Genomic DNA, 57,671 nt, shown 5'->3' on the forward strand with positions numbered 1-57,671 from the left:
CGCGATTTTCGCGAGCGAGCCGCCGAATTTGCCTACCGCCGTACGCGCGGCCGATACGATCACTACGTCAGTCATTTCAGTTTCCTCTTGGCATCGAATGTTAATGCGGCTACGAACGGTTCCATGCGCTCGCGCGCACGGTCACGCGCCGCTCAGAAGTCGCGTTCCAGCACGTAACGGCCGGGTGCGGCCTCGATCACCGGGTAAGTCTTCGATCCCTGCGCCGCGCCCGCCTTGACCTGCTCGCCCGCGTTCGCGGCGAGCCACTTCGACCAGGTCGGCCACCAGCTTCCGGGATGCTCGGCGGCGGCATCGAACCACGCATCGGGGTTCTCGGGCAGATGCCCGTCGTTGCTGTCGATCATCCAGAAGCTGCGCTTGTTCTTCGACGGCGGATTGATCACGCCCGCGATATGCCCCGACGCGCCGAGCACGAAGGTCTGCGGTCCGGAGAGAATCGGCGCGGACGCATAGGCCGATTTCCACGGCACGATGTGATCTTCGCGCGAGCCGTAGATGAAGGTCGGCACCGTGAGACGCGACAGGTCGACCGGCTCGCCGCACACCTTCAGCGCATTCGGCGTCTTCAGCTTGTTCTCGAGATACGTGTTGCGCAGATACCAGACGCACATCGGGCCGGGCAGGTTCGTCGAATCGCTGTTCCAGAAGAGCAGATCGAACGCTTGCGGCGTGCGGCCCTTGAGATAGTTATCGACGACGTAATTCCACACCAGATCGTTCGGTCGCAGATACGAGAACGTATTCGCGAACTCGATGCCGCGCATGAGACCGGCTGGCGCGCCGTTCTTGCCGCCGATCGCCTGCTCGCGCATCTGCACGTGCGCCTCGTCGACGAACACGTCGAGCACGCCGGTATCCGAGAAGTCGAGCATCGAGGTGAGCAATGTCATCGATGCGGCCGGTTCCTCGCCGCGCGCCGCCGCCACCGCGAGCGCGGTCGCGAGAAGCGTCCCGCCGATGCAGAAACCGAGCGTGTTGATCTTGTCTTCGCCCGTGATCTCCTGCACGACGCCGATCGTCTCCAGCACGCCTTGTTCGACGTAGTCGTCCCACGTCTTGTGCGCGATCGACTGATCCGCGTTGCGCCACGACAGGATGAACACCTGATGCCCTTCTTCGAGCGCATAGCGCACGAGCGAGCTTTCCGGCGACAGATCGAGAATGTAGAACTTGTTGATGCAAGGCGGCACGATCAGAAGCGGGCGCGCATACACCTTCGGCGCGAGCGGCTTGTACTGGATCAGTTGCACGAGTTCGTTCTCGTACACGACCGAGCCTTCCGTCGATGCGATGTTCTTGCCGACGAGAAAGCGCGATTCGTCCGACTGCGAAATCTTGCCGCGCTGCATGTCGGCGAGCAGGTTCAACATGCCCTGGCGCAGGCTCTCGCCCTTGCTTTCGATGAGCGTCTTCTGCGCGTCGGGATTGAGCGCGAGGAAGTTGCTCGGCGCGGCCGCGGCCGCCCACTGCTGCACCGTGAAGCGGATGCGCTCGCGCGTCTTCGGATCGCTCTGCACGGCGTCGGCGAGTTCCTGCAGATAGCGCGCGTTCAGCAGATACCACGCGGCGGTGAACGCATATGCCGGCGTGGATTGCCATGCGGTGTCGGTGAAGCGACGATCCTTCAGCGCCGACGGATCGATGCTCTGCGCGCCCGCCTGCTTGAGCAACTCGGCGGCATCGCGCGAATAGTTACTCTGCAACTCGTGCAGACGCTCGGGCGCGATCGCGGCGGTCGGAATCTTCGGCAACGTGGGCAACCCCTGCATCGCCGCGCCGAAGCCCGGCATGCTGCTCGCGAGCTTGGCGAATTCCGCCATGCCGTTCATCTTCGTGAAATCGGGCATCTGCGGCATGGCGCCGGACATCGGAAACGACGGGAATGCCGTCGACGGAAATCCGTTCGGAAATCCGTTGGCGAATGCACTGAAAGCAGCGAACGGCGATGCCGCCGCCGCGGCCGCATCATTCGCGCCATTCGTCTGCTGAGTGAATTTCGACCACTGCGCGGGATCGGCGACGCTGCGCCACGCGTTCAGCCATTGATCGAACGCCTGCTGTACGCCTGTCGTTTCGGCGGATGCTTCTGCCGAGGTGCTGTCGGCGGTACGGGAGCGGGAAGATGAGGAAGTAGATTTGGAAGCCATACCCGCTATTGACCTGTGAGTCTCGGAAGACTTGGATTGCTGATGCAGGCATCGCCGGGCTTTCCTCGACCAGCGCGCAAGTGTTGGTGCGCCTTATGCGCGTGGCAAGTCTGAGCCTTGCTACGCCGTGCCCGATTGATTGAATTCCAGGAACATTCTTGCTCTAGGATGTCAGGCATGTCAATGCTTCGTCCCGATTTTGCCGCAGTGCGATATTTTTTTAATTATCGTTTTCCCCCATGCGAAATGTTGCGTTCGCAAGGGGTTTCGTCATAGGCAAGAAACGATAGTTGGGTATGTTCCAACACTAATGACAATGGTCATTCATTGAGCCAGATCATTGCGGCCATGCGGCCCGTCACGCGATCGCGTCGATATGAATAAAAGCGCTCTTTTTCCGTGACGGTGCAATGCGTGCCGCCGTGAACGCGCGCGGCATCGATGCCTAGATCGGCAAGGCGCATACGCGCGAGCGCGTAGATATCGGCGAAATACTTGGCCGGTGCGCCGCCGACGGGACGGAACGCGGCGCTCGTCGCGTCGCGGCGATCCTCTTGCGACGCCGCGATGAAGGCGTCGAGCACGTCTTCGCCCACTTCGAACGCCTGCGGCCCGATGGCCGGCCCGAGAAACGCGTTGAGCGACGAGGCCGGCACGCCCGCGAGCGACGCGACGCGCTCGCCCGTCTTTTCGATGATGCCGCCCGCGAGACCGCGCCAACCCGCGTGCGCGGCGCCGACCGCGCGGCCGTCGTCGTCGCAAAACAGCACCGGGAGACAATCGGCCGTCATCACGACGCACACAACGCCCGCGCGATCCGTCACGCTGGCGTCGGCGCGCGTGCGCTCGCCCTGCGCGAGGCGCTCGATGACGGCGCCCGCCTCCACGACTTCCGTGCCGTGGATCTGCTCGAGCCACGCGGCTTCGCGCGAACCCGTCAACGCGAGCGCGCGGCGGCGATTTTCCTTCACCGCGTCAGGCGCATCGCCCGTGGAAAAACCGAGATTGAGGCCGCCCGCGCCGGGCTCGCCGCCGCCATAAGGCGCATCGCTCACGCCGCCATTACGCGTCGTGACGAATGCCCGCACGCGCGGCGACACGCTCCATTGCGGCCAGAGACAGTCTTTCGATGGCAAATCGGCAGCGTCGCGCGTCATGCTTCGTCGTCCTCGTAATCTTCGTCGTCCCAGTCGCCTTCTTCGCCTTCGCCCATTTCATAGACTTCGGCGAAATCGTCGTCCTCATCGAACTCGACTTCTTCGTCCTGTCCGAAGCCGAGCTCCGCGGCGAGCGTCGCGATGTCTTCGGGAACGTCCGCGCGCCAGTGCACTTCCTTGCCCGTCGCGGGATGGATCAAGCCGAGGCGCCACGCGTGCAGCGCCTGTCGCGCGAATTCGTTGGGCAGCGGCTTGACCGACCGCTTGCCGCGCGCGTGCCCGTACACCGGGTCGCCCAGCAGCGGATGCTGGATATGCGCGCAATGCACGCGAATCTGATGCGTCCGGCCGGTTTCCAGATCGCAATGGATGGCGCTGACGGGCTGGCCGTGCCACGTCGTGCGGTCGATGGTGCGGAAATGCGTGCGCGCGGGCTTTCCCGACGCAGTCTTTACCACCGCCATGCGCGTGCGCTCGCGCGGATCGCGGCCGATGGGCGCGTCGATCGTGCCTTCGTCGGGCATGTTGCCCCACACGAACGCGACGTAGCGGCGTTTCACCGTGCGCGCCTGCAACTGCCGCACGAGGTCGGTTTGCGCCTCGAGCGTGCGCGCGACGACCATCAGCCCGGACGTTTCCTTGTCCAGCCGATGCACGATGCCCGCGCGCGGCAGCCCGGCGGCGGCATCGCCGTAACGATGCAGCAGGCCGTTGAGCAGCGTGCCGCTCCAGTTGCCCGCGGCCGGATGCACGACCATGCCCGCGGGCTTGTTGATGACGACGAGCGCCTCGTCCTCATAGACGATATGCAGCGGCACCGGCTCCGGCGCGAACGCGAGCTGCTCGGGCAGAAGGTCGGGGACGAGCGTGATCGTCGCGCCGAGCGGGACGGGCTGGCGCACTTTCGCGCCCGCGCCGTCGACCAGCACGCGCCCTTCCTCGATCCAGCCCTGCAACCGGCTGCGCGAGAACTCGGGGAAGATTTTCGCGAGCACCTTGTCGAGCCGGTCGCCCGCGAGCTCGTCGGGCACGCGGGCCGTGCGCGGCGCTTCGCGAGCCGCGCCGCCGCCCGAATCGGCCTGCGCTGCGTCGTCGGGGGTGGCGCATGGGCTATAATCTTTGAGTTGGTCTTTGGTACGACGAGTACTTGAGCGGGTCATTTGAACGAGATTCGGCGGCATGGATGGACAGCCGCGCCGGAAAAACAGCTAGAACAGCGAAGAATCAACTAGATTCAGCCAGGAACAGCAAGCACTGATGCGAGCCTTCAACACCATTCATCTCTCGATGCGTCAATCGATCAAGTATCTGGCGCTGGCCGCGAGCGTCGCCATCGTCACGGCCTGTCACGGCCTGCCCGAGAAGACCGACGAAACGGCAACATGGAATAACAACAAATTATATACGGAGGCCCAGGACGCGCTATCCGGCAGCGACTGGGGCAAGTGCGCGAAGTATTTCGAAGGGCTCGAAGGCCGCGATCCGTTCGGCCATTTCGCGCAGCAGGCGCAGATCAACGTCGCGTACTGCAACTGGAAGGACGGCGAAACCGCCAACGCCGACCAGGCCATCGACCGTTTCATCAAGCTGCACCCGGATCATCCCGAGATCGCGTATGCGTACTATCTCAAGGGCATGATCCACTTCAACGACGACTTGGGCCTCTTCGGCCGCTTCTCGGGTCAGGACATGAGCGAGCGCGATCCGAAGTCGCTGCGCGAGTCCTACGACGCGTTCAAGGTCGTCGTCGACAAGTATCCGCAAAGCAAGTACGCGCCCGATGCCGCGCAGCGCATGCGCTATATCGTGAACGCGCTGGCATCGCATGAAGTGCACGCCGCCGATTATTACTATCGCCGTGGCGCGTATGTGGCCGCGATCAACCGCGCGCAGCTCGCCATTCGCGAGTACAAGAACGCGCCGGCAACCGAAGACGCACTGCACATCATGATGCTGTCGTACGAGCGTCTCGATCAGCCGCAACTCGCCGACGACACCAAGCGCGTGCTCGCAGCGACGTTCCCGGACAGCCCGTATGTCACCGGCAAGCGGCGCGCGGGCGCTGACAAGCCTTGGTATCAGATCTGGTAGTCCAGAAAGCAAAAAGCGAAACGGCCGGTTGATCACCGGCCGTTTTTTCATGTCGACGAGAATTGCGAACCCGATGCTTATTCGGCCAGTTCCGTCTTCCACTTCGCGGCATCGCTGAAAAACTCGCGCACCACGTCCAGCTCGCGCGTGCGCTTGAACGGCGGCAGGCTTTGCCAGATGCGCCGGCCGTAAGGCTTGTCGACGAGCCGCGTGTCACAGATCATCAGCACGCCGCGATCCGTCTCCGCGCGAATCAGCCGCCCCGCGCCCTGCTTGAGCGTGATGACCGCCTGCGGCAACTGATGCACGGCGAACGGGCTCAAACCTTTCTTCGTCAGCGCGTCGAGGCGCGCGGCCAGCACCGGATCGTCGGGCGGCGCGAACGGCAGCTTGTCGATGACGACGAGCGACAACGCATCGCCGCGCACATCGACGCCTTCCCAGAAGCTCTGGCTGCCCACCAGAATCGCGTTGCCATAGGCGCGGAAACGGTCGAGCAGTTCGGTGCGGCTCGCATCGCCCTGCACGAGCAGCGGATTGTCCCAGCCGCGCCGCTCGATCACATCGCGCATGCGGTTGGCGATGCGGTCGACGGCGCGCAGCGTCGTGCACAGCACGAACACGCCGCCGCCCGCCGATTCGATCACCGGCAGCGCGGCATCGAAGACGGCATCGGTGAATTGCGGCGACGACGGCTGCGGCAGATTGCGCGGCACGTACAAAAGCCCTTGCGACGGATAATCGAACGGGCTCGGCAGCGTCATCGAACGGCGCGCGTTGAGGCCCATCTGCGCCGCGTAATGCGTGAAGTCGCCGCGCACCGAGAGCGTCGCGGACGTGAAAATCCACGCGCGCGGCACGCCTGCGCGCTGCTTCGCGAAGATCGGCGCGACCGAAAGCGGCGTTTCGTGCAACTGCACCGTGTGCGAAAACACCTCGATCCAGCGCACCATTTCGTTCGGCTCTTCCTTCGCGGCCTCTTTCGCGACATCCTCATCCCCGACGACGGCGCGTTCGAGCGATGTCGGCGGCGTCGTCCAGCCCGCGAGCAGATCCTGCAACTCGCGCGCGCGGCGCACCAGCGCCTGCAACGATTCGGCACGTTCCGCATGCGAGGACAGCGCCGCGGCAAGCGCCGAAAGATGCGTCTCGAGCGTGTCGAGCGCCTCGAAGATCGGATGGTCGTCCGGCAACTGGCCGAGCGACAGACGCACCGAATCTTCCTTGAACGCGAGCCGCACGTCGCGCGCGGCGCGCTCCAGCGCCGCGCCGAGCTTGGTCCAGTCGGCGGCGTCACGCGCGTGCGACAGACCTTCGGCGACGGTATCGCGGGCGAGTTCGAGCAGTTGCGTCGTCGAAAGCGTCTCGCCGAAGAAGAGTGTCGCGGTTTCGGGCAACTGATGCGCTTCGTCGAAGATGATCGTGTTCGCCGTCGGCAGAAGCTCGGCCATGCCGGTGTCGCGCAGCATCACATCGGCGAAGAACAGATGGTGATTCACCACGACGATGTCCGCCTGCTGCGCCTCCTTGCGCGCCTGCATCACGAAGCATTCCTTGTAGTGCGGGCATTCCTGGCCGAGACAGTTGTCGCGCGTGGACGTGACCATCGGCCAGACGGGCGAATTCTCCGGCACGCTCGCGAGTTCGGCCTTGTCGCCGGTGCGCGTGATCTTCGCGAAACGGACGATCTCCTGCAGATGCGACGTGTCCTGGCGCGTCGGCAGACGGCCGTTGTCCGCAGTGCGCTCCAGATAGTAGTGACACAGATAGTTGGCGCGGCCTTTGAGCATCGCGACCGAAACCGGAACGGCGAGCGCGTCGCGCACGGTCGGAATGTCGCGCTGAAAAAGCTGATCCTGCAGATGCTTCGTGCCCGTCGACACGATGACCTTGCCGCCCCACAGCATCGCCGGCACGAGATACGCGTAGGTCTTGCCGGTGCCCGTGCCCGCCTCGACGATGAGCGTGTTCTCGCCGCCGTCGATAGCCGCCTTCGCCGTCGCGATGCCGATGTCATCGGCCGGCTGCTCGTCGGGCGCATAGGGTTTGTCGGACGGGCCGAGCTTGCGCGCGGGGCGGCGCTGCGCCTCGAACATCGCGGGCTCGGGCATTGCGCGGCCGGACGCTTCCATCGCGGCGGCGACGGAACGCGCCATTTCGATCTGCGATGCACGCGGCCGATAACCGTCGATCGCGCGTGCGAGCAGACCTTGCGCGGAAAAGATGGCGTCCAGCTCGACGCCGCGTTTATCGGTCAGCGCGAGCGGCGCGTTCGCGTCATCACTGGGTTGTGCGGGTGAGTTCAAGGCGTGCTAAATCCTGCGGGTTTCGGCGCGGCCGCGCACGCGAGGCGCCGTCGCAGCACGCGCTCGCGGCGGGCACGCGGCGTTCAGTGCGCGTCCGAGTCAAGCTGCAATTGCAGCAGGAGTATGGTGTCTTTCACCTTGAGCTTGCGCTTTTTCAGGCGCCTCAGCTCGAGGTCATCGATGCCGGACATCTTGTCGATCAGCGTGTCCAGACTGTGATGCTCGTCCTGCAACTGCGCGATGCGATCGCGCAGCAGGGCGGCATCCATGGCGGGTTGTCGGGGTGCGCGCGGGGATTCACTAAAGCGCTGCTGCATGCTCGCCTCCTTTCATCCACTTGGCGCGGGCCCGTTCGACGAGCCCGACTGCCCTATTTACCTTGCTGCTGTTGTTGCTGCTGCTGCAGTTTCAATTGCTCCTGGCGCTGCTGCTCTTGCTGCTGCGCCTTTTCCTGCGCTTTTCTCGCGGCTTCTTTCTGACGCGCTTCGACTTCCGCGCGATGCTGCGCGGCTTCCTGCTGCTTCTGCTCGTAGCGCTGCGCCTTTTGCTCGCGGTCCTGCGCGTCCTGCACGCCGCGCGCGCGCGCTTCGTCGAGTTGCTTCTGGTAGTCCGCCTGCTTGCGGTCGTACGCCGCCTGGTTGGCCGCGCGTTGCGGCGCTTCGGCTTCGCGCTGGGCGGCGGCCAGCGCGTTCTGACGTTGCCTGTCCTCGTAGGCCTGCTGGCTCGCTTTCTCGTTCGCCGCGCGCTGCGGCGCTTCGGCCTCGTATTGCGCCCGCTTGATCGCCTTCTGCTGATCGCGTTGCTTCGCCCGCTCGGCGCGCTGCTGGTCGTCGAGCGCGAGCTGTTCCTGGCGGATTTGCTGGCGCGTCTCGCGCATCTCGTTGCGCGCGTTGTCCAGACAATGATTCACGAAGAACTTGCTATAGCAGTCGTGCTCTTTCACGCCGTAGCGGTAGTTGTTTTCCTCGGTGCGCCGGTCGAGCACCTTCTGGCGCTGGGCGAAATCGGCTTGGAGGGAATCATCGGCGCTTGGCTGAGCCGCTGCATCCGGGGCACGAGCACTCACGGACGTGTCCGGATCGACGGGCTTGGCGGCTTGAGCGAGCGCGCGCTGCGGCGCGAATGCGCCCGCTGCGCAAAGCAGCAAAACCGCCGCGGCAACCGGCACGTTTGGAAGGCGAAAGTTGGGCAAATGGATGGACGGCAACGTGATAAAGAATCAGGCGCAAAACGGCTCGTGCGATGCCCAAATTCTATCACCGCACGCCGGAGCGCTTCGCCATTTATGGCAAAATCCCCCGCTTCAGCAACCCGGTCCGAACCTGGCTCGTCACAGCGTCACCCGCCCGCGGCGCCTCGCTTTCGCGAAGCCGCGCACACGGCGCGGATCTCGCCGGCGAGCCGCAGACAGCGCAGAATCATGACGGAAACCGTAGCACTCAAGATCGTACAGCGCATTGCCACCGAACTCACCGTGCAGCCGCGCCAGGTCGCCGCCGCCGTGCAGCTTCTCGACGAAGGCTCGACTGTCCCGTTCATCGCCCGGTATCGCAAGGAAGTCACCGGCAATCTCGACGACACGCAACTGCGCACGCTCGAAGAGCGCCTGCTCTACTTGCGCGAACTCGAAGATCGCCGCGCGGCGATCCTGCAAAGCATCGACGAGCAAGGCAAGCTCACCGACGAACTGCGCGGCGCCATCGAAAGCGCCGACAGCAAGCAGGTGCTGGAAGACCTCTATCTGCCGTACAAGCCCAAGCGGCGCACGCGCGCGCAAATCGCCCGCGAAGCCGGTCTCGAGCCGCTCGCGCAGGCGCTCCTCGCCGATCCCACGCTCGATCCTCAAACGGAAGCCGCGAAATTCGTCGATGCGGAAAAAGGCGTCGCCGATACCAAAGCCGCGCTCGACGGCGCGCGCGACATCCTCTCCGAGCAGTTCGGCGAAACCGCCGAGATCCTCGGCAAGCTGCGCGAGCATCTGTTCAATCAGGGACTCGTCATGTCGAAGGTGGTGGACGGCAAGGAAGGCGAGGAAGGCGAAAAATTCCGCGACTACTACGACTACAGCGAAACGATCCGCACTGTGCCGTCGCACCGCGCGCTCGCGCTGTTCCGTGGCCGCAACGCAGGCGTGCTGAGCGTCAAGCTGGGCTTGGGCGAAGAACTCGACGCGCAGATTCCGCATCCGTGCGAAGCGATGATCGCGGGCCACTTCGGCATCGTGAACCGCTCACGCGCCGCCGACAAATGGCTCGCCGACGTCTGCCGCTGGTGCTGGCGCGTGAAGGTTCAGCCGCATATCGAAACCGAACTGCTCACGCAATTGCGCGAAGAAGCCGAGCACGAAGCCATTCGCGTGTTCGCGCGCAACCTGAAGGACTTGCTGCTCGCCGCGCCCGCGGGTCCGAAGGCCGTGATCGGCCTCGATCCGGGCCTGCGTACGGGCGTGAAGGTGGCGGTCGTCGATCGCACCGGCAAGCTGCTCGCGACCGACACGATCTATCCGCACGAGCCGCGCCGCGACTGGGACGGCTCCCTCGCGAAGCTCGCGCGCATCGCGCAAGCCACGCAAGCGGAACTCATCTCGATCGGTAACGGCACCGCCTCGCGCGAGACCGACAAGCTCGCGAGCGAACTCATCGCGAAGCATCCGGAACTGAAGCTGCAGAAGATCGTCGTGTCGGAAGCGGGCGCGTCGGTGTATTCGGCGTCCGAACTCGCCGCGAAGGAGTTTCCGGAACTCGACGTCTCGTTGCGCGGCGCGGTTTCCATCGCGCGGCGTCTGCAGGATCCGCTCGCGGAGCTCGTCAAGATCGAACCCAAGGCGATCGGCGTCGGCCAGTATCAGCACGACGTGAATCAGCGCGAACTCGCGCGTTCGCTCGATGCTGTCGTCGAGGATTGCGTGAACGCGGTCGGCGTCGATGCGAACACGGCCTCCGTCGCGCTGCTCGCGCGCGTGTCGGGACTGAACGCGACGCTCGCGCGCAATATCGTCGATTTTCGCGATGCCAACGGGCCGTTCCCGTCGCGCGAGCATCTGAAGAAGGTGCCGCGTTTGGGCGACAAGACCTTCGAGCAGGCAGCCGGTTTTCTGCGCATCAACAACGGCGAGAATCCGCTCGATCGCTCGTCGGTGCACCCGGAAGCGTATCCCGTCGTCGAGCGCATTCTCGCGAAGATCAAGAAGCATATCGGCGATGTGCTCGGCAAGCGCGAAGCGTTGACCGGTCTCTCGCCGACCGAATTCGTCGACGATCGTTTCGGCCTGCCGACCGTGCGCGACATTCTCGCCGAGCTTGAAAAGCCGGGCCGCGATCCGCGCCCCGAGTTCAAGACGGCGACGTTCAAGGAAGGCATCGAGAAGATTTCGGATCTCGTGCCGGGCATGATCCTCGAAGGCGTAGTGACGAACGTGGCGGCGTTCGGCGCGTTCGTGGATATCGGCGTGCATCAGGACGGCCTCGTGCACGTCTCGGCGATGTCGACGAAGTTCATCAAGGATCCGCACGAAGTCGTGAAGGCCGGTCAGGTCGTGAAGGTGAAAGTGCTGGAGGTAGACGTGAAGCGCCAGCGCATCGCCCTCACCATGCGTCTGGACGACGACTTCGCTCCGGCTTCATCGGGCGCGGGCGGCGGCGCGGGTTCGCAGCGCGGCGGCGGTCAGGATCGTCGGTCGGGTCAGCGTCCGCAACAGCGTCGCGAGCCGGAACCGGCCGGCGCGATGGCAGCGGCGTTCGCAAAACTGAAACGATAAAGCCTCACGGCGTCAGCAAAAAACCCCACGTCTTGCGACGTGGGGTTTTCTTTTTGCGCTTCGCAACGATGCAGCGTCAGATTTCGATCTTCGTGCCCAGCTCCACCACGCGATTTGCGGGAATGCTAAAGAAATCGGTGGGCTTCGCCGCGTTCTGATGCATCCACGCGAACACGCGCTCGCGCCACACCGACATGCCCGGCAGTTCCGTCGGCACGACTGTCTCGCGCGCCATGAAGAACGACGTGTCCATCAGCTCGAAGGTCATTGCGTGGGTGCGCGTGATCTGTTCGAGCACGGCCTTCACGTCCGGCGTCTCGTTGAAACCGTACGCCGCCTTCACGAGGAACAGCCCGCCGCCGATGTCCTTCACTTCGAGACGATGCGCGTCGTCGACATAAGGAATGTCACGCGTCGTGAAGTTCATGAAAATGGTGCGCTCGTGCAGCACCTTGTTGTGCTTGAGATTGTGCAGCAGGCTCACGGGCACGAGCGAATCGCTGCCGGTGAGATAGATCGCCGTGCCCGACACGCGATGCGGCGGATGCGCGAGCAGGCCCTGCAGAAACGGCATCAGTGGAATGCCGTCCGCGGCCGTGCGGTCCTTTACGATCATGCGGCCCTTGTACCAGGTCATCAGCAGGAAGAAGAGCGCCCCGCCGATGCACAGCGGCAGCCAGCCGCCCTGCTCGACTTTCAGCAGGCTCGCGCCGAAAAAGCCGATGTCGATCATCAGGAACACGGTGATCATCCCGCCGACAAGCCAGCGGTTCCAGCCCCACAGATTCACCATCACGACCGACACGAGGATCGTGGTCGTCAACATCGTCGCGGTGACGGCCAGACCGTACGCGGCGGCAAGATTCTCCGAGCTTTTGAAGCCGATGACGATGCACAGGATGATGAAAAGCAGCATCCAGTTGACGAGCGGAATGTAGATCTGGCCGATCGCGAGCTCCGAGGTATGCAGGATCTTCATGCGCGGCACGTAGCCGAGCTGGATCGCCTGGCTCGTCAGCGAATACGCGCCGGAAATGACCGCCTGCGATGCGATCACCGTCGCGACCGTCGACAGGATCACGAGCGGCAGCAAAGCCCAGTCGGGCGCGAGCAGGAAGAACGGATTCTCTATTGCCTTCGGATCGTGCATCAGCAACGCGCCCTGGCCGAAATAGTTCAGCAGCAGCGACGGCATCACGAAGCCATACCAGCCGTAACGGATCGGCTTCACGCCGAAGTGACCCATGTCCGCGTACAGCGCTTCCGCGCCGGTCAGGACCAGCACGACCGACCCGAGCACGATATACGCCTGCAATACGTGCTGCGCCATGAAGGAAATCGCGTAGTACGGATTGAGCGCGACGATGATGCGCGGCTCGATCACGATATGCGCGGCGCCGAGCACAGCGAGCGTCGCGAACCACACGACCATGATCGGGCCGAAGAGCTTGCCGACCACCGCCGTGCCGTGGCGCTGAATCCAGAAGAGCAGGATCAGGATGACGATCGTGATCGGCAGCACGTAGGGCGTGAGCTTGGGCGCCGCGATCTCCAGACCTTCGACTGCCGAGAGCACCGACATCGCGGGCGTGATGACCGCATCGCCATAGAACATGCATGCGCCGAAGATGCCGAGCATCATGAGCACGCCGGAGACCTTGCCGGCCTCTTTCACGCTGCGCAGCGCGAGCGTCGTCATTGCGAACACGCCGCCTTCGCCGTTGTTGTCGGCGCGCATGACGAAGAGCACGTACTTGACGGCGACGACCATGACGATCGCCCAGAAGAGCAATGAGATGACGCCGAGAATCGACGCCTCGGACAGGCCGATGCCGTGCGACGGGCTAAAGGCTTCCTTCAATGAGTAGAGAGGACTCGTGCCGATGTCGCCGAAAACGACGCCGATGGCCGCGAGCGCAAGCGAGGGCAATGGTTGTTTATGCTCGTGCGCGTGAGTCGTGTTAGTCATAAAAGCGAGATATCCGTCCAGAGCGGAAAGAAACGAACGCCATTCTATCTAACGTCGCACGCCAAGATGCCGTCTCTCGTGTTGCTGCAGCGCCACGAGAGACGCGATTGAGAGTGTAGCATCGCGCCTCGCACGCGTCGGCAAGCGCGTCGGACACAATCCTTCGCGCTTCGCTGTTCGCTGCAGCCAATGAAAAACGCCGTTGCGCCCGGCTTGGTGCCAGGCGAACGGCGTTATCGGCGCGAACGGTCAGGCCGTGGCGCTCAGCCGCGGCCGTTTTGCGTGCCGCGCTTGATCCATGCGCCGAGGTTGTGCGGACGGACCGTGTCCCACTCCTCGAACGGCTGATGAATCCACGGATTCGTTTCAAGATGCTGAACGTGATAGTCGGGCTTGACCTTGGAGCATGCCTTGTACCAGAGCACCGCGGAGCGCACGGCCGTGATCGCCGGATAACGTTCCTTCAGATGCTCCTGCACGCGTGCGAGCGTGACGCCCGAATCGACCAGATCGTCGACGAGCAGCACGTTGCCGGACAGATCGCCGCGCGTCATCGTGATGTATTGCGCGATGTCGAGATCGCCCTGCTCCGTGCCCGCCGCCTCGCGGTACGAGCTCGTTGCGAGAATGGCGAGCGGCAGGTCGTAGATGCGCGAGAGCTGGTCGCCCACGCGCAGGCCGCCGCGCGCGAGGCATAGGATCTTGTCGAACTTCCAGCCCGACTCGTGCACCTTCAGTGCGAGCAGTTCGATCAGCCGGTGGTATTCATCCCAGCCGACCCAGAGGTTCTTGTCGTCGTTGCGCGGGTCCGTCATCGCGATCATGGTGAGGCTCTTTCAAATGCTTAGGTTATATACGAAATGTGGCCGCAGAAGCGGCCACATTCTTTACAGCGTCCGGTTGCGGTCGAGGCGCTTGTCGCGCTCAGACCTTGAACGGATGACGGAGCAGGATGGTTTCGTCACGGTCCGGACCGGTCGACACCATGTCGATCGGCACGCCCGCGACTTCCTGCACGCGCGTGAGATAGGCGCGCGCGTTCTCCGGCAGGCCGTCCCATTGCGTGATGCCGATGGTGCTTTCCTTCCAGCCGCCGAACGTTTCGTATACCGGCTCGCAACGCGCGACTTCCGATGCGCCGCGCGGCAGGATATCGACCGGCTTGCCGTCGAGCGTGTAGCCGGTGCAGAGCTTGACTTCATCGAGGCCGTCGAGCACGTCGAGCTTCGTGATGCACAAGCCCGAGACGCCGTTGATCTGGATCGCACGGCGCAGCGCGGCGGCGTCGAGCCAGCCGGTGCGGCGCGGACGGCCCGTGACCGAACCGAATTCCTTGCCGACGGTCGCGAGATCCAGGCCGACCTTTTCCTGGCGTTGCGGATTGTCGGCATCGTACAGCTCGCTCGGGAACGGGCCCGAGCCGACGCGCGTGCAATACGCCTTCGTGATGCCGAGAATGTAGTTCAGACGCTGCGGCCCGATGCCCGCGCCGGCCGTTGCCGCGCCCGCGACGCAGTTGCTCGACGTGACGAACGGATACGTGCCGTGGTCGATATCGAGCAGCGTGCCTTGCGCGCCTTCGAACAGCAGATTGCTGCCGGTGTGGTTCGCGTCGTAGAGGCGGCGGGAGACGTCCGTGACCATGGGCGCGAGACGGTCGGCATAGCCGAGCATCGTGTCGAGCGTTTCCTGGAAATCGACGGCTTTCGCGCCGAGGTATTGCGTCAGCACGAAGTTGTGGAAGTCGAGCGCTTCGCGCAGGCGTTCCTCGAACACCGCACGGTCGAAGAGATCCTGCACGCGCAAGCCGCGACGCGCGACCTTGTCTTCGTACGCCGGGCCGATGCCGCGGCCGGTCGTGCCGATCTTGCCGGCGCCGCGCTTGGCTTCGCGCGCCTGGTCGATGGCAACGTGGTACGGCAGAACGAGCGTGGCGGCTTCGGAAATGAAGAGGCGCTTCTGGACGTCGATGCCAGCCGCTTCCAGTTCGTCGATTTCCTTGAACAGCGCTTCCGGCGACAACACGACGCCATTGCCGATGAAACAGGCCGTGCCCGCGCGCATGATGCCCGACGGAATGAGGCGCAGAATGGTCTTCTTGCCGCCGATGATGAGCGTATGGCCGGCGTTGTGACCGCCCTGGAAGCGCACGACGCCTTGGGCGTGGTCCGTCAGCCAGTCGACGATCTTGCCCTTGCCCTCATCACCCCACTGGGTGCCCACCACGACGACGTTGCGCCCCGGGTTCACATTCACTGCACTGGCAGACATGTTGATTCGTTAGCTGGTTAAAAACGTATTTTACCTATGTTCGCGAAAGGTTCCGAGTTTTTCGGGACGCGTTTCGCGATTTCGTCACGCTCGCGCGATTGGAATCGGCTAAGCAAAATCCCTTGCCGATCAAGCGACTGTATGCGCTGGCCGCTTCAGGGGCGGGTTTCGACCGTCCACTTGCCGTCACGTTCGACGAGCACGCGATCGAACGCGAATTCGTCCAGATCGTGTTCATGGCCGGGCAGCGCCTGGATCACCACTTCGCCCGCGTCGCGGAGCGCGAGAATCGCCGCGCGCAGCGGCTCGTCGTGCTTCCACGGTGCGAGGATCGCGCTACCGCGCGCGTCGACCGGGGAAATGCGCGCCACTTCGCGCAGATCGAGCGAAAAGCCCGTCGCGGGCCGCGCACGGCCGTAGGCCAGACCGACGTCGTCGTACCGGCCGCCGCGCGCGACCGCGTTCGGCACGCCATCGACGTAAGCCGAGAACATCACGCCGCTGTGATACGCATAGCCGCGCAAGTCCGCGAGATCGATCATCAGTTCCGCGCCTTCGACTTGCCCCGCGAGAAACGCGAGATCGTCGAGCGCGCGCGCGATCACCGGCAGATTCGGCAGACGGCCACGCGCGATCTGCAGCACCGACGCATCGCCGTACAGCGACGGCAGCGCGCGCAGCGCCTCGCGCGGTACCTGTCCGAGATGCGCGGTCAGTTCGTGGAGGCGCGGCACGTCCTTGCTCGCGAGCGCGTCGTAGAGCGCCTCGCCGAGCGACGCCGCGGCCGGCTCGAGTTCCAGCAACGCGGCAAGCACACCCGCGTGACACAGATCGAGACGCACTTTCGTCAGACCTGCGAGATGCAGCGAGTCGAGCATCAATTGCTGGATCTCGAGATCCGCTTCCAGTCCCGCGTGCCCGTAGATTTCCGCGCCGATCTGAATCTGCTCGCGCGTGGCGTGCAGCCCGCGCGGACGCGTATGCAGCACGACGCCCGCGTAGCACAGACGCGTCACGCCCTGACGATTCAGCAGATGCGCGTCGATGCGCGACACCTGCGGCGTGATGTCCGCGCGCAGGCCGAGCGTGCGCCCGGACAGCTGATCGACGAGCTTGAAGGTGCGCAGATTCAGGTCGCTTCCGCCGCTCGTCAGCAGCGATTCGAGATACTCGAGCATCGGCGGCATGACGAGTTCGTAGCCGTAGGACCGGAAACGGTCGAGCAGACGGCGGCGCAACTCTTCGATCTTGCGGGCTTCCGACGGCAGAACGTCGGCGATATTCTCGGGAAGTAACCAGGTGGACATCGATGCGATTCCTACGGGACGCGAGGCTCGACGCTTCGTGCGTGGCGCTCGTCGGTCAGGGACGAAAAGATAGAAACAAGATAGGCGAAACGGTGCGATGCTGCCGGGCGCGGCTCACGTCGCGATCAGGAGCAGTATCAGGCCGAGCACCATGGCGACCAGCCCGCCGATGCGGATGTGGTGCGTCGGCCGCTCCGCGATGCGGCGAAAAGTGTCGCGCCACGCGGTCGGAAAAACGAAGGGAAACATACCTTCGATGATCAGCATCAACGCAAGAGCGAGCAGTAACGTCTCGGCCATGTCCAAGGGATTTTTATAGGCCACGCAGCCAGCACAGGCTGGCCGCGCGGCGCGCGCACGGGATCAGCGCTTCACCGTGGCCGGAGCCGGCGTGTCAGCCGCGCCGCCGGTCGGGCTCTTCATGAAGCGGAAGAAATCGCTGCTCGGATCGACGACGATGACGTCGCCCGGCTTGAACGTCTTCTTATACGCTTCGAGGCTCTGATAGAACTGGTAGAACTGCGGATCGCGTCCGTACGCATCGGCCGCTATGGCCGCCGCCTTGCTGTCTCCTTCGCCCTTGATCGACTGCGCCTGGCTGTACGCGTCGGCGAGAATCGCCTGCTGCGTGCGCTCGGCGTCGGCCTTGATCTTGTCCGCCTCCGCCGTGCCCTTCGCGCGCTCGTTCGCCGCCGCCTGCTGGCGCGCCGCGATCATGCGCTTGTAGACCGCATCGGCTACGGCCGGCGGGAAGTCGATGCGCGTCATCTGCAAATCGACCATTTGCACGCCGAATGCCGCGGCCGCGCCTTCCACGCTCTTTTGCGCGTCGGTTTCGATGGCCTGCTGATTGCCGAGCGCGTCCGTCAGCGAGCGCTTCGCGAAGCCGCTCGCGAGCGCGGTGCGCGTGAGCGCGGTGATGCGTTCCTCGGCCGTCTGCGTGTTCTTCTCGTTGCTTTCGAAGAGCTTCAAGGGATCGGCGACGCGATACTTGATCACCGTGTTCACCAGCACTTCGTTCTTGTCCGATGTCGAGAAACGATCGGCGCCGGATTCGTCGATGGTGAGCGTACGCGTGTCGATGAGCGTGAGCGTCTGGAACGGCGGCGGCAGCTTGAAATGCAGCCCCGGGCCTTCGAGACGCGGATTGCCTTCGCCATGCGCGGCGACGACGGCGGCATGCCGTTCGTCGACGGTGAAGATCATCGACGATCCGATGAACAGCACGATCACGACAGCGACGATGAGCGCAAAAATTCGATTCATGTCGCGCTCCTTATTGCAGGTCGTCTTGACGACTGCGGGAGCGGAACGCATCGCGCGAACGCAGCGGATCGCCGCCGGCATTGGCGCTCGCGCCGCTGGCCGCGCTGGCCGGCGCAACCGCGGCCGGCGCCGATGCGCTCGCCGCGCCCTGCGCGCGCGCCTGAGGCGCTTCGGACGCGCCCGACGCCACCGCGCCGCTGGCGGCATCCGCCGATTCCTTCACTTGCTGTCGATTGGCTTCGACGAGCTTGTCGAGCGGCAGATACACCACGTTATTGCCGGCCTTGCTATCGACGAACACCTTCGTCGTGCGCGAGTAGATCTGCTGCATCGTGTCCAGGTACATGCGTTGACGAATGACCGCGGGCGCCTTCGAATATTCCGCGTACACCTCTTTGAAGCGCTCCGCGTCGCCCTGCGCCTGCGTGACTTCGCGATTGCTGTACGCCCTCGCCTCGTCGATCAGCTTGGCGGCATCGGCCTTCGCGCGCGGCAACAATTGATCCGCGTAGGCTTGCGCCGTATCGCGGGCGCGCTCGTTGTCCTGACGCACGCGCGCCGCTTCCTCGAACGCCGACTGCACCTGTTGCGGCACCTGCACGCTTTGCACGGCGACGCCCGTCACTTGCAGACCGGTGCGATAGGTATCGAGCGAGCGCTGGATCGTTTCGATGAGGCGCGCGCGGAGGGCTTCGCGATCCTTGTAGAGCATGTCGTCCGTCGAAAGACTGCCGGCGATCTCGCGGATCGCCGACTGCGCCGCTTGCGTGACGCTGTCGTCGGCGTTGATGCTGCGGAACAGGAAATCGGTGGGCGACTTGATCTGGTATTGAACGGCGAAGCGCACGTCGACGATATCCGCGTCGTTCGTCAGCAGCGACGCGTCGCGCACGTTGCCTTGGGAGAGCGCGGTGCCGCGCCCGACTTCGACGGAGCGGATCTGCGACGTATCGACGATTTCGCTCGACTGGAACGGATACGGCAGACGCCAGTGGATGCCTTGCGCGACCGTCTGACGATATTGTCCGAACTGGGAGACGACGCCGACATGGCCGTCCTGCACGACGAACACACCGCTGCCGAGATAGATGGCGATAAGCACGCCGATAACGATGCCGAGCCCGATCTTCGTGCCGCGGCCATTCTCGCGCGGCGCGCCGTTGCCGGGCTTCCGGCCGAACACGCCCGCGATGCGGCGGTTGAATTCGCGCCACATCTCGTCGAGATCGGGCGGACCTTCGTCCTTGCCGTTCGGACGCTTGCCGTCCTGCGGACGCTTCGAGTCGTTCTTCACGCCATTGCCGTCGCCCCGCCCCCAGCGCGGATCGTTGATCGAAAAGACGGCAGGCTCAGCTTGCCGGTTAGTCCGCTCTTTGTAGTCGTTCACTCGGTGATTCACCATTAGACAGCCGGGGTCGACGCCGGGTCGATGCAATTCCGAAGGCACTCAGTGTCCGTGCTCGGGAACCTTTTGATTGTCACGCTCGACGGCCGGCCGATGGTCATCCGGCTGCGCGTTCGTGTCGTGTATGGCGTTTGACCCGGACTGCGTGGATTGCGTTGCTTCGGACGCCTCGTGCGGCCCCGGAAATTCGGCGAGCACGCTGGGTAGGCCCGCATCGGTTTCTTCGGATTCCGCCGTGGCTATTTCGGCGATGGCAGCGCGCAGCGCATCGAGCCCCTGACCCGTGCGTGCGCTCAAGAAAACGCGCGAAATATTACCATACTCGTCCCTTTCAACCGCTTCGCCACGGGCCGCGAGCTCGGGCACCGCATCGATCTTGTTGAAGACGAGAATCTGTCGAATGTTGTCCGCGCCGATGCCGCGCAACACCTCGTTCACCTGATCGATCTGATCGAGGCGCACCGCGCTCGATGCATCGACGACGTGCAGCAGCACGTCCGCATGAATGGTTTCTTCGAGCGTGGCGCGGAATGCGGCGACCAGTTGGTGCGGCAATTCGCGGATGAACCCGACGGTATCCGACACGACGACATGGCCCGCTTCCTCGCCGAGGAACACGCGGCGCGAAGTCGTATCGAGGGTGGCGAAGAGCTGGTCCGCCGCGTACGCCTGCGCTTTCGTGAGCGCGTTGAACAAGGTGGACTTGCCCGCGTTCGTATAGCCGACGAGCGACACGGACATCGTGCGATTGCGCGCGCGCTGACGTCGCTGCGTGCCGTGCTGGCGGCGCAGTTTCTCGAGACGCGACTTGAGCGCCTTGATGCGCTCGCCGATCAGACGCCGGTCGGTTTCGAGCTGCGTTTCACCCGGACCGCGCAGGCCGATACCGCCCTTCTGCCGTTCGAGGTGAGTCCACGCGCGAATGAGGCGCGTCGACAGATATTGCAGTTGCGCGAGTTCGACCTGCAGCTTGCCTTCGTGACTGCGGGCGCGCTGCGCGAAGATATCGAGAATGAGGCTCGTGCGATCGACCACGCGGCGATTCAGCGCGACTTCGAGATTGCGCTGCTGCGCGGGCGCGAGCGCGTGATTGAAGATGACGAGCTCGACGTCGTTCGCTTCGCACTGCAGACGCAGTTCCTCGACCTTGCCGCTGCCGATGAACATCTTGGCATCGGGACTCTGACGGCGGCCGGTGAGCGTGACGGCGGGATGGGCGCCCGCACTTTGTGCGAGCAGACTGAGTTCTTCGAGACTGGCTTCGAAATCGATCTTGCCGAAGTCGATGCCGACGAGCGCTGCGTTAATCAAATTAATATGTTTAAGTATTTGAAGCGACCGGCGAGTTGCTTAATGTTCGCATTAGAAGTGGCAATTTCGCGCCGGCCGCGACGAGGTTTAGGACGGTTCAGCGTCCGGGTGGAAGTTCACCGGGCGAGCGGGCACGACCGTCGAAATGGCGTGCTTATAGACCATCTGGGTGACCGTATTTCGGAGCAACACGACGTACTGGTCGAACGATTCAATGTTCCCTTGGAGCTTGATGCCGTTGACCAGATAGATCGAGACCGGCACGTGCTCTTTACGCAGTGCGTTCAAAAACGGGTCTTGTAACAATTGCCCTTTGTTGCTCATAGCAAACTCCGTGTTTTTTTGCAGGTTGGAAGTATTGTGGACGAAGAAAAAGAGATCCGCCGACAATCGCTACACTATAGCTGATTTTCGCTGTTTTACGTTTCAGTAGCCGGATCGGCCAAATGGCCAGCGGCACCGAAGCGTAAGGCTTCACGCGGCTCTTACTCCTTGTCCGCGTAAGGGTTTCGACTCGATCGAAACTCTATGCGAAGTGGAGTGCCGGCGAGCCCAAAAGTTTCGCGAAAGCGCCCTTCCAGATATCGCTTGTACGTGTCCGTGATCGCGTCGAGCGCGTTGCCGTGCACGACGATGATCGGCGGATTTTGCCCGCCCTGATGCGCGTAGCGCAGCTTCGGACGCACCGGGCCACGCCGGCGCGGCTGCTGGAATTCCACCGCCTCGATGAGCGCGCGCGTCAGCTTCGGCGTCGGCAGCTTGGCCATCGCGGCGGCGTAGGCGTCGTCGACCGATTTCATCAACGCGCCGATGCCCGTCTTCTCCAGCGCCGAAACGTAGTGGAATTTAGCAAAGTCCAAAAACTTGAGCTTGCGCGTCAGGTCCGACTTCGTGCGCTCACGCACATGCGAATCGAGACCGTCCCACTTGTTCACGCCCACCACGAGCGCACGGCCCTGCTCGACCACGAAACCGGCGATATGCGCGTCCTGTTCCGAGATGTCCTGCTGCGCATCGAGGAGAAGAATGACGACGTTGGCATCCGCGATCGACTGCAGCGTCTTCACGACCGAAAACTTTTCGATCGCTTCGAACACCTTGCCGCGCCGACGCAGGCCGGCCGTGTCGATCAATGTGTATTTGCGGCCTTGTCGCTCGAAATCAACGTAAATCGAATCGCGCGTGGTGCCCGGCATGTCGAATGCGATCACCCGCTCTTCGCCGATCAGCGTGTTCACGAGCGTCGACTTGCCGACGTTCGGACGCCCGACGATCGCAATCTTGACGCCATGTTTCGCCTTCTCGTCTTCCGACTCTTCCGGCTGATCCTTGTACGCGATATCCAGCGCGTCGTTGATCATTTCGACGACGCCGTCGCCGTGCGCCGCCGAGATCGCGCGCGGATCGCCGAGACCGAGCTCGTAGAAATCCGCCGCGACCGCCGAGTACTTCATGCCTTCGGCCTTGTTGACGACGAGAAAGAGCGGCCGGCCCGTCTTGCGCAGATAGTCGGCGATCGCCTTGTCCTGCGGCGCGAGCCCATTGCGTCCATCGACGATGAACACGACGATATCGGCCTCTTCCACCGCCTGGCGCGTCTGCCGCGCCATCTCGTGCAGAATGCCGTCCTTCGCCACCGGCTCAAAGCCGCCCGTGTCCACCACGAGATACGGGCGTTCGCCGCCCACACGGCCTTCGCCGTAATGACGGTCGCGCGTCAGGCCCGGCAAATCCGCGACGAGCGCGTCGCGCGAGCGCGTCAGCCGGTTGAAAAGAGTCGATTTCCCAACATTGGGGCGCCCGACGAGGGCAATCACGGGTTTCATCTGATTTTGTTCAAGGTTGAACGCAAGGCGAACGCGGAACGGGCGGTACAACCGTCTCGTTGCGTTCCGCTACGCCGCGCAATGGCTGCGCTTGTCGAAAATTAGCATGGATTCGGCCTGCCGCACGCGAGGCGCGCTGGTCGGCCGGATCGTCGGCGGTCGTTCGCCGGTTCCGCCTCGTTCGAGGCTCTTCTTGCACGACGCCTTCGCGCGTCGCGCTTCGTTCTTGCGACCCTGCTTTTGCATGCGGGTTTTATCGCGATGCGCGCATGACGCAGCGCTTCTTTCTCGTGCGGCTCGCCGTGGCGAGCCTGCCGCGCCGCGCAACATCGACGGCGCGCTTGCTATTCAGGACCGCGAGCAAGCCTGACTCGCTCGCGGTCCGGCTGCGATCAGTTGCTCGGACGGAAACCGTAGAGATCGCCGTCATGCGTCTGCACGACGAGCGTGTTGCCCGCCATCACGGGCGCAGCGGTGATCGCGCTGCCATCGGTCGGCGCGCGGCCGATCAGTTCGCCGTTTTCCACGTTCAGGAAGTGCACGAAGCCCTTGTAATCGCCCACGACGACCGCGCGGCCGAGAATGTACGGCACGCTGACACTGCGGTTCTTCAGCACGTCCGTCTTCCAGAGCGGCGTGCCATCCGACGCGCGGAACGCATTGACGACCGACCAGTCGTCGCCGGCGGCCACGATCTGCTCGTCCTGAGCCAGGCCGCTGTCGCTCGAAAAGTTCTTTTCCCAAACCGGGCGGCCCGAATTTGCATCGAAGCAGCCGATACGGCCCTGGAACGTCACCGCGCAAGTCTGCGCGCCGACGAGTCCCGGCGCGCCGGTCACGTCGTTGATGCGCTCGACTTCGGTCACGCCCTTCGGATACGACACCGGCGCTTGCCAGAAGGCATCGCCCGATTGCAGGTTGATCGCCGCGAACGTGCCGCCGGGGAAGCCCGCCAGCACAGCCTGATTGGCCGCGAACGTCATGCCGGCCGCGACGCGCAGATTCAGTGGCACCGCGCGCAACTGGAAGATCCACTTCTGCTCGCCGGTCTGCGCGTTGAACGCGATGACCTTGCCGTCGATCGTACGCACGATCACGAGATCGTTGCCGACCAGCGGCGGCGAAACGATCTCGCCCGGCGCGGTTGCTGTCCACAGCAGCTTGCCGTCGGGGCCGAGCACGTCGACCTGCCCCTTCAGACCGCCTACGGCCGTGAGATTGCCGTCGCTGCCGACGCCCGCGGACAGATCGTCCTTCAGTTTGACGCGCCAGACGTCCTGACCGGTCTTCGCGTCGATTTTAGCGACGGAGCCGTTCGCGCCCGCGGCATAAACGTAATCGCCGACCGCGACCGGCGAGAACAGATAACGGCCAGCCTTGCCGACGCTTGCCTTCCACGCCTGGTTGACGTTCAGCACCGGCTTGAACTCCGCGAGCGGTACCGGCACGCGGCGTTCATCCTTGGTCGACGAGCAAGCGGTCAACAAGACGGTCATCGCGCAAGCGAGCGGCACGGCGTAGCGTTTCAAAAATGTCATCGGTGGACGCAACATGAATTGGTGAATTGGGTTGATCGGCGCTGCCCGCCGCGTCGCTTCATGGCGACACCGTGGCGGGCGGCTTGATTGACTGATGGCAGGGATCGAAGACGAACCGATTGGAAACCAGCCGGATCAGCCGCCGAGCGCGTCGAGCTTGAACTGAATCAGCTGACGGGCGGACGTGTCGTTCTCGGGCAGCGCCGTCAGCGCGACCTTGTAGGCCGCGCGCGCGTCGTCGCGTTTGCCTTGAGCTGCGAGCAGGTCGCCACGGCGGTCCGCGATCACGCCTTTGAACGCTTCGAGAGGCTGCTCGGCGAGCAGTTTCAGGCCCGCGTCGTAGTTCTTCTCGTCGAGCAGCACGAGCGCCAGACGCAGCTTCGCGATCTGCTTGTACTCTTCGTCCTTCGCATGGTCGATGGCCCATTGCAGTTGCGCCTTCGCGCCAGCCGTGTTGCCCGCCATGTAGAGCGATTTCGCGGCCGCGAGCGCGGTCATCTGGGCGTAGCCGGTGCCGCCGAACTTGTCTTCCATGTCCGTCGCGACGCGCTGGACCAACGCCTGATTGTTTCCGTCCACTGCCTGCTGCAGATGGTCGTAAAGCACCGACGCCTCGGCGGCCTGACGGCGCTGCCAGAAATTCCATCCGTTGTACCCGGCCGCAATGACGAGCGCCACGAGCACAACCCACGTCGTGGTGTTACCCCATTTGGCCCACCAGGCCTTTACGCTTTCAAGTGATTCTTGTTCGTCGTGATAGCTCATCGTCCAGCTATTCCTTCCTGCGTTTCAATTCCCTCAACGAGTTCCGCGCACGATGCCGGATCGCCCCGATCAGGCCCACGCGCGCGGCAGTGCGCCTGAATCTCAGGCACCCTCGTCATCGGCGGTTGCAACCATCGCATTGATTAGGTATTCGGTCAAGTCTTCCGCCCGAACGTTCACTTGCTCGTTCTTTTGTCCGCCGGACGTTTCGTCGATCGAGCGGCGCAGCGGCTTGACGCCGATCATACCTTGCGCGAGTTCGTCCTCTCCGAGCACTACGGCGAACGCCGCGCCGCTCGCGTCGGCCTTTTTCATCTGCGACTTGAAGCTCGCGGACGCGCCGTCCGGGCTGCAATGCAGAATGACGTCGAGACCCGTGTCGCGCAGCCGCTCGGCGACGATGAACGCCTGCTCCGCCGCCGCTTCGCCCTGATGCACGACATAGACGTCCGTGCCTTCGGCTTCCGGCACGAGCTGCTCTTCCTTCAGCAATTCGAGGATGCGCTCGACGCCCATGGCCCAGCCGCACGCGGCCGTCGGCTTGCCGCCGAGCTGTTCGATCAGCGGATCATAGCGACCGCCGCCCGCGACCGTGCCCTGCGCGCCGAGCTTGTCGGTGACCCACTCGAACACGGTCAGGTTGTAGTAGTCGAGACCGCGCACGAGACGCGGGTTGATCGTAAACGGAATGTTGTTCGCCTTCAAAAGCCGCTGCACGCCCTCGAAGTGCTTGCGCGATGCGTCGCCGAGAAAGTCGACGAGCTTCGGTGCGTTCTGCGCGATCTCCTGCATCGCCGGATTCTTCGTGTCGAGCACGCGCAGCGGGTTCGTGTAGAGCCGGCGCTTCGCTTCCTCGTCGAGGGAATCGACGTGTTTTTCCAGATACGCGATCAGTTCCTTGCGATGCGCCGCGCGCTCTTCGGCCTGACCGAGCGAATTCAGTTCGAGGCGGATGCCGGTGAGTCCGAGGTCGTCCCACAGACGCTGGCACATCATGATGATTTCGGCGTCGGTGTCCGGCCCGGCGAAGCCAAGCGCCTCCACGCCGACCTGATGGAACTGGCGATAACGCCCGCGCTGCGGACGCTCATGACGGAACATCGGACCGACGTACCACAGACGCTTCGGGCCGTCGTACAACAGGTTGTGCTCGATGGTCGCGCGCACGACCGCCGCGGTGTTCTCCGGGCGCATCGTCAGATGCTCGCCGTTGAGCGCGTCGGTGAAGCTGTACATCTCCTTCTCGACGATGTCGGTCACTTCGCCGATGCCGCGCGTGAACAACTGCGTGTGCTCGACGATCGGCGTGCGGATGTTCTGATAGCCGTATGCGCGCAGCATCGACTTGACGGTGGTTTCGAAGAAATCCCACAACGCGGCATCCTGCGGGAGGATGTCGTTCATGCCCTTCACGCCGCTCAGTTTCTCGAGCCGTTTCTTCTGTTCAGTCATCTGTCTTTAGAGTGATGCCGCGGACGTCTCGACGCGCTGCCCATAGGTACGCTCGACATAGTCGCTGACGATTTGCTGGAATTCCTCGGCGATGCGCTCGCCGCGCAGCGTCTTCACCTTCACGCCGTCGATGAACACGGGCGCCGCCGGATTCTCGCCCGAACCCGGCAAGCTGATGCCGATATTGGCGTGCTTCGATTCGCCCGGCCCGTTGACGATGCAGCCCATCACCGCGACGTGCATCTTCTCGACGCCGGGGTACTGATCGCGCCACGTGGGCATCGAGTTGCGCAAGTAGCTTTGAATCTGCGACGCCAACTCCTGGAACAGCGTGCTCGTCGTGCGGCCGCAGCCGGGACACGCGATGACCATCGGCGTGAAGGAGCGCAGGCCCATCGTCTGCAGGATTTCCTGGCCGACGACGACTTCGCCGGTGCGCGCGCCGCCCGGCTCCGGCGTGAGCGAAATGCGAATGGTGTCGCCGATGCCTTCCTGCAGCAGAACCGAAAGCGCCGCCGTCGATGCAACGATGCCCTTCGAGCCCATGCCCGCTTCGGTCAGGCCGAGATGGAGCGCGAAGCTGCAACGCTTCGCGAGTTCGCGATACACGGCGATCAGATCCTGCACGCCGCTGACCTTGCACGACAGGATGATCTTGTCGCGGCCGAGACCCAGTTCGACGGCGCGCTCCGCCGAGCCGACCGCGGATTGAATCAGCGCCTCGTACATCACGCTTTGCAGTTCCCACGGATTCGAACGCGCGGCGTTTTCGTCCATCATGCGCGCGAGCAGATCCTGATCGAGACTGCCCCAGTTCACGCCGATACGCACCGGCTTGTCGTATTTGATCGCGGCTTCGATCATCTGCGCGAATTGCGTGTCGCGCTTCGCGCCCTGGCCGACGTTGCCCGGATTGATCCGGTATTTCGACAGCGTCTCGGCGCACGCGGGATGATCGCGCAGCAGCAGATGGCCGTTGTAGTGGAAATCGCCGACGAGCGGCACCGTCACGCCCATGCGATCGAGCTGCTCGCGGATATGCGGCACGGCCGCCGCCGCTTCCGGCGTATTCACCGTAATGCGGACGAGCTCGGAGCCCGCCTGCGCCAGTTCCTTGATCTGGATGGCCGTGCCAATCGCGTCCGCCGTGTCGGTGTTGGTCATCGACTGCACGCGCACCGGCGAATCGCCGCCGATCGTCACGAGCTGGCCACCCCAGCGCACGTCGACGGCATGCGATGACCGGCGCGTCAACGGACCGCCGAAGACCGGCTCGGTCGAACAAATCTTGCTGTTGATCAGGGATTGAGCTTCGGATTGCATCGAAAAACCCTTTGGCAACCTTGCCGCCGATACGGCGCCGGTCGCGTGTGTGGAACCTCAAACGGGCGTCACGGCTTGCACCGTGACGCCCTCGACTTGTCCGCCGCGCTGGACAGATCGATCTCGCAAGCTCAAGGCAGCGAGAGACGCGCGACGTTTCCGCGTGCGGACGAATAGCGTTTGGCGTCGACGGGCTCGTCATCGACCGACAGCGACTCGACGCCCTTCACGTTGCCGACGGTCACCTTGAACGGCGCCTCGCCTTCCACGCGCTGGGTGTTGCCCGCGCGCACGAGTCCGGAATACAGTTCCTTGCCGTCCTTGCCGCGCACGCTGAACCAGCTATCTTCCTTCACTTTCAATTCGATCGCGCTCGAACCGCTGCCCGCGACGGCCGGAGCCGACGCCGCCATCGCAACAGCCGAAGCAGGCTTCGCGGCCGATGCGGGCGCCGCCGCAGCCGGCGCGCTCGCGCCCTGCACCGCGGACAGCGTCGACGACGAAGCCGGCAGCGCATTCGTGCCGAGCGGACGCGGCATCGGCTGCTCGCCGGGGCCGGCCGCCACTTCGGGCAGCGACGCTTCGCCGGTGTTGGCGGCCGCGGCCTCGTCGGGCGTCGGCGCGGATGTCGTGCCCGACGCTTCGTTCGATGCCGAAGCAGGCGCGGACGTCGACGACAGACCGATGCCCGTCGTCGCCTTGAGGCGCGCGAGCCAGTTGTTCGAATCGCCGCCGGTGTGCCACATCACGAGCACGGCCAGCACGACGATGATCGCGAGCACGCCCCACATCCACGAGCGCTTTCGGCCCGACGAATTGCCGAGCGGCACCGACACGCGTCCGCGCGGCAGACCCGCGCCCGCCGACGCCGGCACCTTCAGATTCTGCGCGATGTCATCGCCGCTGCGCCGGAACGCCTGCGTGAACGGCGCCGGATCGGCGCCGAGAATCTTCGCGTAACTGCGCACGATGCCCGCCGCGAACGTGCGATCGGGCAACTGGCTGATATCGCCCGCTTCGAGCGCGAGCAGTTTCGGCGGCGACACCTTGAGACGCGCGGAAACGTCGTCGATCGACCATGCTTTCGCCTGGCGAAGTTGCGCGAGACGCGCGCCGACCGCCTGTATCGAGTCCAGATTCCCCGCCTGGCTCGCATTCGATGCCGCCCTTTCCGCGTCGCCCAGGCCGTCGTACTGACTGCCGGACCGGTTGTTGCCGGAATGACTGCCGAAAGGCGTCGGGTGCTGCGGCTCACTCATGCCAAATTCCTCGCATCGATTCTTCTATATAGCGCTGTTGCGTCGTTCGGTTCCAAAAACCCCGTGCACGATACAACCGCAGCGCCATTGCAGACCGCTTTATAACAAAATGTTCGGCTTTTAGCGCCGCATCCAGACGCTTGCTGCGCCCTCCGCTGCGGCTTTTTTCGATGCGGACGCCCGGTCAGACCGCCCGCACCTCGATCGTCTTGCTGCCTGCACGGCCCATGCGTTCGGCAAGACGCGTGCGGTCCTGCACCGCGCCCGCGAGTTGACCGCACGCAGCGTCGATATCGTCGCCGCGCGTCTTGCGCACGGTCGTTACGACGCCCGCATCGATCAACACCTGCGCGAACCGCTTGATCTGCTCGTTCTTCGAGCGCGTCAACCCCGACTCCGGAAACGGATTGAACGGGATCAGATTGAACTTGCACGGCACGTCGCGCGTCACGGCAAGCAATTCGCGCGCGTGCGCTTCGGTGTCGTTGACGCCGTCGAGCATGCAATATTCGAACGTGATGAAGTCGCGCGGCGCGACCTTCAGATAACGCTGACACGCGGCCATCAATTCGCGCAGCGGGTACTTCTTGTTCAGCGGGACCAGCATGTCGCGCAGCGGATCGTTCGGCGCGTGCAGCGATACCGCGAGCGCCACCGGCAGGTCGGCCGCGAGGCGGTCCATCATCGGCACGACGCCGGACGTCGACAAGGTCACGCGACGGCGCGACAAGCCATAGGCGTTGTCGTCGAGCATCAGGCGCATGGCCGGCACGACGGCGTCGTAATTGAGCATCGGCTCGCCCATGCCCATCATCACGACGTTCGTGACGACGCGCTCGCCCTTGCCCGGCCCGCCGACTTCGCGCCCGAGCGACTTGCGCAGCGCGAACTCCGCCATGCGCAACTGGCCGATGATCTCGCCCGTCGTCAGGTTTCGGGAAAAGCCCTGCTTGCCGGTGGAACAGAACCGGCAGTTCACCGCGCAACCCGCCTGCGACGACACGCACAGCGTGCCGCGCGTCTCTTCGGGGATGAACACGGTTTCGACCGCGTTGCCGTTGCCGACGTCGACCAGCCATTTGCGGGTGCCGTCGGCGGAAACGTGGTCGCTGATGATGTCGGGCATCGCCATGTTGGCGCGGCCCTTGAGTTTTTCGCGCAGCGATTTCGCGAGATCCGTCATGCCGTCGAAGTCTTCGGCACCATATTGGTGGATCCAGCGCTGCAATTGCTTGGCGCGAAACGGCTTTTCGCCCAGGCTCGCGCAGTACGCGGTGAGCCCGGCGGCGTCGAGATCGAGGAGATTGACGGTGGTGCTGCTCGTCATGTCAAGTTCTGCCATTTCAGATTGCGAAGCCCGGCATCTTCCCGGGACCGTTCGCGCCAATTTCTGCTTCTTTTCGTACCGCTTTTATTGCGTCGAGGCGCGATGCCCGCGATGACCGAACAGCCATCGCGGCTTTCAACGCGAAAATTAACGCGAGTAGACGTTCACTTGCGGGAAGAAGAACGCAACTTCTTGCGCTGCCGTTTCCGGCGCGTCCGAACCGTGAACCGCGTTCGCGTCGATGCTGTCGGCGAAGTCGGCGCGGATCGTGCCCTTGTCCGCCTTCTTCGGGTCGGTCGCGCCCATCAGGTCGCGATTCTTCAGGATGGCGTTCTCGCCTTCCAAGACTTGAATCATCACCGGACCCGAGATCATGAATTCGACCAGATCCTTGAAGAACGGACGTGCGGCGTGCACGGCGTAGAACTTCTCGGCGTCGGCGCGCGACAGATGAACCATGCGCGACGCAATGATCTTCAGACCTGCGTTCTCGAAACGGCTGTAGATCTGGCCGATAACGTTCTTTGCCACTGCGTCCGGCTTGATAATCGACAGGGTGCGCTCGATCGCCATAAAAACTCCAAAAAATGAACGGTTTACGGATTAAAACGAATCGACAATTGTAGCACGAAGCAATGTATGATTGCGATTGAAACCTTACGGCATCGTAAGGATCAAACCCTGCGAGGACTTGGCTGTCCGGACGGCCGAACTGACCTTTCGGGCTATTGAATTCGGCGCGCGCCGGGACCATATTGGAACAAAACGCTGCATTGCAACCGGAACCACGCGGCGCGGGCACCAAGCGGTTCTAATATTGGCTTAAGTCCGCGCACCTTATCATTCGTATATGACGAAGTCGCGGGAAGACCGAACGACAGACAATTGGAGCAAGGAGAAACCATGAACGAATCACCCTACAGCTTTGGCCGTAATGGCAGCGTCAGCTCGGTCGAGGTGCGCAACCGCGTGCTGCGCAACACCTACTGGCTGCTCGCGCTCTCGATGGTGCCGACGGTGCTCGGCGCATGGGTCGGCGTCGCGACGGGCTTCTCGCTGTTCGCGGCTACCAGCCCGGCAATGAGCTTCATCGCGTTCCTCGCGATCGCGTTCGGCTTCATGTTCGCCATCGAGAAAACCAAGAACAGCGGCATGGGCGTGGTCGTCCTGCTCGGCTTCACGTTCTTCATGGGCCTGATGCTCTCGCGTCTCCTGAGCTTCATTCTCGGGTTCTCGAACGGACCGCAACTGATCATGATGGCCTTCGGTGGCACGGGCGTGATCTTCGCGGCCATGGCGACCATCGCGACCGTCAGCAAGCGCGATTTCTCGGGCCTCGGCAAGTTCCTGTTCATGGGCGTGATCGTCATTCTGCTGGCGGCGTTCGCGAACATCTTCCTGCAGTTGCCCGCGCTCATGATGACGATCTCCGTGCTCGCCATCGTGATCTTCTCGGCGTACATGCTGTTCGACGTGCAGCGCGTGGTGAACGGCGGCGAGACGAACTACATCAGCGCGACGCTCGCGATCTATCTCGACCTGTATAACGTGTTCACGAACCTGCTGGCGCTGCTCGGCATCTTCGGCGGCAACCGCAACTAAGCGCGCCAAACGCGGCCGAAACGAAAAACCGGCCTTCGGGCCGGTTTTTTGTGCCTGCGAAGCGCCGCAGCCGGATCAGTCGCGCTCGAACAACGCAATCGATTCGACGTGCGACGTGTGCGGGAACATGTTCACGACGCCCGCGCCCTTCATCCGATAACCCGCTTCGTGCACGAGCAGGCCGGCGTCGCGCGCGAGCGTCGCCGGATTGCACGACACATAGACGATGCGCTCGGGCAACGGTCCATCGCCGCTCTGGGCGATGTCCGCGAGCGCCTTCGACACGGCGAGCGCGCCTTCGCGCGGCGGATCGATGAGAAACTTGTCGAAGCGGCCAAGCGCGCGCAGGTCGTCGGCGGTCACTTCGAAGAGATTTCGGCACGCGAACGACGTGTGGCCATCGACGCCATTCGCCTTCGCGTTCTCCAACGCGCGGGCCGTCAGCGCTTCGCTGCCTTCGATCCCGACAACCGCACGCGACACCCGCGCGAGCGGCAGCGTGAAATTGCCGATGCCGCAAAAAAGGTCGAGCACGCGATCCGACTTCTCCGGAGCAAGCAGGCTGAGCGCCCGGCTCACCAGCACGCGATTGATCTGGTGATTCACCTGCGTGAAGTCGGTCGGCTTGAACGGCATGCGGATATCGAATTCCGGCAGCGTGTAAGCGAGCTCGCTATCGAGCGGATAGAACTGATAAACCGTGTCCGGTCCTTTGGGCTGGAGCCACCATTGGACGCCGTGCTCATCGGCGAAAGTGCGCAGCAGCCCTTCGTCGGCTTCGGTCAGCGGCTCCAGAATGCGCAGCACGAGCGCCGTGACGTCCGATCCGACCGCGAGCTCGATCTGCGGCATGCGATCGCGAATCGACAGGCCCGCCACCAGATGGCGCAGCGGCACGAGCATCGCGGAAACATGCGGCGGCAGCACTTCGCAGCTCGTCATGTCGGCGACGTAACTGCTCTTGCGCTCGTGAAAGCCGACCAGCACGCCGCCCTTCTTTTCGACGTGCCGCACGGTCAGGCGCGCGCGATAGCGATATCCCCACGACGGCCCGTGAATCGGCCGGAACATGGTTTCGGCGCGCAGTTTGGACAGATGTTGCAGGTTGTCTTCGAGCACGCGCTGCTTCACGGCGATTTGCGCGCGAACATCCAGATGCTGCATCGAGCAGCCGCCGCAAATGCCGAAAAACTGGCACTTCGGCTTCGCGCGAATCACGCTCTCGCGCAGCACGCTCACCACTTGCGCCTGCTCGAAGCTCGGCTTTTTGCGGTAGCTCGAATAGCTGACACGTTCGCCCGGCAACGCGCCTTCGACGAAGATGACCTTGCCCGGCTCTCCGTTTTCGTTGACCGTGCGACCGACGCCGCGCGCTTCCATGTCGAGCGACTCGATTTCGATTTCGGGCGCGACGAAGTTCGGATCGGGCGTGACGGATTTCGCCGGCGCGGCGCGGCGGCGATGCTGGGTTTTTCGAGCGGCTTCGGACACCTGCGTACTTCCTGACTTATCGTGGGGCAAAGGCGAGATTGTAGACGAACGTCACGCTCTCATTCGACGAACGCCGCCAGATACTCCGCCCAGTGCGGCGAAGTCTCCTGCGCGAGCGCATTCTTGACGAAGTTGATTTCGTCCGCGTACTCATCGGGCGTGAAGCCGCCGCGCATCATCTGAAAACGACAGTACATCAGATACGTGTTGACGACATCGGTCTCGCAATAGTTGCGGATTTCGTCGATATGGCCGTCGCAATACGCTTCCCAGACCTTGCCGCCGTCCATGCCGAGCTTGCCGGGAAAGCCGCATAGCTTCGCGAGCGCATCGAGCGGCGCATTGGCGCGCGCCTGATACATCGCGAGCACGTCCATCAGGTCGATGTGCCGCATGTGATAGCGGCTGATGTAGTTGTTGAACTTGAACTCGCGGTCGTCCTGACCGAGATCCCAGTAGCGCGGCGCGGCGATGCCGTGCACGAGCGCGCGGTAGTGGAGCACGGGCAGATCGAAGCCGCCGCCGTTCCACGACACGAGCTGAGGCGTGTATTTCTCGATCACGCGATAGAACGACTGGATGAGCGCGGCCTCGCCGTCGGCCGTCGTGCCGAGCGAGCGCACGCGAAAGCCGTTGTTGTCGCGAAACACGCACGAAATCGCCGCGACACGCTGCAGATGATGCGGCAAGAAATCATTGCCGACGCGCTCGCGGCGCGCTTCGAACGCATGTTCGGCGACCTCGCGGTCGGAGAGATCGTCGGGCAAATCTTCGAGACGGCGAATGCCGTCGACATCGGGGATTGTCTCGATGTCGAAAACGAGAATCGGTGTCATTGAATCCTGGAGCGCGACGCCCCAAGCCGAAGGGCGTCGCCGAAGCGTTAAAGCACGGCGTCCTTGCGAACGCCGTTGGATGCGAAAAAGCGCTTGAGACGCACGAGCGCCTCTTGCTGGATCTGGCGCACACGCTCGCGCGTGAGGCCCATTTCGTCGGCGAGTTCTTCGAGCGTCGCGGGCTCGATGTGGTTCAGCCCGAAACGCCGTTCGATCACGTGCCGGTGTTTGTCGGACAGACGCGAGAGCCACAGTCGCGTGAGCGATTCGAGTTCGCGATGCTGCACTTCCGCGTCCGGCGACTGGCTCTGATCGTCGGAAAGGAGATCGAGCAGGCTGCTGCCCGGATCGAGGTCGAGCGGCGCGTCGAGCGAAGCCGTGTGTTCGTTGAGCGCGAGGATATCGGTGACTTCCTCGGGCGTCTTGCCGGTGAGATACGCAATATCGTCGATGCTCGCGTCGCGGCGTTCGGGCGCGACGCTGTCATTCGAATTGGCGGAATTTTTTTCCAGATGGCGCTTCGCGCGCAGCACCTGGTTCAACTCGCGGATGACGTGAACCGGCAGACGCACCGTGCGCGCCTGGTTCATGATCGCGCGCTCGATGCTCTGGCGGATCCACCAAGTGGCATAGGTCGAAAACCGGAAACCGCGCGTCGGATCGAATTTCTCGATTGCGTGCATGAGGCCGAGATTGCCTTCCTCGATCAGGTCGAGCAACGGCACGCCGCGATTGAGATATCCCTTCGCGATACTGACGACGAGCCGCAGATTGCGCTCGATCATCACCTGGCGCGCGTCGAATTCGCCGGCTTTCGCGAGTCGCGAATAGCGCTGCTCTTCCTCGACGGTCAGGAGCGGCTTCACGCTGATGCGGTTCAGGTAATGCTGGATCGTGTCGGCGGTGAGCTCGGCCTGCAAAAGCGAGCGGAAATCGTCGGCGTCGGGCGCGGAATCGTTTGCGCCTTCCGCTGCTTCGTCGCTGCTTTTTCCGCGGCTGTTGCCTTCTTCGTCCGAATCGACGTCGACATCGACATTGTCGATGTCCTCGTCTTGAGTCGAAGCACCGTCTTCCACCGACACTTGCAAAGGTCGGCTGATCGTCTCAGTCTCGGCTTGCGGCAGGCGGCGCTTCGTTTTTGGCATGATGGTTTCGCTTTATTGCGGCGGCAAATACTTCAGTGGGTCAACAGGTTTTCCCTGCCGGCGAACTTCGAAATGCAACATCACGCGGTCCGAATCGCTGTTCCCCATCTCAGCGATCTTCTGCCCTTTAGTTACCGCGTCTCCCTCTTTTACCATCAAAGCACGGTTATGTGCGTACGCTGTCAGAAAAGTTGCGTCGTGTTTGATGATAATGAGATTGCCGTAGCCGCGCAGCCCATTTCCGGAGTAAACCACTCGGCCATCCGCCGACGCGTTGACCGGATCTCCCGCCGCACCGCCAATGTTCAAACCTTTGTTGCTCGCTTCGTTGAATGTGCCGAGAATCGGACCGCGCGCCGGCCAGATGAACGCCGGCTGGGCCGCTGGCGCCGCCGCGTTCGCATCCGCGCCCGGCACGCCAGGCGCCGATGCCATGCCCGCCGCCGCGCCGGCCGTTCCCGGCGCCGCGCCCATACCCGAGTTGGCGCCGTAATACGGCGGCTGCGCGGTCGCACCCGGCTGCGGGCTCGCGTACGCGTTCGCGCCATTCAACGGCTGCGTCTGCACGCCGCCGCCCACGATCGGCGCGGTCGCCACACCGGGCGTCGCCGCCGCGACATTCGCGCCCGGAGGCGCCACGCGCATCAGCTGGCCGACTTCGATCTGGTTCGGGTTGGTCAGGTTGTTCCACGCTGCGATGTCGTGATAATTCTGACCGTTTTCCAGTGCGATCCGATATAGGGTGTCGCCCGGCTTCACACGGTAATAGCCCGGCGGCGGCGGGCCGTTGTCCGGCGTCTGCGCTGCCGTCGTGCCGATGGGCGCGCCCGTTCTGTCGACGACCGGCGCCATGTCCATGCGCGTCGAACACGCCGCCAGCGCGGACAACGCCAGCACGCACACGCCGCGCTGCGCCGCGCTTAAGGCTTGGTCCGCACTTCCTTCTCGCAAAGCACGCAGGATACTCATCGGTGTCAAATCACTCCGGATTTTAAGGGTACAAAGAAAACGCGATCGAGCTGCTCTTCCCGCCATTGGCTTGCCGACACGCGCGTGACGAGCGTCAGCACCTGCGACTGCGCGGCCTGCGATCCGACCGGCGCGACGAGCTTGCCGCCGACCGCCAGTTGATCGAGCAAGGCCTGCGGCACGTCCAGGCCGGCGCACGCGATGACGATCGCGTCGAACGGCGCGGCCGCGGGCAAGCCGAGGCGGCCATCGCCGTAATGCAGCCGGATATTCGGCACGCGCAACGGCCGAAGATTGAGCTTCGCGCGCTCCGACAACGGACGCACGCGTTCGATCGAATAAACCTCAGTGGCGACTTGCGACAGCACGGCCGCCTGATAACCGCAACCGGTGCCGATCTCCAGCACCTTGTTCAACGCGCGCCCGGTCGCGACCAGTTCGATCATGCGCGCGACGACCGACGGCTTCGAGATGGTCTGGTGATGGCCGATCGGCAGCGCGGCGTCTTCGTAAGCCTGCGCCGCGAGCCCCGGATCGACGAACATGTGGCGCGGCACGACCGACATCGCATTGAGCACGCGCGGATCGGTCACGCCGTTCGAGCGCAGGCGTTCGACCATGCGCTCGCGCACCCGTTCCGATGTGAGTGTCTGCGTGCTTGCCAGCGCAACATTGGGCGCGCCTTTTTTCGTCGCGATCGCGGCGGCGTTCAGGTCGCGCTCGCCGGGCCGCGGCGCCGGACGCAGTGAATTCGCGCGCGCCGGATGAGCCGAATGATGCGTCTGCGCCGCGCTCTTGCTCGCCGACGGAACCGGTTTCGCCCCGCCAATTGCGGTCTTCGCGCCCGAACGCACGGGAAAAACGGACGTGGCCGGCTTCGCGGACGCCGCTGCCGTCGCGGGATTTTTCATCGTCGCGTTCGCCGCGCGCGATTGTCCAGGCCTTGCCGGCTGCGTCGGCGTCGGCTTCAGCGCGGAAGCGGCGGCTGGCTTGCCGCGCGAATCCTGCGGACGGGCCGCGGGTTTGCGCGGCTCGCGAACAAGATCCGCGAGCGCCAGCGGAAAGCGCTTGGCGCGCTCGTCGCTCATGTGCGAGCGCTCCCGGCGCGCGCCCATTCGCGCGTCTCCGCCATGAGCTTCGTATGAGTGAGATCGAGTTGCAGCGGCGTGATCGACACGAAGCCGTTCGCGACCGCGTGGAAATCGGTGCCTTCGCTCGCGTCGAGCGCATCGCCTGACGGGCCGATCCAGTAGATGGGGTTGCCGCGCGGATCGGTCTGGCGGATCACCGGCTGCGAAGGATGACGCTTGCCGAGGCGCGTCACTTTCCATTCGCGCAACTGATCGTAAGGCAGGCTCGGAATGTTCACGTTCAGCAACGGATGACCCGGCATCGGATGTTCGAGGAAATGAGCGACGATCTCGGCCGCCACGCGCGCGGCGTCGTCGAGATGAAGCCAGTCGCGGCCGACGAGCGAGAATGCGATCGCCGGAATGCCGAACATGAAGCCTTCGGTGGCGGCCGCCACGGTGCCCGAGTACAGCGTGTCCTCGCCGACGTTCTGCCCGTTGTTGATGCCCGACACGACGAGATCAGGCTGCTCGTCGAGCATGCCCGTGAGCGCGATGTGCACGGAATCGGTCGGCGTACCGTTCACGAAGTTGAAACCGTTCGGCGCCTGATGAACGCTCAAGGGCCGCGACAGCGTAAGCGAGTTGGACGAGCCGCTGCAGTTCTGCTCCGGCGCCATCACCGTCACTTCGCCGAGCGGCTGCAGGACATCGTGCAGCACATTGATGCCGCGCGCCAGATAACCGTCGTCGTTGCTGAGTAGGATTCGCATCCGACGATTGTAACCGAGGAAAGTGGCGCGACGACGACTCGAACTGCCATACACTGAGCCCAGTTCAACCAGGAGAAAACATGCGCGCCGTACGATGCAACGAACACGGATTGCCCCACACGCTTTCGATCGAAACGCTGCCCGACCTGCATCCGGAAGCAGGCGAAGTCGTCATTGACGTGAAAGCGGCGAGCGTGAACTTTCCCGACGTGCTCATCATCCAGAACAAATACCAGTTCAAGCCGCCGCTGCCGTTCACGCCCGGCGCGGAGTTCGCGGGCATCGTGCGCGAAGCCGGCGCGGGCGTCACGCATCTCGCGCCCGGCATGCGCGTGGCCGCCTACACCGCGCAAGGCGCGTTCGCCGAACAGGCGCGCGCGAAAGCCGCCGATTGCATCGTCTTGCCCGATGACGTCGATCTCGCCGAGGCCGCCGCGTTCTCGCTCGCCTACGGCACGTCGTATCACGCGCTCGTCGATCGCGGCGAGCTCAAGGCCGGCGACACGCTGCTCGTGCTCGGCGCGGCCGGCGGCGTCGGCATCGCGGCGATCCAGATCGGCAAGATCGTCGGTGCGCGCGTGATCGCGGCGGCATCGAGCGCGGAGAAGCTCGCGTTCTGTCGCGAACATGGCGCGGACGAGGTCATCGATTACGCGCACGAAGACTTGCGCGAGCGTATCAAGGCGCTGACGGACGGCAACGGGCCGGATGTGATCTTCGATCCGGTCGGCGGAACGTATGCCGAACCCGCGTTTCGCAGCATCGGCTGGCGCGGACGGTATCTCGTCGTCGGCTTCGCGAACGGCGAGATTCCGAAGCTGCCGTTCAATCTGGCGCTGCTGAAAGGCGCGAGCATCGTCGGCGTGTTCTGGGGCGGTCACATGCAGCGCGAACACGCGCTCGCCGATCGGGAATTCGCGACGATGGTCGAGTGGATCAAAGCGGGCAAGCTGCGCCCTGTCGTCACGAAACGCTACTCGCTCGACGAAACGCCGCAAGCGCTGGACGACATGATGAACCGGCGCGTGACGGGCAAGATCGTGATCGAGCCATAACGCGCGCACTGCTACCATTGCGCGCTTTCACGCACTCCGCGAAGAGCCATGGCGAGTCTATGCCCCGATGTCAGCGTCATCGTGCCGGTCTACAACTGCGAAGCCTGGCTCGAAGCGCTGCTGCGCTCGGTGCTCGATCAGCAAGGCGTCGATCTCGAAGTCATCGCGATCTGTGACGGCGCGACAGACGACAGTCTCGCCATGCTCGAAACGATGGCGGCGGCCGATGCGCGCATCCGTGTGGTAGCGCAGGAAAATCGCGGCGTATCGGCGTCGCGCAATGTCGGGCTGACGCTCGCGCGCGGCGAGTGGATCGCGTTCGCGGACGGCGACGACTGGATGAAGCCCGGCGCGTTGCGCACGTGGATCGAACACGGCCGCCAGCATCGGCTCGATGTCGTGATCGGCAACGGATTCAGCTTCGAGGACTTGCCGCCGCCCGCCGATCCTCGACCGATGTACGAAGGCCAGCCTTGGGGCGACATCTGCGACGGCACGGCGTGGCTGAAACGGACCGTGCCGAACGACGACTGGGTCGTCTGCGTGTGGCTGCAATGCGTGCGGCGCGATCTCGTCGTGAGACACGGCCTGCGTTTCGAGGAAGGCGTGGTGCACGAGGACATCATCTGGGCGTTGCAGCTCGGGCTTCACGCACAGCGCGTCGGTTTCGTGCGCGAACCGTTGTACGGCTATCGACGCAATCCGGAATCGATCACGAACTCGCCCTCGCCGGCCGCTGTCGCGCGCCGCGCGGCGGGTTATCTGCGCGTGATCGACGCGCTCGTGACCGCCGCGCTCGATCCGCAAACCGACCGAAGTCTCAGCCGGATTCTGCTACGCCAAGCCAACCGCGAAAGCGGTCATCTCCTGCATGTGCTCAGAAAGCGCCTGACCGACGACGAACTGCGCAAGCCTTTCGCGCGGCAGTTTCTGCAGTCGGGGTATGTTCGCGCGATGCTGAAGGGCGCGACCAATGCGAGCGAAGTGTGGCGCGCGCTTCGCTGCTGGCGCGTCTATTCGCGCTTCGCGGCGTGAAGGCGTCCGCTTATAGGCGTCGCGATTGCGCGCGCGGCAGCATGCCGATGCGCGTTGCTTGGGTCGGCTGAGCCGCTTTGGCGTCGGCGAAATCGGCCATCGCGTAGTGTTGCGCCGCGCGCGCATGGTTGCCGTGCAACGTCCTGAACGCGGATGTCACGCGACGCACGGTGAGCAGGCGTTGCCACAAGCGTTCGCGAAGCCCGCCGAAAGGCAGAAAGGACGGCGGCACCACGACCGCGCCCGGGCCCCAGCCCGGACGCCACGAGCGCGCAAGGCCCTGGCGCATAAAGAGAGAGAGCGTCGGCACGCCGATGCAGGACGCGAGATGCCCGAGCCCCGAATCGTTGCCGATGAACCACGACGATTCGGCGATCCATGCCGCGACTTCGCCCAGTTGCGGCAGCGCATTGACCTCGCACCCTTCTTCAGCGATATCGCCCCAGACGCCGAACTCCGCAGGCGCGACGAGAAAGCTCGGGCGCAATCTCCGCCGCGTCAGCGCACGCGAGAGCGCAAGAAACTTCTCGCGGCCCCACATCTTTTCAGGATGACTGCCGGTCGGATGAATGACGACGCGATTCGCGAAGCGCCCGCGCATGACGCCGGACGGCACGACGAGACCGTTCGCGCGCGTCACGTCGGCGAGACCGAGCACGTTCTTCGCGATATCGACGATGCGGTCGACCATGTGCTTCGAGCCGCCGTATTCCGGCAGCGTGGCGAGACAGATGGTCTGGCCCGAGCGGCTCAGCGTCGATGCGTAGTCGGTCGGGCGAAGCTCGATCACGGTGTCGAACGCGCCCTGCCAGGCGTCGCGACGCCCTACCGTCACATGGGGAAACCAGTCGGCGAGTTGCTCCACGACCCAGCCGAACACGACGGGGCGATATCCGTTGCGGATGAGATTGTCGACGAGAACGAGCCCGATGAGGCTGTCGCCGATCGGCGATGGCAATACCACCGCAATCGAACCGTCAGTTCGCAGTTTCATTGTTGGTCCCGCGGGATCGCACGACGGACGTCGTGCAACGGCCTGTCCAGGACAGCATGATAGCGATGTCGACCGTGTCGTGCCATGACGGGCATTCCGAAAACGGTCGGCTTCGTTGACGGCGTGTTGGCACGCGCACAACCGGGGCGTCAAAGCTTCTCGGTTTCTCCGCTCTTCGGCTGCCATTTCATGAGCCGGCGCTCGACCAGCGCGACGAGACCGTCGAGCACCAGCGCGAACGCGGTCAGCACGAGAATCCCCGCGAACACCGTGTTGATGTCGAAGGTGCCTTCGGCCTGCAGGATCAGATAACCGACACCGCGCGCCGAGCCGAGATATTCGCCGACCACCGAGCCGACGAACGCGAGCCCCACCGACGTGTGCAGGCTCGAAAACACCCAGCTGGTCGCGCTCGGCAGATAGACATACCGCAGCAACTGCTTGCGATTCGCGCCGAGCATGCGCGCATTCGCGAGCACGACCGGGCTCACTTCCTTCACGCCCTGATACACGTTGAAGAACACGATGAAGAACACGAGCGTCACGCCAAGCGCGACCTTTGACCAGATGCCGAGACCGAACCACACCGCGAAGATCGGCGCCAGGATCACGCGCGGCATCGAATTGGCGGCCTTGATGTAGGGATCGAGGAGCGCGCTCGTCATCGGCGCGAGCGCGAGCCAGAGACCGACGCCGAGTCCCGTCACCGTGCCGATGACGAACGCCAGCACCGTTTCGATCAGCGTCACCCACAGATGGATGTAAATCTCGCCGCTCGTGAACCATTCCCAGATGCGTATGAGCACCTTCTGCGGCTCGCCGAAGAAAAAGGCGGCCTTGTTCGCGTCGTCGAAATAGAAAGGCGGCAAGAGCGTCGGGCTCGTCAGCATGTACCACAGCACGAAGCACGCGAGCAGCAACAGCCACTGCCACACGATGAGATTCGCCCGATTCGGGCGCAGCTTGTTCCACATGGTCGTATCGTCTTATTCGGCGGCGGCGGGCTTCAGCTGCTGCTGATAACCCTTCAGCACTTCTTCGCGCAGCACGCCCCAGATCTGAGCGTGCAGTTCGACGAAGCGCGGATGCGAGCGGATCTCGGCGACATCGCGCGGGCGCGGCAGATCGATCGCGAATTCGCCGATCGGATGCGTGCCCGGCCCCGCCGCCAGCACGACGACGCGATCGGACATCGAGATCGCCTCGTCCAGATCGTGCGTGATGAAAAGCACGGCCTTGCGTTTCGCGGCCCACAGATCGAGCAACTCGTTTTCCATGAGCTGGCGCGTCTGGATGTCGAGCGCGGAGAACGGCTCGTCCATGAGGATGATGTCGGGATCGAGGATGAGCGTCTGCGCCATCGCGACGCGCTTACGCATGCCGCCCGACAACTGATGCGGATAACGGTCGCCGAAACCGCCGAGGCCCACGCGCTTCAGCCATTCCTCGCCGCGCTTGTCGGCTTCGGCCTTCGGCACGCCCTGAAACGCGAGGCCGGCCGTGACGTTGTCGAGCGCGGAGCGCCACGGCATCAGCGCATCGGCCTGGAACATGTAGCCCGCGCGCCGGTTGATGCCCTTCAGCTTTTCGCCGAACACGCTCACGGTGCCCGACGAAGGTTCCAGCAATCCCGCCGACACGTTGAGCAATGTCGATTTTCCGCAGCCGGTCGGCCCGACGACGGACACGAATTCTCCTGGCGCGATCGCGAGGCTCGTATCGCGGACCGCCGTGTAGCGATCACGGCGACTCTCGCGCGACGCGAACGTGCAGGTGACGTCCTCGAGCGCGAGCGCATGGTTCGATGGCGACGACATCGGTCAGACCTTGACGCTCGCGAGCGCCTTCTTGACGAAATCGTTGGTCCAGGTCTTCGACAGGTCGATCGGCTTGCCCTTCACGGTTTCGTCGAAGGCTTGCAGCGTCTTGAGCGAGGTCGCGGGACCGTCGGCGGGCATCAGGCCGTCCGGCGACAGCGCTTCCTTCACGTGCTGCCACGAATCGAGATACAGCGCGCGATCGCCGAGCAGATAGCTTTCCGGCACCGTCGAGATGAGATCCTTGCCCGAGGCCGTCTGCAGCCACTTCAGCGCGCGTACCATCGCGTTGGTGAGCGCCTGCGTCGTGTTCGGATTCTTCGTGATGAAGCTCTGCGACGCGTACAGGCAACCCGCCGGCATGTTGCCGCCGAACACCTTGACGGTGTCCGCGAGCGTGCGCGTGTCCGACACGATGCGGATATCGCCCGCGCGATCGAGCTTGGTCATCACCGGATCGAGGTTGGCGATGGCGTCGATCTGGCCGGATTGCAGCGCGGCGATCGCGCCCGCGCCCGCGCCGACGCCGATGAACGACACGTCGGTCGCCTTCAGCCCCGCTTGCGCGAGCACGAAGCTCGCCATGATCGCCGTCGACGAGCCCGGCGCCGTCACGCCGATTTTCTTGCCCTTCAAATCGGCGACGGACTTGTAGTTCGGCATCGCCTTCTTGGACACGGCGAGCACGATCTGCGGCGCGCGCCCTTGCAGCACGAATTCGCGGAAGTACTGATTCTTCGCCTGCAGCAGCAACGTGTGCTCGAACGCGCCGGATACGACATCCGCGCTGCCGCCGACCGCCGCCTGAAGCGCCTTCGCGCCGCCCGCGAAATCGGCGATTTCGACGTCGAGCCCTTCGTCCTTGAAGTAGTTGCGACGCTCGGCGATCGTGAGCGGCAGATAGTAGAAGAGATTCTTGCCGCCGACCGCGACCGATACCTTGCTCTGCTCCAGCTTGTTCTGTGCGAATGCGAGCGGCATGCCCGAGATTGCCCCGCCCGCGAGCGCGGCGCCGCTCGCGATGAACGTTCTGCGTTTCATCGTTGTCTGTCTCCTGGTTTTATCGTTGTCGGCGCTGTTCGGCTCGAGGCTCAGATCACCTTGGCCGCGCGCAGCCGCGCAATATCGTCGGCATCATACCCGAGCGTTTGAAGTACTTCATCCGTGTGTTCACCGAGTTGCGGCCCGAGCCAGCGCGTTTCCCCCGGCGTTTCGGAGAGCTTCGGCGTCACGTTCGGCAGCGTGATCTCGCGGCCGTCCTGCCACGGGAAACGCTGCAGCATCTGACGCGCGAGGTATTGCGGATCGGTGAACATGTCGGCGACGCTGTAGATGCGCCCGGCCGGCACGTCGGCGGCGTTCAACACAGCGAGCGCCTCGTCGATGCTGCGCGTCGAGAGCCAAGCGGCGATAGCGTCGTCGATTTCCTGCGTGCGCGGCACGCGTCCGTCGTTCGACGCGAGCGCGGGATCGTCCGCGAGATCCGCGCGATCGATCGCGTTCATCAGGCGCTTGAAGATCGGATCGCTGTTGCCGCCGATCACGATGCTGCCATCGCGGCACGGATACGTGTTCGACGGCACGATGCCCGGCAGCGACGCGCCCGTGCGCTCGCGCACCATGCCGTACACGCCGTATTCCGGCACGACGCTTTCCATCATGTTGAAGACGGCTTCATAGAGCGCGACGTCGACGACCTGGCCTTTGCCGCCGTTCACTTGGCGATGATGCAGCGCCATCAGCGCGCCGATCACGCCGTGCAGCGCGGCGATCGAATCGCCGATCGAAATGCCGATGCGCGGCGGCGGCAAATCCGGATAACCGGTGATATGACGCAAACCGCCCATCGATTCCGCGATTGCGCCGAAGCCCGGACGATCGCGATACGGACCGGTCTGACCGTAACCGGAAAGGCGCACCATCACGAGACCGGGATTGTCGGCGGACAGCACCTCGTAACCGAGCCCGAGTTTCTCCAGCAAGCCGGGCCGGAAATTCTCGACGACGATATCGGCTTCCTTCGCGAGCCGCCGCACGATCTCCTTGCCCTCGTCGGCCTTGAGATTGATCGTCACGGATTTTTTGTTGCGCGCCTGCACGGCCCACCAGAGCGACGTGCCGCCCACTTCCGGATAGAGCTTGCGCCACTTGCGCAGCGGGTCGCCGCCGTTCGGATCCTCGATCTTGATGACGTCGGCGCCGAACTCGCCCATGAAGCGCGCGGCGAACGGGCCGGCGATGAGCGTGCCCAGTTCCAGTACCTTCACGCCCGCGAGTGGTCCCGTCGTTGCGCTCATGGTCGTGTCTCCTTTGTGTGTTTTCTCAGAGCGGAATATCGAGCGGCTTGAAGCGCGGCGTGCCGTCGGCGAGCGTCTCGTTGAACATCGCCGCGGGGCGCACCCACAAGCCGCGTTCATGCGGCCAAAGATGCTCGTAGACGATCATCGCTTCCTCGGTTTCCGAGTGCCGCGCGACGCCGATCACGCGATACAGCCCGCCCTTGTAGTGACGATGCGTCGCGAGCGCGAGCGCTTCGGTTTCTGTCATCGATTGGAGTCCTTTCATACGGAACGGCGATCGAGCATCGCGCGCGCGATCGTGCCGGCATCGACATATTCGAGCTCGCCGCCGACCGGCACGCCGCGCGCGAGCCGCGTCACCTTGAGCCCTTTGCTCTTGAGCGTTTGCGCGAGATAGTGCGCGGTCGCTTCGCCTTCGTTGGTGAAGTTGGTGGCGAGCACCACTTCCCGCACAACGCCGTCGAGCGCGCGATTGATGAGCCGCTCGAAGTGAATCTCCTTCGGACCGATGCCGTCGAGCGGGCTGAGCCGTCCCATCAGTACGAAATAGAGCCCGCGATACGTGAGCGTCTGTTCGAGCACGATCTGGTCGGCAGGCGTCTCGACGACGCACAGCAAAGCCGGATCGCGCTCTTCGTCGCTGCAGACTTCGCAGATATCGCTTTCCGTGAACGTGTTGCACTTCTCGCAGTGCTTCAGATTCTCGGTGGCGAACAGCAGCGAATTGCCGAGCTTTTCGGCGCCTTTGCGATCGTGCTGCATCAGGTGATACGCCATGCGCTGCGCCGACTTCGGTCCGACGCCGGGCAGCGCGCGCAGCGCTTCGACGAGCGCCGACAGGGCGGAAGGTTGTTTCATGTGTCCTTCATTTGACATCGAAGCGCGCCGAATCCGCTCCGGCGCGCGCGATCAGAACGGCAGCTTGAAACCCGGCGGCATCGGCATGCCGGCGGTCATGCCGCTCATCTTCTCTTGCGTGGTGGCTTCCGCCTTGCGCACGGCGTCGTTGAACGCGGCGGCGACGAGGTCTTCCAGCATGTCCTTGTCGTCGGCGAGCAGGCTCGGGTCGATCTGCACGCGGCGAACGTCGTTCTTGCAGGTCATCGTCACCTTCACGAGACCGGCGCCGGACTGGCCCTCGACCTCGATCTGCGCGAGCTGATCCTGCATCTTCTTCATGTTTTCCTGCATCTGCTGAGCCTGTTTCATCAGCCCGGCGAGTTGGTTCTTCATCATGGTTCGGCTCCTTACTGGAAAACGTGTGGCAAAAGCACGCGCGATGCGCGCGCCCGATATTCGGTGCGGCGGCGCGAAGTCGAAAACCGCGCCGCGCGCTTCAGTTCACGATGGATTCGCGCCCGATGCGGCAATCGGCTTGATCGAACCCTGCACGATGCTCGCGCCGAAATCGCGGATCAGCGATTGCACGAACGGATCCTGCTTGATCTCCTGCTCGGCTTCCTGCTGACGGCGGGCGCGTTCGGCGGCGTCGAGCGCGGCGGCGGTGCGCCGCGCGGGCGCGACGTTCACGCTGAGCTCGATCGCGCGGCCGAGCTTTTCGGCGAGCGCGGCCTTGAGCTTGCCGACATGCGTGGCGTCGGTGTACATCTGGACCGGAACCGCAAGCGTCACGGAATTCGCATCGCAGGCGGTGAGCTCGCTGTTGAACGCGAGCTGATACGCAACGCCCTTCAGCGGAAGATCGACGGCGAGCGCCGCCCATTCGATCGACACGCCGAGCGCATCGAGCGGCACGGCGGGCGGCAACGGCGCCGTGTCGATGACGGGCGCCGGTTTCGCGGCGGGCTCGGCGTTGAAGCGCATGTCGTCCGGGCCGCTGTCGAAGGCTGGCACGAAGCCGTCGTCGGGCGGCATGAAATAAGCGTCTTCGGATCCGGCCGGCGCGTAGTCGTCGGGCGGCATCTCTTCCCACGGCGGCACGACGTTCGACTTGCTCGCGTTGCCGGCCGCGGGCTTCGGCTCGGGCTTCGGCTCGGGCGCGGCGGATGCGGGAGCCGGAGCGCGGCGCGGCGTCGGCACCGGAACTTGCGCGGCCGGTTTCGCGACGGGCTTGGGCGCAGCGGGAGCCGCCGTCTGCGCAGACGCGCCACGCGCGCCCCGATCGGACGACAGGCGCATGCCCGCGCTGCGCAAGACTTCAAGCGCCGCGCTGGCGCCGCTTGCCGCGCGCGAAGTCGCGGCTTCGTCGGACGTGCTCGGCGCGGCAGGCGCGGCTTCATCGACGGCCTGTCGCGCGGCGCTCGGCATCGGCGCGGCTTTTACCGGCACGGGCTCGCTCTTTTCGACGACGGGTTCTTCGACCGCCTTCACGACCACCGTCTCGACGGCGGGCGCCGGCGCTTTAGCAACCGACGCCGACGCAGGCGCAGGCGCGACGGCGCGCTCGGCCATCGCACCCACGAGCGCGGCGCTGCGCGCGGGCTTCGCGCCCGAAGGCGCACCCACGGCGACGCCGCCGCCCGATCCGCCCGCCGGCTCGAACGCGAGCATGCGCAGGAGCGTCATCGTGAAGCCGGCGTACTCGTCCGGCGCGAGACCGAGCTCGCTGCGCCCGACCGTGGAGATCTGATAGAAAAGCTGAACCTCCTCGGCCGACAGCATCTCGGCGAAGCGGCGGATGTCCGCAGCTTCAGGCCATTCGTCCAGCACCGACGTCGGTGCGAACTGCGCCCATCCGATCCGATGCAGAAGACTCGCCAGATCCTGCAGCGCCGTCGAGAACGACAGGCTGCGCAGCGCCATTTCGTCGGCGATCGCGAGCACGCCGGGGCCGTCGCCGCCGGCGAGCGCGTCGATGAGACGGATCAGGTAGCTTTGATCGAGCGCGCCGAGCATGCCGCGCACGGCATCCTCGGTGACTTCGTTCGCCGAATACGCGATGGCCTGATCGGTCAGCGAAAGCGCGTCGCGCATGGAGCCGTCCGCCGCGCGCGACAAGAGACGCAGTGCCTGCGGCTCGAACGGGATGTTCTCCTGCTGAAGAATGTTCTCCAGATGCGAGACGATGTGCCCCGCCGGCATCTGCTTCAGATTGAACTGGAGGCAACGCGAGAGCACGGTGACCGGAATCTTCTGCGGATCGGTCGTCGCGAGAATGAACTTCACGTGCGGCGGCGGCTCTTCCAGCGTCTTCAGCATTGCGTTGAAGGCGTGGTTCGTGAGCATGTGCACTTCGTCGATCATGTAGACCTTGAAGCGGGCATCGACGGGCGCGTACACGGCGCGCTCCAGCAGCGCCGCCATTTCGTCGACGCCGCGATTGCTCGCCGCATCCATCTCGACGTAATCGACGAAGCGGCCTTCATCGATTTCCCGGCACGCACGACACACGCCGCACGGCTTCGAGGTCACGCCGGTTTCACAATTGAGCGCCTTCGCGAAGATGCGCGAGAGCGTCGTCTTCCCGACGCCGCGCGTGCCCGTGAAAAGATACGCGTGATGCAGGCGGCCGCCGTCGAGCGCGTGCGTGAGCGCACGGACGACGTGCTCCTGGCCGACGAGCGACTCGAATGATTTCGGCCGCCATTTGCGTGCGAGAACTTGATAGGTCATGCGCGAAATTGTATCAGCAACGACCTTGCGCAAACGCCGCTCCAGCGGGGTGATCGGGCGCACGAACGCGCCACGCGCCATGGCGTGCGGAACACGAATAAGTCAGGAAAACCAGCAGGGAGACCTACGGAAGAAAAGCGGAAGGTGACGAGCCCGACCCTCGGCACTGGTGGAAAGCGGCTGTGGCTGCTTCGTTCCCGACCTGACCAGGTTGACCGCGCCACCATGCGAGGAGGCCCGTCACGTCGAATTGTACCACGGGGTCGGGCGCAGCCGGAAGGCGTCGGCGAAACGCACGCCCTTCCGAGCCCCTCTTGTGCTTCGTATTTTCGGCCTCAGATGCGCCCTATCAGCATCCGGCAACGGATAGCGAATTAGGCTAAGATGACACGTGAATTACTTGGAAGTGGTGCATTTCGCCCTTCCGCGGATCATTCGCCGCCGTTCGCGGTTCATTCTGGCGCACGGCGCGCGGGCCGAAGTCCGGCCCGTTGGTGACGAAAATTTTTTCGGTTTTGGTGTATCGTGGCGAGCATTCAAACGCGGGCCTCGATTCAATAGAGGTATTCAGACAATGAGCGAATCAATCAAGCACATCAGCGACGCTTCTTTCGAACAGGATGTCGTCAAGTCGGATAAACCTGTCCTGCTCGATTTCTGGGCTGAGTGGTGCGGTCCGTGCAAGATGATTGCCCCCATCCTCGACGAAGTCGCGAAGGATTACGGCGATCGCCTGCAGATCGCGAAGATCAACGTGGACGAACATCAGTCGACGCCCGTGAAGTTCGGCGTGCGCGGCATTCCCACGCTGATTCTCTTCAAGAACGGCGCAGTGGCCGCGCAGAAAGTCGGCGCATTGTCCAAGTCGCAACTGACCGCGTTCCTCGACAGCAACCTGTAACGGCATCACCGGCGAGCGGCGGCATCTCCCGTCGCTCGCGTCTGCATCGACGACACGCCAGGGCGTGGTGCCGATGCAGCCGATGTTGTCACGCGACAACATCGGCCGACAAGCCCCGCCCAAAGCCCACCCGAGGCCGCTGTGGCGTGTGCTATGCTAGAATCACAAGAGTTCAAGAAGTATTAAGTCTCGAGCGGTTCCGCTCACCTCTTCTCCCAAATCTTTCTGTCGCACCTCTCTCCCCGGCGGGAAATCCGTATGCATTTATCCGAGCTCAAGTCTCAGCACGTCTCCGCACTGATCGAGATGGCCAACGGCCTCGAAATCGAAAATGCGAACCGCCTGCGCAAGCAGGAATTGATGTTCGCGATTCTTAAAAAGCGCGCCAAGGGCGGCGACACGATTTTCGGCGACGGCACGCTCGAAGTGCTGCCCGACGGCTTCGGCTTTCTGCGCTCGCCCGAGACGTCGTATCTCGCGAGCACGGACGACATCTATATCAGCCCGTCGCAAATCCGCCGCTTCAATCTGCACACCGGCGACACGATCGAAGGCGAAGTCCGCACGCCGAAGGACGGCGAGCGCTATTTCGCGCTCGTGAAGGTGGACAAAGTCAACGGGCAGCCGCCCGAGGCCTCGAAACACAAGATCATGTTCGAGAACCTCACGCCGCTGCATCCGAACAAGCCGCTGCCGCTCGAACGCGAAATGCGCGGCGAGGAAAACGTCACGGGCCGGATCATCGACATGATCTCGCCGATCGGCAAGGGCCAGCGCGGCCTGCTCGTCGCATCGCCGAAGTCGGGTAAAACCGTGATGCTGCAGCACATCGCGCATGCGGTGAAGGCGAATCATCCGGACGTCATCCTGTTCGTGCTGCTCATCGACGAACGTCCGGAAGAAGTCACTGAAATGCAGCGCTCGGTGCGCGGCGAAGTCATCGCATCGACATTCGACGAACCGGCCGCGCGTCACGTTCAAGTGGCCGAAATGGTCATCGAGAAGGCGAAGCGTCTCGTCGAAATGAAGCATGACGTCGTGATTCTGCTCGACTCGATCACGCGTCTCGCGCGCGCCTACAACACGGTCGTGCCGGCATCGGGCAAGGTGCTGACGGGCGGTGTCGACGCCAACGCGCTGCAGCGTCCGAAGCGCTTCTTCGGCGCCGCGCGCAACATCGAGGAAGGCGGCTCGCTCACGATCATCGGCACGGCGCTCATCGAAACGGGCAGCCGCATGGACGACGTGATCTACGAAGAGTTCAAGGGCACCGGCAACATGGAAGTGCACCTCGAGCGCCGCCTCGCGGAAAAGCGCGTCTATCCGTCGATCAATCTGAACAAGTCGGGCACGCGTCGCGAGGAATTGCTCATCAAGCCCGATCTGCTGCAGAAGGTTTGGGTGCTGCGCAAGTTCATTCACGACATGGACGAAGTCGAAGCGATGGAATTCCTGCTCGACAAGATCCGTCAGACGAAGAACAACGCCGAGTTCTTCGACATGATGCGCCGCGGCGGAGGCTGATCCCCGTCCCGCTTCGCTGCTTCGGAACAGAAAACCGCCTGCATCGTCAGGCGGTTTTTTATTGGGGCCGTGCGTACAATCCGCAACTAGTCCAGTCTTCCGATTCAACGCATGGCCAACCTCTTCTCCCGCTGGTTCGGCGCGCAACGCCGCGAGCGCGCGCTGCGCAAATACGCGATCGACGACGCGCTCTGGCAACGCACGCTCGACACGTATCCGTGCTTCGGCCATCTGGACGCCAACGACCTCGCGCGTCTGCGCGAAACCGCGAGCCTTTTCATCGCGCAGAAGGAATTCTCGACGGCGCACGATCTCGAACTGACGGATCAGATGATCGTATCGATCGCCGCGCAGGCCTGTCTGCCGGTGCTCAATCTCGATCTCGATTTGTATCGCGGCTGGGTCGGTGTGATCGTGTATCCGGGCGAGTTCATCATCCGCAAAACCGTGGAGGACGAAGACGGCGTCGTGCACGAAGTCGAGCACGATGCGAGCGGCGAAGCGTGGGAAGGCGGCCCGGTCGTCCTGTCGTGGGAAGACGCGCAGATGGCCGACGGATCGGACGCCTACAACGTCGTCATCCACGAATTCGCGCACAAGATCGACATGGTGACGGGCGAGGCCGACGGTCATCCGCCGCTTTACCGGCGCTGGCACGCGCCGCTCGATTCGACCGCGTGGTCCGACATTTTTGACAACGCCTATGACCAGTTCTGCGCACGCGTCGATGCCGTGCCGGAGCGCCGCTGGGCGCGGTTCGAACGCGACTCGCTGATCGATCCTTACGCGACCGATCATCCGTCGGAATTCTTCGCGGTGTGCAGCGAGGCGCTTTTCGTGACGCCGAAGCTGTTCGAAGCCGAATATCCCGAGCTTTACCGGCTGCTCGCGCGCTATTACCGGCAAGACCCGGCGGGCGTTGGGGCGCTCGTCGCGCCGGCTGCATGAGTTGCGCCGCGGCCTCCGAAAAAGATGTCAACCGACTGATTTTCTGGCATAATCGCCGTTTTTCGACCCTAGGCAAGTGACTCGCGCGGCACTAAAAAACGAGTGCAACGGGTTGGCTACCGCCAGATACCAGGAAAGACCATGAAAGAAGGCATTCACCCGGATTACCGCGAAGTCCTGTTCGTCGACATGTCGAACGACTTCAAGTTCGTGACCCGCTCGACCATCCAGACGCGCGAAACCGCCGAATTCAACGGCAAGACCTACCCGCTCGCGAAAATCGAAGTGTCGTCGGAATCGCACCCGTTCTACACCGGTCAGCAAAAGATCATGGACACGGCGGGCCGCGTCGAGAAGTTCAACAACAAGTTCGCGCGCTTCTCCACCAAGAAGTAAGTCGGGCTTCGGCTTCAGCGAAAAGGGCAGCTTCGGCTGCCCTTTTTTGTCGCCGGCAGCTTGGCGCATGCCACGGCACCGCCCTTGCCGCATCCGACGTGCATTGTTGCGCGGGGTTACGGCGAGCTTCGATGAACCGCCCTTTACGCCGCCGCGCGACTACAATGCCGGTTGCTTTGGCCCCGTCGCGCATCCAGCGCGAATCAGCGGGCCGCTCTCCATCAAGCCTTCACGCATGCGATCTGTCGTTCGTCTGACCGCCTCCGCCACCAGCGCCCTGCCGCGCTGGCTTCTGCTCGCCATCTGCATCACCTATGCGTCGTTCGGACTGTTCGGCCGCGATCCGTGGAAGAACGAAGATGCGGGCGGCTTCGGCGTCATGTGGACGATGGCCAATGGCGACGCGCGCGACTGGCTGCTGCCTAACCTGGTCGGCAAGGCGCCGACCGCCGACGGCCCGCTCATGTACTGGCTCGGCGCATCGGCGATTCGGCTTTTGAGTCCGTGGGTCGATGCGAGCAACGCATCGCGCGTGGTCACGGGCCTGCTCTTCTGTCTCGCCTGCGCGTTCGTCTGGTATTCGGCCTATCTGCTCGGCCGGCGCGACGAGGCCCAGCCCTTCAAATATGCGTTCGGCGGCGAACCGGAGCCGCGCGACTACGGCCGCACGCTCGCCGATGGCGCGCTGCTGATTCTGCTCGCGTGCTTCGGACTCGCCGAGCGCGGCCACGAGACCACGCCGCAGCTTGCGCAGTTCGCCGGCACCGCGATGCTCCTCTACGGCCTCGTGCGCAGCCTCGACAAGCCGATCCACGGCGGTCTCGTGTGGGGCGCGGCGCTTGGCGTAGTCGGCCTGTCGAGCTCGCCGGTGCTCGTCTTCGCGCTGTTGCTCTGCACGCTCGCGATGACGATCGTCGTCAAACAAATCCGCTCCGCGCCGCTCCTGATCTTCGGGCTGCCGGTCGCGATCCTGCTGATCGGCGCATGGGTGCTGCCGACACTGCATTACTTCCCGGATGACGGCGAATGGTGGCTGCGCCAATGGTGGCGCAACAGCTTCTCGTTCTTCTCCGGCACGCCCGGTTCGATATTCGGCTACGCGATCAAGAACCTGCCGCTCTTCACGTGGCCCGCGTGGCCGCTCGCGGTGTGGGCGTTCGTCAGTTGGGGCGGACTGCGCCGCTCGCCGCACGTCGGGGTGCCGCTGTCGATCATCGGGCCGCTGCTCGTGCTGGTCGTGCTGCAGGCGCACGAGACGAACCGGCTCTTCATGCTGCTTCTGCCGCCGCTTTCGGTGCTCGCGACGTTCGCGCTGCCTACCCTCAAGCGCGGCGCGATCAACGCGATCGACTGGTTCGCGATGCTGAGTTTCACGATCATCGGCTCGCTGGTGTGGCTCGTGTGGACCGCCGGCATGTTCGGCTTCCCCTCGGCGATGGCCCGCAATCTCGCGCGTCTCGCTCCGGGTTTCCATCCCGAGTTCAAGCTGATTTCCTTTGTGTGCGCGGTGGCCGTGACCGTCTGCTGGTTCCTGCTCGCGCGCTGGCGGCTCGCCCGTCATCCGAAGGTGCTGTGGCGCAGCGTCGTGCTGTCGAGTGCGGGCACCACGCTCATGTGGGTCCTGCTCATGACGCTGTGGCTGCCGGTCGTGAACTACAGCCGGACGTATCGCGACGTGGCCGAGCAAATTGCCGATCATCTGCCGCCCGACTACACCTGCATCTCGCCCGTACGCCTCGGCGACGCGCAGATCGCCACCTTCGCGTATTTCGGCGGCATGCATTTCGCGTTCGATGAGGATTGCGATGTGATCCTGCGCCAGGATCCGGCCGATTACGGCGAGCCGTCGTCGATGTCGGCGTTCCAGTGGAAGCTCGTCTGGGAAGGCCGGCGCGTCGCCGACCGCGACGAGCGGTTCCGTCTCTACGTGCGCATCGAGCGTCCCGTGCCGCCGGCGAAGAAACCGCTGCGCCCGAAGAGCCTGCGCCGCGCGCAGTAATACGATGCGCGCGATACCGACTTCCGCGAGTACGACCGGCATGCTGAGCGATGTGCGCAAGATCGCCGCGCTCGCCTGGCCGGTGCTGATCGGCCAGCTCGCGGTGATCGCGTTCGGCGTGATCGACACCGCGATGGTCGGCCGCTTCTCCGCCACCGATCTCGCCGCGCTCGGTCTCGGCGGTTCCGTCTATATCTCGGTGTATATCGGCCTGACGGGCATTCTGGTCGCACTGCAGCCGATCGCCGGCCAGCTCTTCGGCGCGGGCCGCGAAAGCGAAATCGGCGAAGAGACGCGTCAGGCGTTCTGGCTCGCCGCCGCGCTCGCCGTGATCGGCTTCGTGCTGCTGTTCCATCCCGAGCCGCTTCTGTCGCTCGCCAAGACGCCGCCCGCGCTGCACGACCGCACCGTCGACTATCTGCGCATTCTGTCGTTCGGCCTGCCCGCGAGCCTCGCGTTTCGCGTCTATAGCTCGCTCACGAACGCGGTCGGCAAGCCGCGCCTCGTGATGTTCCTGCAGGTCGGCGGCCTGCTGCTCAAGTTTCCACTCAACACGTGGTTCATCTTCGGCGGATTCGGCGTGCCGGCGCTGGGCGGTCCGGGTTGCGCGCTCGCGAGCACGCTCATCAACTGGGTGCTGGCGGCGGTCGGCATGACGGTGCTCCTCAAGGTCGAGTTCTTCCGCCCGTTCGCCATCTTCTCGCATTTCTGCTGGCCGGTCTGGCGGCGTCAGCTCGCGCTTCTGCGGCTCGGCATTCCGATGGGCCTCTCGTATCTGATCGAAGTCACGTCGTACACGTTCATGGCGCTCTTTATCTCGCGCTTCGGCACGACGACGCTCGCCGGTCATCAGATCGCGGGCAATCTCGGCGCGGTGCTGTACATGACGCCGCTCGCGATCGGCATCGCGTCGTCGACGCTCGTGTCGCAGGCGCTCGGCGCGCAACGCTACGACGACGCCCGCTCCATCTCGCGTCACGGCATCGGCATGGCGTGCGTGCTCGCGCTCGTGTACGGCGTGCTCCTGCTCGCGGCGCGTCCGCTCGTGATCGCGGCGTACACACCCGATGCGAACGTGATCGCGGCCGCGATGCCGCTCGTGCTCATCATCTTCTTCTATCACTTCTGCGATGCGCTGCAGATCACCACCGCGTTCATCCTGCGCGCATACAAGGTGACGCTCGTGCCGACCGTGATCTACGCGATCGCGCTATGGGGCATCGGGCTTGGCGGCGGTTATCTGCTCGGCTTCGATGTCGGCGGCGGCGTGCCCGAATGGCTGCAGGGCGCGCGCGGCTTCTGGATCGCGAATTCGGCGAGCCTCGGCGTCGCGGGCGTCGGCTTGTTCGTGTATTGGCGGCGCGTGAGTTCGCGGCATCTGCCGAACGTGAACGCAGATTGATCTTCCGTTAAAAAGCGTCGCCCGAGCGCAGCCGACGAAAGATCGACGTAAGGTTCCAGTAGAATTTCGCGTCGAGGAAAACTCGGAGCGAGTGGATGAGCCGCATAACAACGTCACAAAAAAAATGGATTCTGGCCGCAACCACGCTGATCGCCGCGTTGGGATCAAGCGCCGCGCTTCATCGGGCCGATGCCGCGCGCATCACGAGCGTGTCGCCGCAAGGCAAGGTCGCGCAAGTGCGGCAGGTCGTCGCCAAGTTCGACGAACCGATGACCGCCTTCGGCAATGCGGCCGCCGCCGCGCCCGGCAAGATCGCCTGTAGCGGCGCGGGCGCATCGGCTACCGCGGGCTCGGGCCGCTGGATCGACGCCCAGACCTGGGCCTTCGACTTCGAGCACGATCTGCCGCCCGGCGTGCGCTGCGCGCTCGATCTCTCGGACACCCTCAAATCCACGGCCGGCAACGCGCTTTCCGGCCCGCGCCACTTCGCGTTCCAGACGGGCGGACCGTTCGTCACACGCATCATGCCGGGCTACGGCGACATCGAAGAAAATCAGGCCTTCGTGCTGCGTCTGAACGGCCCGGCGACGCAGGCGTCCGTGCTGCAGCATGTCTGGTGCGAATCGAGCGCGCTCGGCAATCGCATTCCGGTCCGCGCCGTCGACGACGCCACGCGCGCCGCGCTGCTCAAACACTTCCGCCTGGAGAAAGAGAGCGATCGCGTACTGACGCTCGCGTGCCAGCAAACGTTGCCGTCCGCGACGAAAATGCAGCTCGTGTACGGCACGGGCGTGACGGGACCGAGCGGCATCGCCAATGACGTCGAGAAGCGCTTCAACTTCGACGTGCGCAAGCCCTTCACCGCCGGTTTCTCCTGCGAGCGCGAAAACGCCAACGCACCGTGCACGCCGCTGCGGCCGATGCGCCTCACGTTCTCCGCGCCGATCAGCCGCGCCGATGCGCAGAAGTTCGCACTGCGCGGTCCGAAAGGAAGCGCCGCGCCTCACTTCGATCCTAGCGATAAAGATGCGGAAGTCAGCGGCATCGAGTTCGCCGCGCCGCTGCCCGAGCGCGCCAGTCTCACCATCGAGGCGCCCGCGAATCTGAAAGACGTGAGCGGCCGCACGCTCGCCAACGCCGACCTTTTCCCGCTCAAGACCGCGACCGCCGCGATGCCGCCGCTCGCGAAATTCTCGTCGGGCACGTTCGGCATCATCGAGCGATTCGCGGAACCCGGCATGCCGGCGATGCTGCCGGTCACGCTGCGTCATGTCGAAGCGGACCTGCATGTGCAAGGGCTCCATTCGGGCACGTCGCAGATCACGAAGCTCAAGCTCGACGCC

50 protein-coding genes and 1 other RNA gene (1 of these 51 running past the window's edge) are annotated in these 57,671 nt (G+C 64.0%); 12 read left to right on the forward strand and 39 right to left on the reverse strand.

Translation table 11 applies throughout. The features are described 5' to 3' along the window. Positions 1-152 precede the first annotated feature (152 nt). The 3 genes from phaC to NCS67_RS07015 form a co-directional block, all read right to left on the reverse strand. Positions 153-2,168: a class I poly(R)-hydroxyalkanoic acid synthase gene (phaC, locus tag NCS67_RS07005; protein ID WP_250434806.1), complete on the reverse strand. Its 2,016-nt coding sequence runs from the start codon at positions 2,166-2,168 to the stop codon at positions 153-155. A gap of 320 nt (positions 2,169-2,488) precedes the next feature. After that, entirely contained in the window at positions 2,489-3,325 is an 837-nt protein-coding gene (pgeF, locus tag NCS67_RS07010) for a peptidoglycan editing factor PgeF (RefSeq protein ID WP_250434808.1), read from the reverse strand. Next, on the reverse strand, positions 3,322-4,485 hold the full coding sequence (locus NCS67_RS07015) for an RluA family pseudouridine synthase (RefSeq protein WP_081851903.1): 1,164 nt from the start codon (positions 4,483-4,485) through the stop codon (positions 3,322-3,324). Before NCS67_RS07015 ends, pgeF begins: the two co-directional genes overlap by 4 nt. 97 nt (positions 4,486-4,582) lie before the next feature. Here NCS67_RS07015 and NCS67_RS07020 point away from each other — a divergent pair, with 97 nt between their 5' ends. After that, positions 4,583-5,416: an outer membrane protein assembly factor BamD gene (locus NCS67_RS07020; RefSeq protein ID WP_008349407.1), complete on the forward strand. Its 834-nt coding sequence runs from the start codon at positions 4,583-4,585 to the stop codon at positions 5,414-5,416. 77 nt (positions 5,417-5,493) lie between these two features. Here the strand turns inward: NCS67_RS07020 and yoaA are convergent, their stop codons facing one another. From yoaA to NCS67_RS07035, 3 genes are all read right to left on the reverse strand, one after another. Then, on the reverse strand, positions 5,494-7,722 hold the full coding sequence (yoaA, locus tag NCS67_RS07025) for a DNA repair helicase YoaA (RefSeq protein WP_250434810.1): 2,229 nt from the start codon (positions 7,720-7,722) through the stop codon (positions 5,494-5,496). A gap of 83 nt (positions 7,723-7,805) precedes the next feature. Continuing rightward, positions 7,806-7,991 (reverse strand): DUF465 domain-containing protein, encoded by a 186-nt coding sequence (locus NCS67_RS07030; protein ID WP_008349403.1) that lies wholly within the window; start codon positions 7,989-7,991, stop codon positions 7,806-7,808. A gap of 101 nt (positions 7,992-8,092) precedes the next feature. After that, positions 8,093-8,929 carry a flotillin family protein gene (locus tag NCS67_RS07035; protein WP_250434812.1) on the reverse strand — a complete coding sequence of 279 codons (837 nt, stop codon included), beginning with the start codon at positions 8,927-8,929 and terminating at the stop codon, positions 8,093-8,095. A 213-nt stretch (positions 8,930-9,142) separates the two neighbouring features. Here NCS67_RS07035 and NCS67_RS07040 point away from each other — a divergent pair, with 213 nt between their 5' ends. Further along, a complete protein-coding gene (locus NCS67_RS07040) occupies positions 9,143-11,479 on the forward strand; it encodes a Tex family protein (protein WP_008349400.1) in 2,337 nt (778 codons plus the stop codon). A 76-nt stretch (positions 11,480-11,555) separates the two neighbouring features. Here the strand turns inward: NCS67_RS07040 and NCS67_RS07045 are convergent, their stop codons facing one another. The 17 genes from NCS67_RS07045 to ndk form a co-directional block, all read right to left on the reverse strand. Then, complete coding sequence (locus tag NCS67_RS07045) at positions 11,556-13,448, reverse strand: potassium transporter Kup (protein WP_250434818.1); 1,893 nt, start codon at positions 13,446-13,448, stop codon at positions 11,556-11,558. A 263-nt stretch (positions 13,449-13,711) separates the two neighbouring features. Beyond that, positions 13,712-14,272, reverse strand: coding sequence for a phosphoribosyltransferase (locus NCS67_RS07050; protein WP_008349397.1), 561 nt, complete (start codon positions 14,270-14,272; stop codon positions 13,712-13,714). 100 nt (positions 14,273-14,372) lie between these two features. Then, the gene (locus NCS67_RS07055; protein WP_250434820.1) at positions 14,373-15,719 is read right to left on the reverse strand and encodes an adenylosuccinate synthase; all 1,347 of its coding nucleotides are present in this window, start codon (positions 15,717-15,719) and stop codon (positions 14,373-14,375) included. A 155-nt stretch (positions 15,720-15,874) separates the two neighbouring features. After that, the gene (locus NCS67_RS07060) at positions 15,875-17,026 is read right to left on the reverse strand and encodes an ATP phosphoribosyltransferase regulatory subunit (RefSeq protein ID WP_008349394.1); all 1,152 of its coding nucleotides are present in this window, start codon (positions 17,024-17,026) and stop codon (positions 15,875-15,877) included. Positions 17,027-17,140: 114 nt separating this feature from the next. Next, positions 17,141-17,332, reverse strand: coding sequence for a DUF2065 domain-containing protein (locus NCS67_RS07065; protein ID WP_033536382.1), 192 nt, complete (start codon positions 17,330-17,332; stop codon positions 17,141-17,143). A 57-nt stretch (positions 17,333-17,389) separates the two neighbouring features. After that, positions 17,390-18,292: a protease modulator HflC gene (gene hflC, locus NCS67_RS07070; protein WP_008349390.1), complete on the reverse strand. Its 903-nt coding sequence runs from the start codon at positions 18,290-18,292 to the stop codon at positions 17,390-17,392. Positions 18,293-18,302: 10 nt separating this feature from the next. Next, the gene (gene hflK / locus NCS67_RS07075) at positions 18,303-19,679 is read right to left on the reverse strand and encodes an FtsH protease activity modulator HflK (protein ID WP_008349387.1); all 1,377 of its coding nucleotides are present in this window, start codon (positions 19,677-19,679) and stop codon (positions 18,303-18,305) included. Between the two features lie 60 nt (positions 19,680-19,739). After that, the gene (hflX, locus tag NCS67_RS07080) at positions 19,740-21,008 is read right to left on the reverse strand and encodes a GTPase HflX (protein ID WP_008349385.1); all 1,269 of its coding nucleotides are present in this window, start codon (positions 21,006-21,008) and stop codon (positions 19,740-19,742) included. 87 nt (positions 21,009-21,095) lie between these two features. Beyond that, positions 21,096-21,332 carry an RNA chaperone Hfq gene (gene hfq, locus NCS67_RS07085; RefSeq protein ID WP_008349383.1) on the reverse strand — a complete coding sequence of 79 codons (237 nt, stop codon included), beginning with the start codon at positions 21,330-21,332 and terminating at the stop codon, positions 21,096-21,098. A gap of 161 nt (positions 21,333-21,493) precedes the next feature. Continuing rightward, complete coding sequence (der, locus tag NCS67_RS07090; RefSeq protein WP_008349381.1) at positions 21,494-22,834, reverse strand: ribosome biogenesis GTPase Der; 1,341 nt, start codon at positions 22,832-22,834, stop codon at positions 21,494-21,496. A gap of 392 nt (positions 22,835-23,226) precedes the next feature. Continuing rightward, on the reverse strand, positions 23,227-24,372 hold the full coding sequence (bamB, locus tag NCS67_RS07095; RefSeq protein ID WP_008349379.1) for an outer membrane protein assembly factor BamB: 1,146 nt from the start codon (positions 24,370-24,372) through the stop codon (positions 23,227-23,229). Between the two features lie 135 nt (positions 24,373-24,507). Continuing rightward, on the reverse strand, positions 24,508-25,137 hold the full coding sequence (locus tag NCS67_RS07100) for a tetratricopeptide repeat protein (protein ID WP_008349377.1): 630 nt from the start codon (positions 25,135-25,137) through the stop codon (positions 24,508-24,510). 102 nt (positions 25,138-25,239) lie between these two features. After that, positions 25,240-26,589, reverse strand: a complete 1,350-nt coding sequence (gene hisS / locus NCS67_RS07105) for a histidine--tRNA ligase (protein WP_008349374.1) — start codon at positions 26,587-26,589, stop codon at positions 25,240-25,242. Between the two features lie 6 nt (positions 26,590-26,595). Continuing rightward, complete coding sequence (ispG, locus tag NCS67_RS07110; protein ID WP_008349373.1) at positions 26,596-27,912, reverse strand: flavodoxin-dependent (E)-4-hydroxy-3-methylbut-2-enyl-diphosphate synthase; 1,317 nt, start codon at positions 27,910-27,912, stop codon at positions 26,596-26,598. A 131-nt stretch (positions 27,913-28,043) separates the two neighbouring features. After that, the gene (locus NCS67_RS07115) at positions 28,044-29,171 is read right to left on the reverse strand and encodes a helix-turn-helix domain-containing protein (protein ID WP_034473736.1); all 1,128 of its coding nucleotides are present in this window, start codon (positions 29,169-29,171) and stop codon (positions 28,044-28,046) included. A 184-nt stretch (positions 29,172-29,355) separates the two neighbouring features. Next, positions 29,356-30,498, reverse strand: coding sequence for a dual-specificity RNA methyltransferase RlmN (rlmN, locus tag NCS67_RS07120; RefSeq protein ID WP_008349370.1), 1,143 nt, complete (start codon positions 30,496-30,498; stop codon positions 29,356-29,358). Between the two features lie 147 nt (positions 30,499-30,645). Further along, a complete protein-coding gene (gene ndk, locus NCS67_RS07125; protein WP_008349368.1) occupies positions 30,646-31,071 on the reverse strand; it encodes a nucleoside-diphosphate kinase in 426 nt (141 codons plus the stop codon). Positions 31,072-31,401: 330 nt separating this feature from the next. Here ndk and NCS67_RS07130 point away from each other — a divergent pair, with 330 nt between their 5' ends. Further along, positions 31,402-32,100 (forward strand): Bax inhibitor-1/YccA family protein, encoded by a 699-nt coding sequence (locus NCS67_RS07130; protein ID WP_250434822.1) that lies wholly within the window; start codon positions 31,402-31,404, stop codon positions 32,098-32,100. Between the two features lie 75 nt (positions 32,101-32,175). Here the strand turns inward: NCS67_RS07130 and rlmD are convergent, their stop codons facing one another. The 6 genes from rlmD to surE are packed head-to-tail and all read right to left on the reverse strand — an operon-like array spanning position 32,176 to position 38,384. Further along, the gene (gene rlmD / locus NCS67_RS07135; protein WP_502801850.1) at positions 32,176-33,630 is read right to left on the reverse strand and encodes a 23S rRNA (uracil(1939)-C(5))-methyltransferase RlmD; all 1,455 of its coding nucleotides are present in this window, start codon (positions 33,628-33,630) and stop codon (positions 32,176-32,178) included. Positions 33,631-33,650: 20 nt separating this feature from the next. Then, the gene (locus tag NCS67_RS07140) at positions 33,651-34,427 is read right to left on the reverse strand and encodes a 3'-5' exonuclease (protein ID WP_008349363.1); all 777 of its coding nucleotides are present in this window, start codon (positions 34,425-34,427) and stop codon (positions 33,651-33,653) included. Between the two features lie 47 nt (positions 34,428-34,474). Further along, entirely contained in the window at positions 34,475-35,572 is a 1,098-nt protein-coding gene (gene rpoS, locus NCS67_RS07145) for an RNA polymerase sigma factor RpoS (protein ID WP_008349362.1), read from the reverse strand. A gap of 12 nt (positions 35,573-35,584) precedes the next feature. Further along, a complete protein-coding gene (locus tag NCS67_RS07150) occupies positions 35,585-36,541 on the reverse strand; it encodes a peptidoglycan DD-metalloendopeptidase family protein (protein WP_034473731.1) in 957 nt (318 codons plus the stop codon). A 5-nt stretch (positions 36,542-36,546) separates the two neighbouring features. Then, a complete protein-coding gene (locus NCS67_RS07155; protein ID WP_250434828.1) occupies positions 36,547-37,629 on the reverse strand; it encodes a protein-L-isoaspartate(D-aspartate) O-methyltransferase in 1,083 nt (360 codons plus the stop codon). After that, positions 37,626-38,384 (reverse strand): 5'/3'-nucleotidase SurE, encoded by a 759-nt coding sequence (gene surE / locus NCS67_RS07160; protein ID WP_008349357.1) that lies wholly within the window; start codon positions 38,382-38,384, stop codon positions 37,626-37,628. The genes NCS67_RS07155 and surE overlap by 4 nt, the downstream gene beginning before the upstream one ends. Before the next feature lie 80 nt (positions 38,385-38,464). Between surE and NCS67_RS07165 the strand changes: the two genes are divergently transcribed. Further along, positions 38,465-39,439, forward strand: coding sequence for an NADPH:quinone oxidoreductase family protein (locus NCS67_RS07165; protein WP_008349355.1), 975 nt, complete (start codon positions 38,465-38,467; stop codon positions 39,437-39,439). A 48-nt stretch (positions 39,440-39,487) separates the two neighbouring features. Continuing rightward, a complete protein-coding gene (locus NCS67_RS07170; RefSeq protein WP_175982263.1) occupies positions 39,488-40,474 on the forward strand; it encodes a glycosyltransferase in 987 nt (328 codons plus the stop codon). Between the two features lie 10 nt (positions 40,475-40,484). Here NCS67_RS07170 and NCS67_RS07175 read toward each other — a convergent pair whose 3' ends face one another. The 10 genes from NCS67_RS07175 to ffs all read right to left on the reverse strand — a co-directional run bounded on the left by NCS67_RS07175 (position 40,485) and on the right by ffs (position 49,400). After that, complete coding sequence (locus NCS67_RS07175) at positions 40,485-41,468, reverse strand: glycosyltransferase family 9 protein (protein WP_008349351.1); 984 nt, start codon at positions 41,466-41,468, stop codon at positions 40,485-40,487. Between the two features lie 149 nt (positions 41,469-41,617). Beyond that, positions 41,618-42,442 (reverse strand): ABC transporter permease, encoded by an 825-nt coding sequence (locus NCS67_RS07180; protein WP_034473729.1) that lies wholly within the window; start codon positions 42,440-42,442, stop codon positions 41,618-41,620. Between the two features lie 12 nt (positions 42,443-42,454). Next, positions 42,455-43,285: an ABC transporter ATP-binding protein gene (locus NCS67_RS07185; protein ID WP_008349347.1), complete on the reverse strand. Its 831-nt coding sequence runs from the start codon at positions 43,283-43,285 to the stop codon at positions 42,455-42,457. Between the two features lie 3 nt (positions 43,286-43,288). After that, the gene (locus NCS67_RS07190; RefSeq protein ID WP_250434830.1) at positions 43,289-44,326 is read right to left on the reverse strand and encodes an ABC transporter substrate-binding protein; all 1,038 of its coding nucleotides are present in this window, start codon (positions 44,324-44,326) and stop codon (positions 43,289-43,291) included. A 50-nt stretch (positions 44,327-44,376) separates the two neighbouring features. Further along, entirely contained in the window at positions 44,377-45,582 is a 1,206-nt protein-coding gene (locus tag NCS67_RS07195) for a CaiB/BaiF CoA transferase family protein (protein WP_008349341.1), read from the reverse strand. Positions 45,583-45,607: 25 nt separating this feature from the next. Continuing rightward, positions 45,608-45,832 carry a DUF1653 domain-containing protein gene (locus NCS67_RS07200; RefSeq protein ID WP_034473750.1) on the reverse strand — a complete coding sequence of 75 codons (225 nt, stop codon included), beginning with the start codon at positions 45,830-45,832 and terminating at the stop codon, positions 45,608-45,610. A 14-nt stretch (positions 45,833-45,846) separates the two neighbouring features. Beyond that, complete coding sequence (gene recR / locus NCS67_RS07205; protein WP_250434832.1) at positions 45,847-46,443, reverse strand: recombination mediator RecR; 597 nt, start codon at positions 46,441-46,443, stop codon at positions 45,847-45,849. Between the two features lie 51 nt (positions 46,444-46,494). Continuing rightward, positions 46,495-46,821 carry a YbaB/EbfC family nucleoid-associated protein gene (locus NCS67_RS07210; RefSeq protein WP_008349334.1) on the reverse strand — a complete coding sequence of 109 codons (327 nt, stop codon included), beginning with the start codon at positions 46,819-46,821 and terminating at the stop codon, positions 46,495-46,497. Positions 46,822-46,926: 105 nt separating this feature from the next. Beyond that, positions 46,927-49,158, reverse strand: a complete 2,232-nt coding sequence (locus NCS67_RS07215; RefSeq protein WP_250434834.1) for a DNA polymerase III subunit gamma/tau — start codon at positions 49,156-49,158, stop codon at positions 46,927-46,929. A gap of 143 nt (positions 49,159-49,301) precedes the next feature. Further along, positions 49,302-49,400, reverse strand: an RNA gene (gene ffs / locus NCS67_RS07220) — signal recognition particle sRNA small type. A 332-nt stretch (positions 49,401-49,732) separates the two neighbouring features. On the opposite strand from ffs, the gene trxA reads away from it, so the two are divergent. The 7 genes from trxA to NCS67_RS07255 form a co-directional block, all read left to right on the forward strand. After that, a complete protein-coding gene (gene trxA, locus NCS67_RS07225; RefSeq protein ID WP_008349330.1) occupies positions 49,733-50,059 on the forward strand; it encodes a thioredoxin TrxA in 327 nt (108 codons plus the stop codon). 258 nt (positions 50,060-50,317) lie between these two features. Then, entirely contained in the window at positions 50,318-51,583 is a 1,266-nt protein-coding gene (gene rho, locus NCS67_RS07230) for a transcription termination factor Rho (RefSeq protein WP_008349328.1), read from the forward strand. 111 nt (positions 51,584-51,694) lie between these two features. Further along, positions 51,695-52,531, forward strand: a complete 837-nt coding sequence (locus tag NCS67_RS07235) for a M90 family metallopeptidase (RefSeq protein WP_008349326.1) — start codon at positions 51,695-51,697, stop codon at positions 52,529-52,531. 141 nt (positions 52,532-52,672) lie between these two features. Further along, entirely contained in the window at positions 52,673-52,927 is a 255-nt protein-coding gene (locus tag NCS67_RS07240; RefSeq protein ID WP_008349325.1) for a type B 50S ribosomal protein L31, read from the forward strand. A 235-nt stretch (positions 52,928-53,162) separates the two neighbouring features. Further along, positions 53,163-54,926 carry an ArnT family glycosyltransferase gene (locus NCS67_RS07245; RefSeq protein WP_008349322.1) on the forward strand — a complete coding sequence of 588 codons (1,764 nt, stop codon included), beginning with the start codon at positions 53,163-53,165 and terminating at the stop codon, positions 54,924-54,926. Between the two features lie 40 nt (positions 54,927-54,966). After that, complete coding sequence (locus NCS67_RS07250; RefSeq protein WP_250434835.1) at positions 54,967-56,328, forward strand: MATE family efflux transporter; 1,362 nt, start codon at positions 54,967-54,969, stop codon at positions 56,326-56,328. 95 nt (positions 56,329-56,423) lie between these two features. Beyond that, a protein-coding gene (locus NCS67_RS07255; protein WP_250434836.1) for an alpha-2-macroglobulin family protein crosses the window boundary here: on the forward strand, positions 56,424-57,671 show its beginning. Its footprint extends 4,776 nt past the window's final position; only the first 1,248 of its 6,024 coding nucleotides appear in the window; the start codon lies at positions 56,424-56,426; its stop codon lies beyond the right edge, outside the window.

The sequence above is a fragment of the Caballeronia sp. ATUFL_F2_KS9A genome (genome assembly GCF_023630765.1).
In the GTDB taxonomy this organism is placed as follows: domain Bacteria; phylum Pseudomonadota; class Gammaproteobacteria; order Burkholderiales; family Burkholderiaceae; genus Caballeronia; species Caballeronia zhejiangensis.

Coding starts and splice junctions, on each gene's coding strand:
- phaC (WP_250434806.1), bottom strand. CDS start 2,168: ATGGCTTCCAAATCTACTTCCTCATCTTCCCGCTCCCGTACCGCCGAC.
- pgeF (WP_250434808.1), bottom strand. CDS start 3,325: ATGACGCGCGACGCTGCCGATTTGCCATCGAAAGACTGTCTCTGGCCG.
- NCS67_RS07015 (WP_081851903.1), bottom strand. CDS start 4,485: ATGACCCGCTCAAGTACTCGTCGTACCAAAGACCAACTCAAAGATTAT.
- NCS67_RS07020 (WP_008349407.1), top strand. CDS start 4,583: ATGCGAGCCTTCAACACCATTCATCTCTCGATGCGTCAATCGATCAAG.
- NCS67_RS07030 (WP_008349403.1), bottom strand. CDS start 7,991: ATGGATGCCGCCCTGCTGCGCGATCGCATCGCGCAGTTGCAGGACGAG.
- NCS67_RS07040 (WP_008349400.1), top strand. CDS start 9,143: ATGACGGAAACCGTAGCACTCAAGATCGTACAGCGCATTGCCACCGAA.
- NCS67_RS07045 (WP_250434818.1), bottom strand. CDS start 13,448: ATGACTAACACGACTCACGCGCACGAGCATAAACAACCATTGCCCTCG.
- NCS67_RS07050 (WP_008349397.1), bottom strand. CDS start 14,272: ATGATCGCGATGACGGACCCGCGCAACGACGACAAGAACCTCTGGGTC.
- NCS67_RS07055 (WP_250434820.1), bottom strand. CDS start 15,719: ATGTCTGCCAGTGCAGTGAATGTGAACCCGGGGCGCAACGTCGTCGTG.
- NCS67_RS07060 (WP_008349394.1), bottom strand. CDS start 17,026: ATGTCCACCTGGTTACTTCCCGAGAATATCGCCGACGTTCTGCCGTCG.
- hflC (WP_008349390.1), bottom strand. CDS start 18,292: ATGAATCGAATTTTTGCGCTCATCGTCGCTGTCGTGATCGTGCTGTTC.
- hfq (WP_008349383.1), bottom strand. CDS start 21,332: ATGAGCAACAAAGGGCAATTGTTACAAGACCCGTTTTTGAACGCACTG.
- der (WP_008349381.1), bottom strand. CDS start 22,834: ATGAAACCCGTGATTGCCCTCGTCGGGCGCCCCAATGTTGGGAAATCG.
- bamB (WP_008349379.1), bottom strand. CDS start 24,372: ATGACATTTTTGAAACGCTACGCCGTGCCGCTCGCTTGCGCGATGACC.
- NCS67_RS07100 (WP_008349377.1), bottom strand. CDS start 25,137: ATGAGCTATCACGACGAACAAGAATCACTTGAAAGCGTAAAGGCCTGG.
- hisS (WP_008349374.1), bottom strand. CDS start 26,589: ATGACTGAACAGAAGAAACGGCTCGAGAAACTGAGCGGCGTGAAGGGC.
- ispG (WP_008349373.1), bottom strand. CDS start 27,912: ATGCAATCCGAAGCTCAATCCCTGATCAACAGCAAGATTTGTTCGACC.
- NCS67_RS07115 (WP_034473736.1), bottom strand. CDS start 29,171: ATGAGTGAGCCGCAGCACCCGACGCCTTTCGGCAGTCATTCCGGCAAC.
- rlmN (WP_008349370.1), bottom strand. CDS start 30,498: ATGACGAGCAGCACCACCGTCAATCTCCTCGATCTCGACGCCGCCGGG.
- ndk (WP_008349368.1), bottom strand. CDS start 31,071: ATGGCGATCGAGCGCACCCTGTCGATTATCAAGCCGGACGCAGTGGCA.
- NCS67_RS07130 (WP_250434822.1), top strand. CDS start 31,402: ATGAACGAATCACCCTACAGCTTTGGCCGTAATGGCAGCGTCAGCTCG.
- NCS67_RS07140 (WP_008349363.1), bottom strand. CDS start 34,427: ATGACACCGATTCTCGTTTTCGACATCGAGACAATCCCCGATGTCGAC.
- rpoS (WP_008349362.1), bottom strand. CDS start 35,572: ATGCCAAAAACGAAGCGCCGCCTGCCGCAAGCCGAGACTGAGACGATC.
- NCS67_RS07150 (WP_034473731.1), bottom strand. CDS start 36,541: ATGAGTATCCTGCGTGCTTTGCGAGAAGGAAGTGCGGACCAAGCCTTA.
- NCS67_RS07155 (WP_250434828.1), bottom strand. CDS start 37,629: ATGAGCGACGAGCGCGCCAAGCGCTTTCCGCTGGCGCTCGCGGATCTT.
- surE (WP_008349357.1), bottom strand. CDS start 38,384: ATGCGAATCCTACTCAGCAACGACGACGGTTATCTGGCGCGCGGCATC.
- NCS67_RS07165 (WP_008349355.1), top strand. CDS start 38,465: ATGCGCGCCGTACGATGCAACGAACACGGATTGCCCCACACGCTTTCG.
- NCS67_RS07170 (WP_175982263.1), top strand. CDS start 39,488: ATGGCGAGTCTATGCCCCGATGTCAGCGTCATCGTGCCGGTCTACAAC.
- NCS67_RS07175 (WP_008349351.1), bottom strand. CDS start 41,468: ATGAAACTGCGAACTGACGGTTCGATTGCGGTGGTATTGCCATCGCCG.
- NCS67_RS07180 (WP_034473729.1), bottom strand. CDS start 42,442: ATGTGGAACAAGCTGCGCCCGAATCGGGCGAATCTCATCGTGTGGCAG.
- NCS67_RS07185 (WP_008349347.1), bottom strand. CDS start 43,285: ATGTCGTCGCCATCGAACCATGCGCTCGCGCTCGAGGACGTCACCTGC.
- NCS67_RS07190 (WP_250434830.1), bottom strand. CDS start 44,326: ATGAAACGCAGAACGTTCATCGCGAGCGGCGCCGCGCTCGCGGGCGGG.
- NCS67_RS07195 (WP_008349341.1), bottom strand. CDS start 45,582: ATGAGCGCAACGACGGGACCACTCGCGGGCGTGAAGGTACTGGAACTG.
- NCS67_RS07200 (WP_034473750.1), bottom strand. CDS start 45,832: ATGACAGAAACCGAAGCGCTCGCGCTCGCGACGCATCGTCACTACAAG.
- recR (WP_250434832.1), bottom strand. CDS start 46,443: ATGAAACAACCTTCCGCCCTGTCGGCGCTCGTCGAAGCGCTGCGCGCG.
- NCS67_RS07210 (WP_008349334.1), bottom strand. CDS start 46,821: ATGATGAAGAACCAACTCGCCGGGCTGATGAAACAGGCTCAGCAGATG.
- NCS67_RS07215 (WP_250434834.1), bottom strand. CDS start 49,158: ATGACCTATCAAGTTCTCGCACGCAAATGGCGGCCGAAATCATTCGAG.
- trxA (WP_008349330.1), top strand. CDS start 49,733: ATGAGCGAATCAATCAAGCACATCAGCGACGCTTCTTTCGAACAGGAT.
- rho (WP_008349328.1), top strand. CDS start 50,318: ATGCATTTATCCGAGCTCAAGTCTCAGCACGTCTCCGCACTGATCGAG.
- NCS67_RS07235 (WP_008349326.1), top strand. CDS start 51,695: ATGGCCAACCTCTTCTCCCGCTGGTTCGGCGCGCAACGCCGCGAGCGC.
- NCS67_RS07240 (WP_008349325.1), top strand. CDS start 52,673: ATGAAAGAAGGCATTCACCCGGATTACCGCGAAGTCCTGTTCGTCGAC.
- NCS67_RS07245 (WP_008349322.1), top strand. CDS start 53,163: ATGCGATCTGTCGTTCGTCTGACCGCCTCCGCCACCAGCGCCCTGCCG.
- NCS67_RS07250 (WP_250434835.1), top strand. CDS start 54,967: ATGCTGAGCGATGTGCGCAAGATCGCCGCGCTCGCCTGGCCGGTGCTG.